The 55,646-nt window shown below is 67.3% G+C and carries 53 protein-coding genes and 6 tRNA genes (2 of these 59 cut by a window edge); 43 read left to right on the top strand and 16 right to left on the bottom strand.

The features are described 5' to 3' along the window. A protein-coding gene (locus tag IB257_RS14280) for an aldo/keto reductase (protein ID WP_192492456.1) crosses the window boundary here: on the bottom strand, window positions 1-444 show its start. Its footprint begins 612 nt before the window's first position; 444 of the gene's 1,056 nt are visible here — the first part of the coding sequence; its start codon is at window positions 442-444; its stop codon lies beyond the left edge, outside the window. Between the two features lie 353 nt (window positions 445-797). Here IB257_RS14280 and IB257_RS14275 point away from each other — a divergent pair. From IB257_RS14275 to IB257_RS14235, 9 genes are all read left to right on the top strand, one after another. After that, window positions 798-873 (top strand) — tRNA-Ala (locus tag IB257_RS14275). A gap of 39 nt (window positions 874-912) precedes the next feature. After that, window positions 913-988 (top strand) — tRNA-Glu (locus IB257_RS14270). A 64-nt stretch (window positions 989-1,052) separates the two neighbouring features. Then, window positions 1,053-1,129 (top strand) — tRNA-Asp (locus tag IB257_RS14265). A gap of 102 nt (window positions 1,130-1,231) precedes the next feature. After that, window positions 1,232-1,307 (top strand) — tRNA-Ala (locus IB257_RS14260). A gap of 39 nt (window positions 1,308-1,346) precedes the next feature. Then, window positions 1,347-1,422: transfer RNA gene (locus tag IB257_RS14255), tRNA-Glu, on the top strand. 71 nt (window positions 1,423-1,493) lie between these two features. Beyond that, window positions 1,494-1,570, top strand: a tRNA-Asp gene (locus IB257_RS14250). Window positions 1,571-1,785: 215 nt separating this feature from the next. Then, complete coding sequence (locus IB257_RS14245) at window positions 1,786-3,279, top strand: PAS domain S-box protein (RefSeq protein WP_119451031.1); 1,494 nt, start codon at window positions 1,786-1,788, stop codon at window positions 3,277-3,279. 245 nt (window positions 3,280-3,524) lie between these two features. Beyond that, the gene (gene bioB / locus IB257_RS14240) at window positions 3,525-4,544 is read left to right on the top strand and encodes a biotin synthase BioB (RefSeq protein WP_054452235.1); all 1,020 of its coding nucleotides are present in this window, start codon (window positions 3,525-3,527) and stop codon (window positions 4,542-4,544) included. Continuing rightward, the gene (locus IB257_RS14235; protein WP_054451569.1) at window positions 4,541-5,416 is read left to right on the top strand and encodes an EamA family transporter; all 876 of its coding nucleotides are present in this window, start codon (window positions 4,541-4,543) and stop codon (window positions 5,414-5,416) included. Before bioB ends, IB257_RS14235 begins: the two co-directional genes overlap by 4 nt. A gap of 16 nt (window positions 5,417-5,432) precedes the next feature. Here the strand turns inward: IB257_RS14235 and IB257_RS14230 are convergent, their stop codons facing one another. Then, window positions 5,433-6,815, bottom strand: a complete 1,383-nt coding sequence (locus IB257_RS14230) for an MFS transporter (RefSeq protein WP_192492455.1) — start codon at window positions 6,813-6,815, stop codon at window positions 5,433-5,435. 86 nt (window positions 6,816-6,901) lie between these two features. Then, entirely contained in the window at window positions 6,902-7,405 is a 504-nt protein-coding gene (locus tag IB257_RS14225; RefSeq protein WP_054451571.1) for a peroxiredoxin, read from the bottom strand. A 245-nt stretch (window positions 7,406-7,650) separates the two neighbouring features. On the opposite strand from IB257_RS14225, the gene IB257_RS14220 reads away from it, so the two are divergent. Continuing rightward, the gene (locus IB257_RS14220; RefSeq protein ID WP_175163597.1) at window positions 7,651-8,073 is read left to right on the top strand and encodes a hypothetical protein; all 423 of its coding nucleotides are present in this window, start codon (window positions 7,651-7,653) and stop codon (window positions 8,071-8,073) included. A gap of 966 nt (window positions 8,074-9,039) precedes the next feature. Here IB257_RS14220 and IB257_RS14215 read toward each other — a convergent pair. Then, the gene (locus IB257_RS14215) at window positions 9,040-9,918 is read right to left on the bottom strand and encodes a dienelactone hydrolase family protein (protein WP_119452207.1); all 879 of its coding nucleotides are present in this window, start codon (window positions 9,916-9,918) and stop codon (window positions 9,040-9,042) included. Window positions 9,919-9,981: 63 nt separating this feature from the next. Continuing rightward, window positions 9,982-13,593, bottom strand: a complete 3,612-nt coding sequence (locus IB257_RS14210; RefSeq protein ID WP_192492454.1) for a DUF748 domain-containing protein — start codon at window positions 13,591-13,593, stop codon at window positions 9,982-9,984. A gap of 171 nt (window positions 13,594-13,764) precedes the next feature. Here IB257_RS14210 and moaC point away from each other — a divergent pair, with 171 nt between their 5' ends. Genes moaC through glp form a run of 5 tightly spaced genes read left to right on the top strand, consistent with a single transcriptional unit; the run spans window position 13,765 to window position 16,702 of the window. Next, window positions 13,765-14,253, top strand: coding sequence for a cyclic pyranopterin monophosphate synthase MoaC (gene moaC, locus IB257_RS14205; RefSeq protein WP_042794830.1), 489 nt, complete (start codon window positions 13,765-13,767; stop codon window positions 14,251-14,253). Then, on the top strand, window positions 14,234-14,485 hold the full coding sequence (locus IB257_RS14200; RefSeq protein ID WP_054451574.1) for a MoaD/ThiS family protein: 252 nt from the start codon (window positions 14,234-14,236) through the stop codon (window positions 14,483-14,485). The genes moaC and IB257_RS14200 overlap by 20 nt, the downstream gene beginning before the upstream one ends. Window positions 14,486-14,490: 5 nt before the next feature. After that, window positions 14,491-14,958 carry a molybdenum cofactor biosynthesis protein MoaE gene (locus IB257_RS14195; RefSeq protein ID WP_054451575.1) on the top strand — a complete coding sequence of 156 codons (468 nt, stop codon included), beginning with the start codon at window positions 14,491-14,493 and terminating at the stop codon, window positions 14,956-14,958. A 13-nt stretch (window positions 14,959-14,971) separates the two neighbouring features. Then, window positions 14,972-15,493: a molybdenum cofactor biosynthesis protein B gene (moaB, locus tag IB257_RS14190; protein ID WP_054451576.1), complete on the top strand. Its 522-nt coding sequence runs from the start codon at window positions 14,972-14,974 to the stop codon at window positions 15,491-15,493. A 3-nt stretch (window positions 15,494-15,496) separates the two neighbouring features. Continuing rightward, a complete protein-coding gene (glp, locus tag IB257_RS14185; protein ID WP_054451577.1) occupies window positions 15,497-16,702 on the top strand; it encodes a gephyrin-like molybdotransferase Glp in 1,206 nt (401 codons plus the stop codon). Here the strand turns inward: glp and mobA are convergent. From mobA to IB257_RS14170, 3 genes are read right to left on the bottom strand one after another with little or no spacing between them, the layout of a single operon-like run. After that, entirely contained in the window at window positions 16,687-17,301 is a 615-nt protein-coding gene (gene mobA, locus IB257_RS14180) for a molybdenum cofactor guanylyltransferase MobA (protein WP_370540107.1), read from the bottom strand. The two genes, glp and mobA, sit on opposite strands and share 16 nt — an antisense overlap. Further along, on the bottom strand, window positions 17,294-18,388 hold the full coding sequence (gene moaA / locus IB257_RS14175) for a GTP 3',8-cyclase MoaA (protein WP_119449253.1): 1,095 nt from the start codon (window positions 18,386-18,388) through the stop codon (window positions 17,294-17,296). The genes mobA and moaA overlap by 8 nt, the downstream gene beginning before the upstream one ends. Before the next feature lie 35 nt (window positions 18,389-18,423). Further along, window positions 18,424-19,503 (bottom strand): substrate-binding domain-containing protein, encoded by a 1,080-nt coding sequence (locus tag IB257_RS14170; protein WP_054451578.1) that lies wholly within the window; start codon window positions 19,501-19,503, stop codon window positions 18,424-18,426. Between the two features lie 140 nt (window positions 19,504-19,643). Between IB257_RS14170 and IB257_RS14165 the strand changes: the two genes are divergently transcribed. The 7 genes from IB257_RS14165 to IB257_RS14135 all read left to right on the top strand — a co-directional run bounded on the left by IB257_RS14165 (window position 19,644) and on the right by IB257_RS14135 (window position 28,799). Continuing rightward, entirely contained in the window at window positions 19,644-20,201 is a 558-nt protein-coding gene (locus tag IB257_RS14165) for a formate dehydrogenase subunit gamma (protein WP_054451579.1), read from the top strand. Beyond that, on the top strand, window positions 20,198-21,769 hold the full coding sequence (locus tag IB257_RS14160; RefSeq protein WP_192492453.1) for an NADH-quinone oxidoreductase subunit NuoF: 1,572 nt from the start codon (window positions 20,198-20,200) through the stop codon (window positions 21,767-21,769). The genes IB257_RS14165 and IB257_RS14160 overlap by 4 nt, the downstream gene beginning before the upstream one ends. A 13-nt stretch (window positions 21,770-21,782) precedes the next feature. Further along, complete coding sequence (gene fdhF, locus IB257_RS14155) at window positions 21,783-24,659, top strand: formate dehydrogenase subunit alpha (RefSeq protein ID WP_054451581.1); 2,877 nt, start codon at window positions 21,783-21,785, stop codon at window positions 24,657-24,659. 29 nt (window positions 24,660-24,688) lie between these two features. Beyond that, window positions 24,689-25,510 (top strand): formate dehydrogenase accessory sulfurtransferase FdhD, encoded by an 822-nt coding sequence (gene fdhD, locus IB257_RS14150; RefSeq protein WP_175163713.1) that lies wholly within the window; start codon window positions 24,689-24,691, stop codon window positions 25,508-25,510. A gap of 18 nt (window positions 25,511-25,528) precedes the next feature. Next, a complete protein-coding gene (locus IB257_RS14145; protein ID WP_054451583.1) occupies window positions 25,529-25,786 on the top strand; it encodes a formate dehydrogenase subunit delta in 258 nt (85 codons plus the stop codon). A gap of 108 nt (window positions 25,787-25,894) precedes the next feature. Further along, entirely contained in the window at window positions 25,895-27,562 is a 1,668-nt protein-coding gene (locus IB257_RS14140) for an OFA family MFS transporter (RefSeq protein ID WP_054451584.1), read from the top strand. Window positions 27,563-27,680: 118 nt separating this feature from the next. After that, the gene (locus tag IB257_RS14135; protein WP_175163715.1) at window positions 27,681-28,799 is read left to right on the top strand and encodes a class I SAM-dependent methyltransferase; all 1,119 of its coding nucleotides are present in this window, start codon (window positions 27,681-27,683) and stop codon (window positions 28,797-28,799) included. 67 nt (window positions 28,800-28,866) lie between these two features. On the opposite strand, the gene IB257_RS14130 is transcribed toward IB257_RS14135, so the two are convergent. The 3 genes from IB257_RS14130 to IB257_RS14120 are packed head-to-tail and all read right to left on the bottom strand — an operon-like array spanning window position 28,867 to window position 30,687. Then, entirely contained in the window at window positions 28,867-29,553 is a 687-nt protein-coding gene (locus IB257_RS14130) for a DUF1345 domain-containing protein (protein WP_119449247.1), read from the bottom strand. 34 nt (window positions 29,554-29,587) lie between these two features. Continuing rightward, the gene (locus tag IB257_RS14125; RefSeq protein WP_054451587.1) at window positions 29,588-30,112 is read right to left on the bottom strand and encodes a chromate transporter; all 525 of its coding nucleotides are present in this window, start codon (window positions 30,110-30,112) and stop codon (window positions 29,588-29,590) included. Continuing rightward, window positions 30,109-30,687, bottom strand: a complete 579-nt coding sequence (locus tag IB257_RS14120) for a chromate transporter (protein WP_054452241.1) — start codon at window positions 30,685-30,687, stop codon at window positions 30,109-30,111. The genes IB257_RS14125 and IB257_RS14120 overlap by 4 nt, the downstream gene beginning before the upstream one ends. A 124-nt stretch (window positions 30,688-30,811) precedes the next feature. Between IB257_RS14120 and IB257_RS14115 the strand changes: the two genes are divergently transcribed. From IB257_RS14115 to IB257_RS14100, 4 genes are all read left to right on the top strand, one after another. Beyond that, complete coding sequence (locus IB257_RS14115; RefSeq protein ID WP_119449246.1) at window positions 30,812-31,732, top strand: LysR substrate-binding domain-containing protein; 921 nt, start codon at window positions 30,812-30,814, stop codon at window positions 31,730-31,732. A gap of 47 nt (window positions 31,733-31,779) precedes the next feature. Continuing rightward, on the top strand, window positions 31,780-32,583 hold the full coding sequence (gene murI / locus IB257_RS14110) for a glutamate racemase (RefSeq protein ID WP_119449245.1): 804 nt from the start codon (window positions 31,780-31,782) through the stop codon (window positions 32,581-32,583). Between the two features lie 141 nt (window positions 32,584-32,724). Beyond that, complete coding sequence (locus IB257_RS14105) at window positions 32,725-33,150, top strand: universal stress protein (RefSeq protein WP_192492452.1); 426 nt, start codon at window positions 32,725-32,727, stop codon at window positions 33,148-33,150. Window positions 33,151-33,166: 16 nt separating this feature from the next. Further along, entirely contained in the window at window positions 33,167-33,595 is a 429-nt protein-coding gene (locus IB257_RS14100) for a universal stress protein (RefSeq protein WP_054451590.1), read from the top strand. Between the two features lie 16 nt (window positions 33,596-33,611). Here IB257_RS14100 and IB257_RS14095 read toward each other — a convergent pair whose 3' ends face one another. The 3 genes from IB257_RS14095 to IB257_RS14085 are packed head-to-tail and all read right to left on the bottom strand — an operon-like array spanning window position 33,612 to window position 35,946. Then, window positions 33,612-34,988: a sensor histidine kinase gene (locus IB257_RS14095; RefSeq protein ID WP_175163723.1), complete on the bottom strand. Its 1,377-nt coding sequence runs from the start codon at window positions 34,986-34,988 to the stop codon at window positions 33,612-33,614. Continuing rightward, window positions 34,985-35,647 (bottom strand): response regulator transcription factor, encoded by a 663-nt coding sequence (locus IB257_RS14090; RefSeq protein WP_192492451.1) that lies wholly within the window; start codon window positions 35,645-35,647, stop codon window positions 34,985-34,987. The genes IB257_RS14095 and IB257_RS14090 overlap by 4 nt, the downstream gene beginning before the upstream one ends. After that, on the bottom strand, window positions 35,647-35,946 hold the full coding sequence (locus tag IB257_RS14085; RefSeq protein WP_225588969.1) for a PepSY domain-containing protein: 300 nt from the start codon (window positions 35,944-35,946) through the stop codon (window positions 35,647-35,649). Before IB257_RS14085 ends, IB257_RS14090 begins: the two co-directional genes overlap by 1 nt. A 219-nt stretch (window positions 35,947-36,165) precedes the next feature. Between IB257_RS14085 and IB257_RS14080 the strand changes: the two genes are divergently transcribed. The 6 genes from IB257_RS14080 (at window position 36,166) to IB257_RS14055 (ending at window position 43,065) form a co-directional block, all read left to right on the top strand. Next, window positions 36,166-36,474 carry a PepSY domain-containing protein gene (locus tag IB257_RS14080; RefSeq protein ID WP_192492449.1) on the top strand — a complete coding sequence of 103 codons (309 nt, stop codon included), beginning with the start codon at window positions 36,166-36,168 and terminating at the stop codon, window positions 36,472-36,474. A 73-nt stretch (window positions 36,475-36,547) separates the two neighbouring features. Continuing rightward, window positions 36,548-37,891, top strand: a complete 1,344-nt coding sequence (locus IB257_RS14075) for a ferric reductase-like transmembrane domain-containing protein (RefSeq protein WP_225588903.1) — start codon at window positions 36,548-36,550, stop codon at window positions 37,889-37,891. Between the two features lie 62 nt (window positions 37,892-37,953). Then, window positions 37,954-39,288, top strand: coding sequence for a sorbosone dehydrogenase family protein (locus IB257_RS14070; protein WP_192492447.1), 1,335 nt, complete (start codon window positions 37,954-37,956; stop codon window positions 39,286-39,288). A gap of 19 nt (window positions 39,289-39,307) precedes the next feature. Beyond that, the gene (locus IB257_RS14065) at window positions 39,308-40,012 is read left to right on the top strand and encodes an SDR family oxidoreductase (RefSeq protein ID WP_119449239.1); all 705 of its coding nucleotides are present in this window, start codon (window positions 39,308-39,310) and stop codon (window positions 40,010-40,012) included. A gap of 99 nt (window positions 40,013-40,111) precedes the next feature. Further along, entirely contained in the window at window positions 40,112-41,677 is a 1,566-nt protein-coding gene (locus IB257_RS14060) for a DUF1800 family protein (RefSeq protein WP_175163728.1), read from the top strand. Further along, complete coding sequence (locus IB257_RS14055; protein WP_192492446.1) at window positions 41,674-43,065, top strand: DUF1501 domain-containing protein; 1,392 nt, start codon at window positions 41,674-41,676, stop codon at window positions 43,063-43,065. The genes IB257_RS14060 and IB257_RS14055 overlap by 4 nt, the downstream gene beginning before the upstream one ends. Before the next feature lie 22 nt (window positions 43,066-43,087). On the opposite strand, the gene IB257_RS14050 is transcribed toward IB257_RS14055, so the two are convergent. Next, window positions 43,088-44,725 carry an acyl-CoA synthetase gene (locus IB257_RS14050; protein WP_192492445.1) on the bottom strand — a complete coding sequence of 546 codons (1,638 nt, stop codon included), beginning with the start codon at window positions 44,723-44,725 and terminating at the stop codon, window positions 43,088-43,090. Window positions 44,726-44,761: 36 nt separating this feature from the next. Further along, window positions 44,762-46,051, bottom strand: coding sequence for a hypothetical protein (locus IB257_RS14045; protein ID WP_192492444.1), 1,290 nt, complete (start codon window positions 46,049-46,051; stop codon window positions 44,762-44,764). A gap of 101 nt (window positions 46,052-46,152) precedes the next feature. On the opposite strand from IB257_RS14045, the gene IB257_RS14040 reads away from it, so the two are divergent. From IB257_RS14040 to IB257_RS13990, 11 genes are all read left to right on the top strand, one after another. Beyond that, window positions 46,153-46,998 carry a GntR family transcriptional regulator gene (locus tag IB257_RS14040; protein ID WP_192492443.1) on the top strand — a complete coding sequence of 282 codons (846 nt, stop codon included), beginning with the start codon at window positions 46,153-46,155 and terminating at the stop codon, window positions 46,996-46,998. 73 nt (window positions 46,999-47,071) lie between these two features. Beyond that, the gene (locus tag IB257_RS14035) at window positions 47,072-48,253 is read left to right on the top strand and encodes an ABC transporter substrate-binding protein (protein ID WP_054451602.1); all 1,182 of its coding nucleotides are present in this window, start codon (window positions 47,072-47,074) and stop codon (window positions 48,251-48,253) included. A 66-nt stretch (window positions 48,254-48,319) separates the two neighbouring features. Then, the gene (locus IB257_RS14030) at window positions 48,320-49,249 is read left to right on the top strand and encodes a ferritin-like domain-containing protein (protein WP_119449233.1); all 930 of its coding nucleotides are present in this window, start codon (window positions 48,320-48,322) and stop codon (window positions 49,247-49,249) included. Between the two features lie 17 nt (window positions 49,250-49,266). After that, window positions 49,267-50,172: a hypothetical protein gene (locus IB257_RS14025; RefSeq protein ID WP_054451604.1), complete on the top strand. Its 906-nt coding sequence runs from the start codon at window positions 49,267-49,269 to the stop codon at window positions 50,170-50,172. Between the two features lie 25 nt (window positions 50,173-50,197). Beyond that, window positions 50,198-51,076 carry a branched-chain amino acid ABC transporter permease gene (locus tag IB257_RS14020; RefSeq protein ID WP_225588902.1) on the top strand — a complete coding sequence of 293 codons (879 nt, stop codon included), beginning with the start codon at window positions 50,198-50,200 and terminating at the stop codon, window positions 51,074-51,076. A gap of 11 nt (window positions 51,077-51,087) precedes the next feature. Continuing rightward, on the top strand, window positions 51,088-52,104 hold the full coding sequence (locus tag IB257_RS14015) for a branched-chain amino acid ABC transporter permease (RefSeq protein WP_054451606.1): 1,017 nt from the start codon (window positions 51,088-51,090) through the stop codon (window positions 52,102-52,104). Further along, entirely contained in the window at window positions 52,097-52,876 is a 780-nt protein-coding gene (locus tag IB257_RS14010; RefSeq protein ID WP_054451607.1) for an ABC transporter ATP-binding protein, read from the top strand. The genes IB257_RS14015 and IB257_RS14010 overlap by 8 nt, the downstream gene beginning before the upstream one ends. Continuing rightward, a complete protein-coding gene (locus IB257_RS14005) occupies window positions 52,869-53,582 on the top strand; it encodes an ABC transporter ATP-binding protein (protein WP_054451608.1) in 714 nt (237 codons plus the stop codon). The genes IB257_RS14010 and IB257_RS14005 overlap by 8 nt, the downstream gene beginning before the upstream one ends. A gap of 18 nt (window positions 53,583-53,600) precedes the next feature. Beyond that, the gene (locus IB257_RS14000; RefSeq protein ID WP_054451609.1) at window positions 53,601-54,473 is read left to right on the top strand and encodes an alpha/beta hydrolase; all 873 of its coding nucleotides are present in this window, start codon (window positions 53,601-53,603) and stop codon (window positions 54,471-54,473) included. A 19-nt stretch (window positions 54,474-54,492) separates the two neighbouring features. Then, the gene (locus IB257_RS13995) at window positions 54,493-54,885 is read left to right on the top strand and encodes a RidA family protein (protein WP_192492442.1); all 393 of its coding nucleotides are present in this window, start codon (window positions 54,493-54,495) and stop codon (window positions 54,883-54,885) included. Between the two features lie 34 nt (window positions 54,886-54,919). After that, a protein-coding gene (locus IB257_RS13990; protein ID WP_054452248.1) for an SDR family NAD(P)-dependent oxidoreductase crosses the window boundary here: on the top strand, window positions 54,920-55,646 show its 5' portion. Its footprint extends 35 nt past the window's final position; the window shows 727 of its 762 coding nt (coding positions 1-727); its start codon is at window positions 54,920-54,922; its stop codon lies beyond the right edge, outside the window.

The following is a 55,646-nucleotide window of genomic DNA, read 5'->3' as shown; positions in this document are numbered from 1 at the left end:
CAGCGGCGTGCCATCGCCCGCCGGCCAGTGCATCTGGTAGAGATCGATGCGTTCGACGCCCAGCCTGCGCAACGAATCTTCGACTTCGCGCCGGATGCTGGCCGGCGCGCCGGTGCGCCGCGGCATCGCCTGCGGCTGTTCCGCAGACCAGGTCAGGCCGCACTTTGTGAACACGTAAGGCCGGGCGTCCGGCGCCATCTGCGCCAGCGCGCGGCGCACGATCTCCTCGGAATGCCCCAGGCCGTACACCGCCGCGGTATCGATCCAGTTGATGCCGCGCTCGACGGCCCGGCGGATCGCCGCCACCGAATCGGCGTCGTCCTGCGGCCCCCACCCCACCGCCCAACCGCTGCCGCCGATGGCCCAGGCGCCCAGCCCGATGCGGGTGATGTCCATGCCGCTCTGGCCCAGCGGGCGTGTGGGGAACGAAGTCTTGCTGCTCATGGCGATGTCCGTGTGTGCGGGTCCGGTGCAAAAAATGCCGGATCGACGAAAAAAATTTCCGCTCACGATAGCATTCTCACAAGTCTTTGATTTACTTGATTTCTGCATCAATCACGCTAGCTCAAGCTGAGCAATAAAAGCGCAAAATCGGCCCTAAAATGCCTTCCAGCCCCCTTTTTTTCACGACTTTTTAGCTTTTTGCCTCATCGCGACTTGCACACCCAATTTAGTTCGTGCATAATCTCGTTTCTTCGCCAACGGCACTAAACAAAACCGGCAACGAACTACGAAAAAGCACTCGGTAAAACGTGTGTTCGGTTTCGTAAAACGTTGAACGGGCTGATTAGAAAGACGGGGGTATAGCTCAGCTGGGAGAGCGCTTGCATGGCATGCAAGAGGTCAGCGGTTCGATCCCGCTTACCTCCACCAGTCAACGGCGAAGGATGCAGTACCAGTTTGCAAGTCCAAGTCCCCTTCGTCTAGAGGCCTAGGACATCACCCTTTCACGGTGAGTACAGGGGTTCGAATCCCCTAGGGGACGCCAGTTCTTCTGGCAGCAGTATGTAGTGATGCAGTTGAAGTGACAATGTAGTTGAGTACGCCGCTGCGGAGCGGTAGTTCAGTTGGTTAGAATACCGGCCTGTCACGCCGGGGGTCGCGGGTTCGAGCCCCGTCCGCTCCGCCAAAGCTCTCGCTCAGAGTCTTTCAAGAGCTCCGTTTTCGGGGCTTTTTTGCTTTATATAGTGTGAGACCTTGTTGTCTGTAGTTTGGGGCATCGAGGATCCTGGGGGGTATAGCTCAGCTGGGAGAGCGCTTGCATGGCATGCAAGAGGTCAGCGGTTCGATCCCGCTTACCTCCACCAGTAAGCAGTACGGTAGTAAAGTAGTTCTGTTTTGTTCAGGTCCCCTTCGTCTAGAGGCCTAGGACATCACCCTTTCACGGTGAGTACAGGGGTTCGAATCCCCTAGGGGACGCCAGTCTTTCTGGCATGTAGTACCAAACTGCCTTGACACCGCAGTGCATTGAAGAAGTCAGAGTAAACCGCTGCGGAGCGGTAGTTCAGTTGGTTAGAATACCGGCCTGTCACGCCGGGGGTCGCGGGTTCGAGCCCCGTCCGCTCCGCCAAGCACATCACGCAGTTCGCAAGCGCCTCGGCCTTGCCAGCCATAGAAAGCTCCGGTTTCCGGAGCTTTTTTGCATTCCGGCCCGCATCATCTAGCGGCAGCCATCTTCCCCGCCATTGCCCCCTACGCTCAGACTCGTCCATTTCGCCATCTGGACAGCCTTTCAGTGCGCCTTCATTCTCTTTGCGTCGTGCCCTGCGAAAAGAAGAGGACTACGTGACCGCGAACGCCGCCGCTCCCCATCCGCACCGCCAGCATCTGCAACGCATCATCGCAGGCCTGAACGAAGGCATCATCCTGCTCGAAGCGGACGGCGCCATCGCCTGGGCCAATGCCAGCGCGCTCAAGCTGCATGGCACCGATAACCTGGATGAACTGGGCGGCACGCCAGCCGGCTACCGCAAGCGCTACAGCCTCAGCTACCGCAATCATCACCGCGTGCCAGCGCGCCAATATCCGCTGGACCTGCTGGCCGCGGCCGAGCCGTTCGACGAACTGCTGCTGGACCTGGAACGCAAGGACGATGACGCGTTCCTGCGCAACATACGCGCCAGCGGCCTGAACCTGGACGGCAGCGAAGGGACCGACTACCGCGTCCTGATCCTGCATGACCAGACTGAGCAGATCAATGCCGAAGTACGCTTCGAGCGCGCCTTCGGCGCCAATCCCGCGCCCGCCCTCATCTGCCGCCTGTCCGACCTGCGCTATGTGAAGGTGAACCAGGGCTTCCTGGAGATGACCGGCTATGCACGCGACGCCATCGTGGGCAGGTCGGCCTATGAGCTGGACGTGCTGGACGGCGGCGACGACAAGGACAACGCGATCGCCAGCCTCAACGAGGGGCAGACCATTGCGCAGCGCGAGGGCGTGTTGAAACTGGCGGACGGCAGCGTGAAGTTCGTCATCGTCGCGGGCCAACCCATCGACATGCAGGGCGAGCCATGCATGCTGTTCACCTTCATCGACCTCGAGGCCCGCAAGCGCACCGAACTGGCCCTGCGCGAAAGCGAGGAACGCTTCTCCAAGACATTCCGCCTCGCGCCCGTGCCCATGGCCGTCTGCGAGGGCGAGACCCTGCTGGCGCTGGACCTGAACGACGCTTTTGCCACGGCCGCCGGCGCCTCTGCGCAGGACGGCATAGGCCAGACGCTGACCGGATTGGGGCTCCAGCTCGCCGAAGATCTGGAGGCCAGCCTCAAGCGCGGTGAAAGCGCCCGCAACCGCGAGGTGGCATTGGCTGCCCGGGACGGCAGCCGGCTGGATTGCCTGCTGTCGGCCGAACCCGTGACTATCGGCGGGCAGCCGCGCGTACTGCTGGCGGTCCAGGACATCACGGAACGCAAGCGCTCCGAGGCGGAACTGCTGACGGCGATCGAGGCCGTCATGCAGGACACTTCCTGGTTCAGCCGCAGCGTCATCGAAAAGCTGGCGCAACTGCGTGAGCCGGCGCCCGCCACCCGCGACGTGGCAGAACTGGCGCAGCTCACTTCCCGCGAACGCGAGGTGCTGGGCCTGATGTGTCAAGGCCATGACGACGAGGGCATTGCCCGGCAGTTGAAGCTGTCGCGCAACACGGTGCGCAACCACGTGGCCACGATCTACAGCAAGATCGGCGTGCACCGCCGCAGCGCGGCCATTGTGTGGGCGCGCGACCGCGGCATCACCGGGCATGAACAGGCGCAGACGCGAAACAAGCGCGCCAAGGGCTGACATCCCTCGACTATTTACAATTTGATTCAAAATAAACGGCTGCCCGGCGTCCCCGAAGATGTGCGCCACTTAGAAGTCGACGCCCCTCAAAATCTTCCATTTTCCACAAAAATAACAGCAACAGGCCGTTAATTTCGGCCACGCAGCCTGCATTGCGCAAACCCTGCGCAGCTTCTTACGATCCGCCGATCCTGCCCTTGCCCGACAAGCGGCGCGATCCCCGCAAGACCGAAAGGAGCCCATCCGTGCAGACCGCCTACATTCCCGTCCCGACCGTCGCCAAACCGACCGCCGCCCCCGCCTGGAGCGCCGCCGACATCATGGCGCTCTACGAGTTGCCGTTCATGGATCTGGTGTTCCGGGCGCAGCAGACGCACCGCGCTCATTTCGATCCCAACGCCATCCAGCTGTCCAGCCTGCTGTCGATCAAGACCGGCGGCTGTCCCGAGGACTGCGCCTACTGCCCGCAGTCCTCGCACTACGACACCGGCCTGGACGCCGACAAGCTGATGCCCCTGGCGGACGTGGTGGCAGCGGCCCGCAAGGCCCAGGAAGGCGGCGCACAGCGCTTCTGCATGGGCGCCGCCTGGCGCAGCCCCAAGCCGCACCACCTGGAGGCGGTGGCCGAGATGGTCAGCGCGGTGAAGGCCCTGGGCCTGGAGACCTGCGTGACGCTGGGCATGCTGCGCGAGGGCCAGGCCGAACAGCTCAAGAGCGCGGGCCTGGATTACTACAACCACAACCTCGACACCTCGCCCGAGTTCTACGGCAAGATCATCTCCACCCGCACCTACCAGGACCGGCTGGACACGCTGGACCGGGTGCGCGACGCCGGCATCAACGTGTGCTGCGGCGGCATCGTCGGCATGGGCGAATCGCGCCGCGAGCGCGCCGGCCTGATCGCCCAGTTGGCCAACATGGAGCCCTATCCCGAGTCCGTGCCGATCAACAACCTGGTGCAGGTGGAAGGTACGCCGCTGGCCGGCGTCGAAGCCCTGGACCCGTTCGAGTTCGTGCGCACCATTGCCGTGGCCCGCATCGCCATGCCGCGCGCGGCCGTGCGCCTGTCCGCCGGCCGCGAAGCCATGGATGACGCGTTGCAGGCCCTGTGCTTCATGGCGGGCGCCAACTCCATGTTCTACGGCGACGCCCTGCTGACCACGGCCAATCCGCAGATGGAAGCCGACCAGCGCCTGCTGCAGCGCCTGGGCATGCGCATCGACGCCGCCCAGCACACGCACCACGACGCCACGGCATGCCGTTGACTCCCGGCCTCCTCTACCTGCTGGCCAGCGTCGCCTGCAGCGTCACCGTGGCCGTGCTGCTGAAGCTGGCGCGGCGCTATCAAGTCGACGTGCGCCAGGCCATCGCCATGAACTATGCGGTGGCCGCCCTGCTCTGCTGGGCCGTGCTGCGCCCGGACCCGGCGGCGCTGCTGACCCCACAGACGCCGTGGCTGGTGCTGGCCGCGCTGGGCGTACTGCTGCCCAGCGTGTTCCTGGCGATGGCGGCGGCCGTACGTCATGCCGGCATCGTGCGCAGCGACGCGGCGCAGCGCCTGTCCCTGTTCATCCCGCTGCTGGCGGCCTTCCTGCTGTTCGGCGAACCGGTAAGCGGCCGCAAGCTGGCCGCGACCCTGCTGGCCGCCAGCGCCTTGTACTGCCTGCTGCGCCGCGCCCCCCGCGCGCAGACGCCGGGCGAGGACACGGCCGCAAGCAGCCGCGCCATGTGGCTGTGGCCGCTGGTGGTCTGGGTGGGGTATGGCGTCATCGACATCCTGTTCAAGCAGATGGCGCGCGCGGGCACCGCTTTCGCGGGCGGGCTGCTGCTGGCCTTCCTCATCGCCGGGGTGCTGATGCTCTGCTACCTGCTGTGGCGCCGGGTGCGCTGCCAGCTTCGGCACCTGGCCGCGGGTGCGGCGCTGGGACTGGCGAACTTCGGCAACATCCTGACCTACATCCGCGCGCACCAGTCGCTGCCCGAGCACCCCGCGCTGGTGTTCGCGTCCATGAACATGGGCGTGATCACCCTGGGCACGCTGGTCGGCGCACTGGCCTTCCGCGAACCGCTGACCCGGCTGAACCTGCTGGGCATCGCGCTGGCGCTGGCTGCCATCGTGCTGATGGCGCCCTGGTAAGGACGCGACCCCGGCCTCAGGTGCCGGTGCGCCTCTGGCGGCCGTCTTCGGCCGCGTCGTCCGCCACATCCGCCGCGGCATCGCCAGGCGGTTCCGCAGCGGGCGGCTCAGTGGCTGCCACCGGCGCCACTTCGGGCTGCACCATTTCCATGGCGATGTCGGTTGCTGGATCCACGCGCGGATCCAGCACCGCCGCGGCGGGCGAGCTCTGCAGCGTGTCCGGCATGGGCACGAAATGCGTGGGCGCTTCTTCCACCTGATGCGCACCGGTGACGCGCGTGGGACGCACATGCCAGACCAGGATCAAGGCGCAGGCGGAGATGAACACGTAGTACATGCTGGGGCCGGCCAGGGACATCAGCACCCCGGCAATCATCGGCCCCACGCATGCACCGACCCCGTAGGTCATGAGCAGCACGGCCGACAGGCTGACCCGGCGCTCGGATTCCACGTGATCGTTGGCGAACGCCGCGCCCAGCGGGTACAGCGTGAACTGCAGCACGCCGAAGACACAGGACATGGCCACCAGTGCCCAGTACGGCAGCACGATCCAGCCCCACATGACCACCGGCAGCAGCACCAGCAGCAGCGCATTGAAGCGGATCAAACCGGCGCGGTTGATGCGGTCGGAAAGCCAGCCCATGGGCCATTGCGACAGCAGGCCGGCGGTCACTGCAGCGGCCACGAAAATCGCCGCCTGCGAGGTGGACAGGCCATGCTTGGCGCCATAGACGGCCGCCAGGCCATAGAACGCGCCGGAAAGGTTGCCGGCCACGAACAACACCGTCATCGACAGCGGCACGCGCCGCATGAAGAAGCGTATGTCCAGCGGCGCCGGCAGCGGCGTGGGCGGGTGCGAGCGCGCGGTGACGGCGATAGGCACCAGGCACAGTACCAGGCACATGGCCACCAGCGTCAGCGGCCGCAGGTCCAGCGTGGCATAGGCCGTCAGGGCCAGTTGGCCCAGCACGGTGCCCAGGCCGGACACGACCATGTAGACGGAGAAGACGCGCCCGCGCTGGTGATTTTCGGTCTGCTCGTTGAGCCAGCTTTCGATGACCATGAATTCGGTCACCATCACGATGCCCGAAATGACGCGGAACACCAGCCACAGCGGCATGGATTCGACCAGCGTCTGGGCCAGGATCATGCTGGTGGCCACCGCCGCACAGGCGACGAACGCCCGGATGTGGCCCACGCGGATGATGAGTTTGTGCCCCAGGCGGGCGCCGCACACCAGGCCCAGGTAGTAGCCGGCGATCAGGGCGCCGATCCACACCTCGCTGACAGACTGCGCTGTCAGCCTGAGCCCCATATAGGTGTTGAACAGACCCGTGCCGATGAGCATCAGCAAGGTCGCGAAGTAAAGCGACGAAAAGGAGAAAATGGTGGCGAGCATGGCGTCGGCAACCGCTGCTGGCGGCAGCGCAACAGGCCGCGAAAGCGGCCCGCTGCGCTAAGCGGTAAAACAGGAACTGCGTGGGATCAGACTTGCGACAGCATCGTGGCGGCGTCGCTGACTTCGAACTTGCCGGGGCCTTCGACGTTCAGCTGTTTGACCACACCGTCGACGATCAGGGCCGAGTAGCGCTGCGAGCGCACGCCCATGCCGCGCTGGATCAGGTCCAGCTCCAGGCCCAGTTCCTTGGTCCACAAGGCGGAACCGTCGGCCAGCATGCGGACCTTGCCTTCGGTCTTCTGCTCGCGGCCCCAGGCGCCCATGACGAACGCGTCGTTGACCGACACGCACCAGATTTCATCGACGCCCTTGGCCTTCAGGGCCGCAGCCTGTTCCACATAGCCCGGCAGATGCTTGGCCGAGCAGGTGGGCGTGAAGGCGCCCGGCAGGGCGAACAGCGCAATGGTCTTGCCGCGGGTCAGGTCGGCGACCTGGAACGCGTTGGGGCCCAGCGAGCAGCCGGCGGTTTCGGTTTCGATGAATTCGGTCAGGGTGCCGTCCGGCACGCGATCGCCGACTTTGATCGTCATGTAGATCTCCAGGAGGAATAGGGGCAATGCATTGGGGCAGGAGCGCCCCACAGGCTCCATCATAGTTCCTGCGCGGCCGCCTTGCTGGCCAGCCAGCGTCAGGGAAAGAAAGATGCACAGTCTGAAACGACTCCACACCAAGGCTACACGGGCGCGAAACGGCTGATTGCCATAATGTTGTGGTTGCAATCACCGCCCGCGCACGCCGCGCTGCCGGCTGGCGGGCATCTAGCGGAGATTCATCGATGCGCAAGATCTTGACCGGCCTGGCCCTGGCGCTGACCTCGGCCGCCACGGCCTGGGCGGCTCCCGATGCCGCCGAACAGGCCCAATACGACTCCTTCGTCATCGCCGCCGGCGCCTCCAACGGCGCCGCCCGCGCCTGCGGGGCTTCCGAACCCGATCTGGCCCAGCACCAGGCCACGGCCCGCAAGAACCTGCTGCAGTATGCGCAGGAATATGGCTTTCCTTCGGGCGGGTATGACGGGCTGTTCCAGAAGGGACAGGCGCAGGGAACGGCGATGATGGAAGAGATGAAGCGATCGGGGGTGGACGGGTGCCGGGGGGTGTTGGGCGGGTTTCAGGGGGAGAGGGTGATGGAGTATGAGGATATGAAGAGGGCGTTGGCGGAGGTTAGTGATGGGTTGCCGGGGGAGAAGGCGCAGTAGCAGGTTCTGTTTCTGTTTCTGAAGGTTCAGCTTCTTGAGACGCCAGTCGCGGCGGCGGGGCCAGAGCCGCGGGGCAACGATTGCGGTCCGGAGCCTTCGCTCCGGACTTCCCCTTCGTCATCTTCGTCACCGCCTTCGGCGGTTCCTTCAGATTCCCTCGGGCTTATCGACGCCCCGCGCCTCTGGCCCCGCCGCCGCGACTGGCTCTGCTGGTTGAAACTTCCTGGCCCCAGGGACGAACGGTGTGCTTAGGGTTCTCGCCGCCGGTGGGGTTTGGCGATGGATCTTGCGGGGCCCGCCCCCGGCCGGCCGCGCGGGCGGCCTCTGGGGGCTTACGCGGTGTCTTGCGATTCCCGATGGCGCTGCGCGCTGGTGGGGAGTGACCGTGGATATCACGGGCACTTTTTCGTGACGGCCCATCAAAGCCCGTTGGCAGGTCAATCGCCACTTGAACTCCAAAGCCGGATGGGTGGCGCGCGTACGGGTCTTCATGCGCAAACGGCTGCCCGCCGCGCGCCACCCATCACCGCCCCTCCCCCCCTAACGGCAACGCCATCAGAAAACCCACCTACGCATGCGCGCCATCGATCACAATCACACTTCAAATAATGACGTATGTATTAATCGGCCGCCCGCGCGGCCGATTAATACGGGCGCCCAAGACTCGCCCCCAACCACGGCTCCAGCAACGCAACAAGCCAAGACGCACGCAGCCCGTCGGCGCGGGCGGCGTGGCGGCTCGCAACCTCGATGCGCCCGAGGGAATCTGAAGGAAAGGCCGAAGGCCTTGACGAAGATGACGACGGGGGAGTCCGGAGCGAACGCTCCGGACCGCAATCGTGGGCGCGAGCCGCCACGCCGCCCGCGACGACGGGCGACCTACGAAGACTCGTGGGACCTACGAAGACTCGTGCGCACTCATAGCGCCCAACAAGCCCCAAGAAGACCCAAACGAACCCACGAAGATCAAAGCCCGTTCTGCTTGAACCAATCCAACATCCGCGTCCAAGCCTGCTCCGCCTCAGCCTTCCGATAAGAAGGCCGATAATCCGCATGAAACGCATGCGGCGCGTCCGGATACACATCGATCCGCGAAGCCTTCGCCGCCGCCGGCCCCTGCGCCAGTTCCAGCCGCATCTTGTCCACGTCCGCCATCGAAATCCCGGCGTCCTTGCCGCCGTACGCCCCCAGCACCTTCGCCTTCAGGTCGTTCACCTGGCTCAGCACCGACTTGGGCTTCAGTTCCGAAGGCTGTCCGCCCAACTGGCCGTACCAGGCCGCGCCGGCCTTGAGCTTCGGGTTGTGGGCCGCATACAGCCAGACCTGGCGGCCGCCCCAGCAAAAGCCCACGATGCCCAGCCGGTCCGGATTGCCGCCGTTGGACGTGGCCCAGGCCGCGGTCGAGTCCAGGTCGGACATCACCTGCGCGTCCGGGACCTTGCCGATGATTTCCGCCTGCAACTTGGGGATCTCGGTGTACTTGGACGGATCGCCCTGGCGCGCGAACAGCTCGGGCGCGATGGCCAGATAGCCCTGGTGGGCCAGCCGCCGGCACACGTCCTGGATGTACTCGTGCACCCCGAAAATCTCCGACACCACCAGCACCGTGGGCAAGTCCTTCTTGCCCTTGGGCGCCGCGCGGTATGCCGGCATCTTGCCGTCCTTGACCGGGATGTCCACCTTGCCAGCGACAAGGCCGTTGACGTCCGTGGTGATCGTGGTCTGCGCCACGGCCTGTCCGGCAGCCAGCGAAAACCCCGTCGCCACCGTGGTGGCCATGAAACCCCGCCGGTTCAGCCGCAGGGGCGGCAGCAGGCTGTCGAAGTGCGCGTCCTGGTCATTCATCGAGAATCTCCTGGCAAAAAGCTGGCAGGGGCGGCTGGACGCCGCCTTCCGGACCAGCCTGGTTCACTTCAGGGAGAAGTCCACGCGCGAGGGTTGCCCCTCGTCCTTGATGCCATCCGCGTCCAGTTGCGGCGCAACGATGAACACGCGATCCGCGAGTCCTTCCTGGGCTTGCAGCTTCTCATAAACCGCCTGCGCGCGCGCATCGGCCAGTTGGCGCAACTGCTCGTCGCCCACCGGCGCCACGCTGCGCAGCATCTCCTCCATCTGCGCCGCCGGCACGGATTTGGACATGCCGATGAAGTTGCGCGGCTTGTCCTTGATGTCCGTGTCGTCGTAGACCTCTTCCAGATACTTGGCGCGCTCCGCGCCCGAGACCTCGACGCCGGCCGGGTTCGGCTTCTTGCCGCGCGGCGCGACGTCCGCGGCCTTGGCGGCGCGGATCTTGGCGTCGACCCAGGCCTGGCGCAGGCCTTCCATGTCGGTCTTGGGATCGGCGCGGCCGCTGATGTCCATCTTCAGGGCCGGACGGTCCGTCAGCGCCTTGGTCAGCGTGTCGATGCGCTGCAGGCTGTCCTCGGTCAGCGCCGCGCTGCCCGGCGCAAATTCCACGTAGGACAGTTCTTCCCCGCCGCCGAAGGCCGAGGCCAGCAGACTGAAGGGCGAAGTCACCGCCTTGACCACCAGGTTCAGCAGCACGCGCACCACGATGCCGCCCACCGAGAACTCCGGATCGTCCAGCGAACCGGAAATCGGCAGGTTGATGTCGATGTTGCCGCGCGAGTCCTTCAGCAAGGCCACGGCCAGCAGCACCGGCAGCTTGGTCGCGTCGGGACTGTTGGTCTTGTCGCCGAAGGTCAGCTGGTTCAGCACCACATGGTTGGTGGCTTGCAGCGCGCGGTCCTTGATCTTGTATTCCAGGTCCACCGAGAGCTTGCCGCGCTTGATGGGGTAGCCCACGTACTTGGCCGAATAGGTATTGAAGCGCGGCAGGTCCACGCCCTTGGCCGAAGCCTTCAGGTCCAGCGACAGGTACTTGGCGAAAGGCTGCACCACCCCGCTGATCGACAGCGGCGCGGTGGTGTAGACGCGCCCGGTAACCTTGACCTTGGCGGGCTGGGGATTGGTGGACGACACCGCCGTGATCGAACCTTCGATGCTGGAGAGCTCGGCCACGTAGTTGGGCTTGACGAAGCGGTCCGTGAAGGTCATGCGGCCGCGGCTCAAGGTGACGCTGTTAACCGAGATGTCCGGCATGCCCCCGCCCCCCTTTGCGGCGGGCGCGGCGGGTGGCGGCGCGGCGCTGCGGCCGGGCGTCTGGGTGTCCTGGGTGATGGAGCCCCCGGCCTGGCCGGGAGCCGCCACCAGGTCCATGACATTCAGGCGGCCTTGGGCGTTGAGCAGCACGCGGCCGTAGAAATCCTCGAGCGCGATGTCGCCCAGCTTGGCGCCGATCTTGTCGCCCGCCACCGAGATGTCCATGCCGGTAAAGCCCAGGCGCTTCCAGTTCAGGAAGTCATCCTTGTTGACTCGGTCCTGCAGGTCCACGCCGGTGACTTCGACGCCGCCCTTCCAGCTGGCCTTCATCGGCGCCGAACCGGCCGCGGCGGCGAACTCCGCGTTGCCCTTGGCGCCCAGCGTGATGGCGCGCACCGTGGCGTTCAGGCTGGAGGCCGCATAGGGCGCAAAGGACGCGACGTTCAGTTCCGACAGGTCCACGGAGGTTTTCACCGTCAGCGGCTGTGGCGTGAACGCGCCCTTGAGATCGAGCTTGCCATTGCCCTGGATGCCGGCGGCGGCCAGGGTGAAATTGCTCTGGCCCGGTCCCATGGCCAGGCGGTCGGCGGTCACGCGCAGGCTTTGCAGCGCGATGTCCACGGCGGGCTTGAGGGATTCGTCGCGGGCCTTGAATTGGGTCAGGTCGGCCTGCACGGCGCTGGCGGATGCATCCACCGCGCCGTTCGTTTCCTTCACATGAACTTGCGCGCTGGCGGTCAGGCGGCCATCCAGCAGCGCGATCGGCGCCGCGTTGCGCACGGCCGGCGCCAGGGGCGCCAGCGCAATGTTGCCCAAGCGCACGCCCAGTTCCAGCGACAGCGGCTTCAGGACCAGCGGCCCCTTGGCGCGCAGCCAGCCGCCGTCGGTGCTGTTGTCCATGGTCAGCCACAAATTGATGGGCTGGCCGGACACCTGCGGCAGGGCCACGCCCTCGACCGTCGCGGCCAGGCCGGTCATCACGTAGTCCAGCTTGCTGACCGCGTCGGTGACGTAGACCTCACCTTCGTGCAGATTGAAGGCATCCAGCTCGACCTTCCATTCAGCGGGCGCGGGCGCCGGCTGAGGCGCGGCGGCGTCCACGGCCGGGGTTCCTGCCGGAGTCGTGGCGGGCGGAGCGGCGGGCGCTCCCGCGGCGGCGGCCGCTGCTGCAGGCGCAGCGCCCTTGGCGGAGGGGTCCGAGGTTGCGCCCGCTGCGGCCGGCGCGCCCTGGGCCTGGGGCTGGGCCGGGGCCGCGGCGGGACCGGCCTTGCCGCCCGCCTTGGCCGGGTCCAGGCCGCTGGCCTTGCGCAGCTTGTCGGCCACCGGCGTGGCGGTCGGCTCCACGCCGCCCAATCGTTTCAACCCGGCGACCACGTCCAGCCAGTTCAGGTTGGCATTGGCGTAGCGGCGCACATGGATCTGCGGCGCCCACAGGCCCACCTCGCCCACATAGGCGTGGCGCGCAATGGGCTCCAGTTCCAGGCGGGTGACCGTCAGCGCGCTCCAGGCGACGAGATTTGCGCCAGCGGTGTCGCGCAGGTCCAGCCGCCGCAGGCCAAGGTCTCCGACCACGCGGATCTTGGGCGGCGCGTCCTTGGGCTGCTCGAACACCACTTGCAGGTTGGAATCCAGCAGCGCGCTTTCCACCTTGAACGGCAGCGGCATGGGCCAGACGTCCGCCCACTTTTCCAGCTGCAGCCCGTTGAAGGCCACGCGCAGCGTGGACGAGGGCACCTTGTCGAAGGGGCGCGCCACGCCGTTCAGATCAAAGGGGCTGCCGTTGATGCGCAGATGCACGCGCGGCTGCACATCGATGTCGGTGGCGTAGCCGAACGTGGAGATGAACGGCACGCCCACGCCCAGCTCGTCGACCACCTGCTTGCGGCCAGTGACCTTGTCATCCAGCGTGATCGTGCCATTCTCGATCACCATATTGTTCAGCGAGAAGCGCGGCAGCCCTTCGTCCGGCTTGGGCGGTTCTTCGGGCTGGGCGGCCGTCAATTCGGCCACTCGTTGCTGAATATCAGAGAAATTGAAGCGCGTGACGTCCTCGCGGACGATGGCGATGTTAGGCTCGCGCAGCGTCATTCGATCGACGACCGGCGCAAACCAGAACAGGGAAGTCCAGGCCGCGCTGACGTCCAGCTCGGCCAGCGTCAAGAGCGGCGTCTGCGAATCGGGCTGGGCCACGGCCAGGTCGCGCGCGCGGACGGTCAGCGTGAAGGGATTGAAGCTGATGTCGCCGACGGAGACGTCCCGCCCGATCATCTTGGAGACGTCCTGCACCAGGACGTTGTGCAGCACTTTGGGGACTTGCCAGGCGGCAACCCCGAAAAGGATCAGTACGAATGCCGCAATACCCAGAAGAATCTTGCCGACCCGGCGGGTTAACCGAAGCTTGGGCATCCGCAAGGGCATTGCGCGTCTCCTGATACGAATTGAAGGACGAGCGTTTCCGTCCTTCTAATGACTACAGGCGCGATTATCGCGCCCCCTGCACCGCTCGTCTATCATAGGCGTATCGATGGGCCGATCCGGCCAGCCGGGACCGCCCTTTTCAATCATTAACAATTATCGCTCCCGATTCCCATGTCCACGCCCACCCCAACCTTGAGCCACCTGGATGAAGCCGGGCAGGTCCGCATGGTCGACGTCATCGCCAAGACCGACACCGAGCGCGTGGCGATCGCCACCGCCAGCGTGCGCATGAACGCCGTCGCCTATGGCCTGCTGACCCAGCCGGGCCAGGGCAAAGGCGAAGTCCTCAACACCGCCCGCGTCGCCGCCATCCTGGCGGCCAAGCGCTGTGCCGACACCATCCCGCTGTGCCACAGCCTGCCGCTGGCCTTCGTCGGCGTCGAGTTCGCGCTGGACGACGCCGAACACCGCATCGACGTGCTGGCCACCTGCCGCACCAGCTACAAGACCGGCGTGGAAATGGAAGCCATGATGGCCTGCAGCGTCGCCGCGCTGACCATCTACGACATGTGCAAGGCTGCCGACAAGGGCATCGTCATCGAGCAAGTTCGCCTTAAGTACAAGGCAGGAGGAAAAAGCGGTGAATGGCGCAACGATTAATCTTCTCTACTTCGCGCGCGTGGCCGAACTGGTCGGCAAGCGCTCCGAAGCCTGGCCACTGGAAGGCGAGTCCACCGGCGCGCAGCTGCTTGCCGCGCTGGGCGAACGCTACCCCCAGCTGGCGCCCTCCGCGCGCCTGAAGCTGGCCATCAACCAGACCCACTCCAAGCCGTCCGCGCCCATCCGCGCGGGCGACGAGGTCGCGGTATTCGAACCCGTCACCGGAGGTTGAACGCCATGATCAGCGTCCAGGAAGCCGACTTCGACGGCGCCGCGCTCACGGCCGCGCTGCGGGAGAGCGCCGGCCCGGGCGTGGGCGGCATCGTCACGTTCGTGGGCTATGTGCGCGACTACGCGCCCGACACGCCCACCGACACGCTCTTTCTCGAACACTACCCAGGCATGTGCGAACGTGAACTGGAAGAGATCGCCGCGACCGCCCGCGCGCGCTGGAACCTGGCCGGCACGGTCATCGTGCACCGGGTGGGCGCGCTGCACCGCAATGCCCAGATCGTCTTCGTCGCGGCGGCCAGCGCCCATCGCGGCGACGCCTTCCGCGGCTGCGAATACATCATCGACGCGCTCAAGACGCGCGCGCCCTTCTGGAAGCGCGAAACCCTCGCGGGCGGCAGCAGCTTCTGGGTGGAGCAACGCCAATCCGACCAGGACCGCACGCAGTCCTGGGATGAAGACACCACCGCCTAGAAGAGGAAAATCCATGAGCGACGAAAGCCTTGTTTCGCTGGCCTGCGCCGTGCTTACGGTCAGCGACACCCGCAGCGCGGGCGACGACACCTCCGGCAATCTGCTGGCCCATAGCCTCGCGCATGCCGGCCATCAGTGCGTGCGCCGCGACATCGTCAAGGACGACATCTATCAGATCCGCCGCATCATGAGCGACTGGATCGCCGATCCCGAGGTGCAGGTGATCCTGACCACGGGCGGCACGGGCTTCTCGCATCGCGACCACACGCCCGAGGCCATCATGCCCCTGCTGGACCGCGAGATTCCCGGCTTCGGCGAGCTGTTCCGCCAGATCTCCTATACCGAGATCGGCAGCTCCACCATCCAGTCGCGCGCCTTTGCCGGCTCGGCCAACCAGACGCTGATCTTCTGCCTGCCCGGCTCGAACAACGCCTGCGAAACCGCCTGGGCGCAGATCATCCGCGAGCAGCTGGACAGCAGTCACCGCCCCTGCAATTTCGCCACCCATTTCAAGCAACGCGAAGAAGACAACTGACCCATGCTGGATTTTGATCAAGCCCAGACCCTGCTGGCCAACGCCGCGGGGCCGCTGCAACGCAGCGAAGAGGTGAGCCTGGCCGATGCCGCCGGCCGCGTGCTGGCCGCCGATCTCACCGCCACCGTGGACATACCGCCTGCCGACAACAGCGCCATGGACGGCTATGCGCTGCGCGTGGCCGACTGGGGCGCCGGCGTGCGCCTGCCCATCCAGCAGCGCTGCTACGCGGGGGAAATGCCGGAACCTCTCAAGCCTGGCCACGCCATCCGCCTGTTCACCGGCAGCCTGATTCCCGAAGGCGCGGATACGGTCGTCATGCAGGAAGACACCACCGAAGCCGACGGCCAGGTGGAAATCTCGCGTGCGCCCAAGGCCGGCCAGCACATCCGCCGCCGCGGCGAAGACACCATGGCCGGCGCACCGCTGCTGGCCGCGGGCACCGTACTTGAAGCCGCCCACGTGGCGCTGATGGCTTCGCAAGGCCTGGCCCGCGTGCAAGTCTTCGGCCAGTTGCGCGTGGGCATCCTGACCACCGGCGACGAGCTGGTGCTGCCCGGCCAGCCACGCGCGGCCGAGCAGATCTACAACTCCAACGGCCCCATGCTGGCCGCCCTGGCGCGCGGCATGGGCGCCCTGCCCGTGCACGTGCTGCACGCCCGCGACACCGAGGCCGACCTGCACGCCGCATTCAAGACGCTGCTGGCCGATTGCGACCTGGTGGTGAGCGTGGGCGGCGTGTCGGTGGGCGAACGCGATCTGGTCAAGCCCGCGCTGGCCTCGCTGGGCGGCGAACTGGCGCTATGGAAGGTGCGCATGAAGCCGGGCAAGCCGGTGGCGCTGGCGCAGATCGACGGCAAGCCCGTGGTCGGCCTGCCCGGCAACCCAGTGTCGGCCTACGCCGTGTTCACCCTGCTGGTGACGCCGCTGATGCGCCGCATGCAGGGCCGCGAAACCCTGTTCCCGCCGACCAGCCTGCTGCCGCTGCGCACCGAGCATCCGCGCCAGGACAGCCGCGAGGAATTCCTGCGCGTGCAGCGCCGTCTGGCCGACGACGGCAGCGCCGAACTGGTGCCCTACGGCCATCAGGGTTCCGGGGTGATCAGCTCGCTGCCCTGGGCGACGGGCCTGGCCCGACTGCCGGCCGACGTGCAAGTGCAGGACAAGGACCGGGTCGCCTACTACGACCTGCGTCACTGGCTGGCGTAGCGCTCGGCCCGCGCCAGCTCATCTGGCGTGTTGACGTTCATGAAGGCATCGGGCGCGTCGTCGAAGCAGGCTTCGACCGCGCCCATCCTCGCCTGCCACAGCCCTACCTTGCGGTCCCCGGCCCGCAGGTATGCCAGCAGATCGGGCAATAGCGACGTGCGCAAGGCCATGCAGGCCGAATGGCGCTGTCCGTCCGCCACCGCATAGGCCATGGGCGCATTGGCGGACTCGGCCGCGCGCACCAGGCGCGCTGCCAGATCCTTGGGCAGGAACGGCGTATCGCAAGGCGCCACCACCAGCCAGGCCTCCTGGCGTGCGGCCTCCAGGCCCGCGGCAATGCCCAGCAGCGGCCCTTGCCAGGCGCCCAGATCGGCTTCGCCGTCCTGCACGACGGCGCCGTAGCGAGCATAGAGATCCAGGTGACGATTGGCGCTGATGACGAGGCGCGACACCTGCGGCGCCAGGCGGCGCGCCACGTGCGCCACCATGGGCTCGCCGCGCAACACGACCAGGCCCTTGTCCTGTCCGTTCATGCGCGCGCCCTGGCCGCCCGCGAGGATCAGGCCGGCGATGCCCTTGCTGGCAAACGCTTCAGCCACCGATGTAGCTCATCTCGATCTTGCGCGCCGGGTCGGCCATGTTGCGGCCGCGCAGCTCGGAATAATGGTCGTTGCGCCCCGCCCAGATGCCCGCGATGATGCCGGCGAGTTCGGCATCGCTGGCCCCGTCGCGCAGCGGCGCGCGCAGGTCGTAGCCATCGTGCGCAAACAGGCACAGGAAGAGCTTGCCTTCCGGCGACAGGCGCGCGCGCGTACAGCCGCCGCAGAAGGCGTGCGTGACGCTGGAGATGACGCCGATCTCGCCGCCGCCGTCCAGGTAGCGCCAGCGTTCGGCCACGCGGCCCATTTCGCCGCTGGCCACGGGTTCCAGCGGATAGGCCGCGCCGATACGGTCCAGCACTTCCTGGCTGGGCACCACCTCGGCAAGATTCCAGCCGTTGGTATTGCCCACGTCCATGTATTCGATGAAACGCAGGATGTGGCCGGAATGGCGGAAGCGTTCAGCCATGGGCAGGATCTGGCCGTCGTTCAGGCCGCGCCGCACCACCATGTTGACCTTGACCGGCGCGAGCCCGGCCTCGGCCGCGGCGTCGACGCCGCGCAGCACGTCGTCGGGCGTGAAGCCGCTGTCGCTCATGCCCTGGAACATGGCCGGGTCCAGCGCATCCAGGCTGACGGTGACACGCGTGAGCCCGGCGCTCTTGAGCGCCTCGGCCTTGCGCGCCAGCATGCTGCCGTTGGTGGTCAGGGTCAGGTCCAGCGGGCGGCCGGCGGGCGTGCGCAGGTCGGCCAACTGGCCCACCAGGTTCTCGATATGCTTGCGCAGCAGCGGCTCGCCGCCCGTCAGGCGGATCTTCTCCACGCCCAATTGCGTGAAGATGCCCGCCAGGCGGCTGATTTCCTCGAACGACAGCAGCGCCGAATGCGGCATGAAGGTGTAGCTGCTGTCGAAGACTTCGCGCGGCATGCAGTAGGTGCAGCGGAAGTTGCAGCGGTCCGTGACCGAAATCCGCAGGTCGCGCAAGGGACGCGCTCGCTGGTCCAGCGCGGGCTGTCCGTGCGGCGGCAGTTCGCCGGGCGCCAGCGGGCCGCTGCGGCGATCGGCAAGAAAGATCACTTTGCTCATGGGAGCATCATATCCCGGCGCATCGCGTTTCGCGCTCATGGAAAGGCCTCCTGCAGCGACTGCAGCCTGCCGGTGTCGCGGGCGTCGTAGCCCGCCAGCTGGCCGACGTAGCCGACGTAGTCCGGGCTGCGCATGATGGACAGCAGGTCGCGCATGGCCGGCGTCTCCAGCGAGGCCTTGCGGATGGCGAAGAAATAGCGTTCCCGCACCAGCGGGATGAAGTCCAGCCCGAAGCGGCAGGCGGCCGTTTCCACCCCTACGCCCGTGTCGGCCATGCCGCTGGCGATGTGCGCGGCAATGGCCATATGGGTGAACTCGTTGGTTTCGTAGCCCTGGACCTCGCTGATCGAGACCCCCGCCCGCTGCAGCATCAGGCCCACCAGATAACGCGTGCTGGAGCCGATCTGGCGGTTGACGAAACGTACGTCGGGCCGCGCCAGGTCAGCCATGCCGCGTATGTGCTTGGGGTTGCCGGCGGTGACGAACAGGCCCGCATTGCGCACCGCCAGGTGGATCAGCATGTACTCGTCAGCATGCAGCCATTGGGCGTAGCGCTCCATGATGGGCGCTTCGAAATCGCCCAGCGGCACCTGGAAGCCCGCCAGGTCGCACTCGCGACGCTCCAGCGAGGCCAGCGCCTCGATGGCGGTGCGGTAGCGCAACTCCAGGCCCGGCTTGCGGTTGCCCATGTGCTGCATCAGCGACTCCACCGCGAAGCCGTGGCTGGCATGCAGCCGCAGATGCGGGCCGCTCTCGGGCAGCAGGCGCTCCAGCTCTTCCTGCAGTTCCGAGGCCATGCTGTCCAGCGTGGGCATCAGGCGCGCCTCGATACGGCGGTTGGCCCACAGCAGGCGCTGCGCGAACGGCGCCAGCTGCGTGCCCTGGCGGCGGTTGGTGATGAGCAACTGCGTGCCGAAGATTGCCTCGAAACGGCGCAGCACGCCCCAGGCATGCCGGTACGACAGGCCGCAGGCGCGACAGGCCCCGGCAATATTGCCAGTGGCATCGATCGCGGACAGCAGCGCCAGCATATCCTGCAATGGCACGGGTGCCGGGTCGTCGTCTCCGCCCAGGGTCCATTGCGGCCGCAGGCCGATACGGAACTTATATGTCATTTATTTCTTATTGAAGACGGTGAATTACCCCGTTAGAGTACACAAATAACGCGGTTGGAGGGAGTTTTATATGTTTTTTAAAACATATAACACCGAACAACATCCAGCCCGGCACAACAGCAACACAGGAGGAGACCGACGTGCATCAGCGCGAGGCAACATCCGATCTGGCGTCCAGCGGCGGCGCCCGCGGCGGCCAGATGGCCCTGGACGCGGCCCAGGCGTCCCACACCCCGGCCATCGCGGCCACCGCCCGCATACTCGCCCGGCTGAAGGACCAGCCCGGCCCGCTGCTGCCCGTGCTGCACGCGGTCCAGCATGAACTGGGCTGTATTCCGGCCGCGGCGGTGCAGACCATCGCCGAGGCCCTGAACCTGTCCCGCGCCGAGGTCCACGGCGTCATCACCTTCTATCCGCATTTCCGCAGCGAACCCGCGGCGCGCCACACCCTGGAGGTCTGTCGCGCCGAAGCCTGTCAGGCCATGGGCGGCGAACATCTCGCCGCCCATGCGCGCACGGCGCTGGGCTGTGATTTTCACGCCAACAGCAAGAACGGCGATTTCACCCTGGAACCGGTGTACTGCCTGGGCCTGTGCGCCCAGTCGCCGGCGGTGATGATCGACGGGCGGCCCCATGCCCGCGTCACGCCGGAAAAGCTCGACCGACTGCTGGCCCGCACGCGGGAGGCGCAATCATGAGCTCCCCCATTGTCATCTACGTGCCGCGCGACGCCGCGGCGCTGGCCATGGACGCCGACACGGTGGCGCGCGACATCGAACGCGCCGCCGACGCCCGCGGTCTGTCCGTGCAGATCGTGCGCAACGGCTCGCGCGGCCTGCTGTGGCTGGAACCCATGGTCGAAATCACTACCCCGCAAGGCCGCATCGCCTACGGGCCGGTGCAGCCCGAAGACGTCGCCGCGCTGTTCGACGCCGGCTGGCTAAGTGGCGGCGAGCACCCGCTGCGCCTGGGCCTGACCGAAGAAATCCCCTATCTGAAGCACCAGGAACGCCTGACCTTCGCCCGCGTCGGCGTGACCGATCCGCTGTCCCTGCAGGACTACGCCGCCCATGGCGGCCTGCAGGGCCTGCAACGCGCCCTGGCCATGGAGCCCGGGCAGATCGTCGACGAAATGGTGGCTTCGGGCCTGCGCGGCCGCGGCGGCGCGGCGTTCCCGACCGGCATCAAATGGAAGACGGTCGCAGGCACCCCCGGCGACCAGAAGTACATCGTCTGCAACGCCGACGAAGGCGACTCCGGCACCTTCGCCGACCGCCTGCTGATGGAAGGCGACCCCTATGTGCTGATCGAAGGCATGACCATCGCCGGCCTGGCGGTGGGCGCCACCTACGGCTACATCTACGTGCGTTCGGAATATCCGCAAGCGATCGACACGCTGGAAGCCGCCATCGCGCGGGCGCGCAGCGTGGGCTGGCTGGGCGATGACGTGCACGGCAGCGGCCGCCGCTTCGACCTGGAAGTGCGCAAGGGCGCGGGCGCCTATATCTGCGGCGAGGAAACCTCGCTGCTGGAAAGCATCGAGGGCAAGCGCGGCGTGGTCCGCGCCAAGCCGCCGCTGCCGGCGATCTCGGGCCTGTTCGGCAAGCCCACGGTCATCAACAACGTGATTTCTCTGGCCACCGTGCCCATCATCCTGGCCAAGGGCGCCGCCTATTACCGCGACTACGGCGTGGGCCGCTCGCACGGCACGCTGCCGTTCCAGCTGGCCGGCAACCTCAAGCACGGCGGCCTGGTCGAGAAGGCCTTCGGCCTGAGCCTGCGCGACCTGCTGTACGGTTTCGGCGGCGGCAGCGCTTCCGGCCGGCCGCTGCGCGCGGTGCAGGTGGGCGGCCCGCTGGGCGCCTACCTGCCGGAATCGCAATGGGACGTGCCGCTGGACTACGAGGCCTATATCCAGATATCCGCCATGGTCGGCCATGGCGGCTTGGTGGCCTTCGACGACACCGTCGACATGGCGCGCATGGCGCGCTATGCGATGGAGTTCTGCGCCATCGAATCCTGCGGCAAATGCACGCCCTGCCGCATCGGCTCCACCCGCGGCGTGGAAACCATAGACAAGATCGTCGCGGGCGGCCCCGGCCGCGAGCAGCAGGTGCATCTGCTGCGCGACCTGTGCGACACGATGCTGGGCGGCTCGCTGTGCGCCCTGGGGGGCATGGCGCCCTACCCGGTGCTGTCGGCGCTGAACCACTTCCCGCAGGACTTCGGCATCGAGTCCTCCCAGTCTGCCGCGCACGCGGCCTGAACCCGAGACCGACATGCTAGAAACCGTCATCAAGCGCGATCGCGACCTGGGCACGCCGGCGCGCGAGTCCGCCGTAACCGTCACCCTGACCATAGACGGCCAGGAAATCACGGTGCCCGAAGGCACCTCGCTGATGCGCGCGGCCGCCGAGGCCGGCATCAACATTCCCAAGCTGTGCGCGACCGACAGCCTGGAGCCCTTCGGCTCGTGCCGGCTGTGCCTGGTGCAGATCGAAGGCCGCCGCGGCTATCCGGCGTCGTGCACCACCCCCGCCGAGAACGGCATGGTGGTCTACACCGAAACCCCCAAGCTGCACGACCTGCGCCGCGGCGTGATGGAGCTGTACATCTCCGACCATCCGCTGGACTGCCTGACCTGCCCGGCCAACGGCGACTGCGAGCTGCAGGACATGGCCGGCGTGGTGGGCCTGCGCAACGTGCGCTACGGCTACGACGGCGCCAACCACCTGAAGAGCGAAAAGGACGAGTCCAATCCGTACTTCACCTATGACGCGTCCAAGTGCATCGTCTGCAACCGCTGCGTGCGCGCCTGCGAGGAAACCCAGGGCACCTTCGCCCTGACGATCTCCGGCAAGGGCTTCGAGTCGCGCGTGTCGCCGGGGCAGGACCAGCCCTTCCTGGACAGTGAATGCGTGTCCTGCGGCGCCTGCGTGCAAGCCTGTCCGACCTCCACGCTGCAGGAAAAGACCGTCATCATGATGGGCCAGGCCGAGCACTCGGTCGTGACCACCTGCGCCTATTGCGGCGTGGGCTGCGGCTTCAAGGCCGAGATGAAGGGCCAGGAAGTGGTGCGCATGGTGCCCTGGAAGGACGGCCAGGCCAACCGCGGCCATTCCTGCGTCAAGGGCCGCTTCGCCTGGGGCTATGCCACGCACAAGGAACGCGTGCTCAAGCCCATGATCCGCAAGCACATCACCGACTCCTGGAAGGAAGTGTCCTGGGACGAGGCGATCAACTATGCGGCCTCCGAATTCCGCCGCATCCAGGGTCAGTACGGCCGCGATGCGGTCGGCGGCATCACCTCCTCGCGCTGCACCAACGAAGAAACCTGGCTGGTGCAAAAGCTGGTACGCGCCGCCTTCGGCACCAACAACGTCGACACCTGCGCGCGGGTCTGCCACTCGCCCACGGGCTACGGCCTGAAGCAGACGCTGGGCGAATCCGCCGGCACCCAGACCTTCGATTCCGTCATGCACACCGACGTGGTCATCGTGATGGGCGCCAACCCCAGCAGCGGCCATCCGGTGTTCGCCTCGCGCTTGAAGCGCCGCCTGCGCCAGGGCGCGCGCCTGATCGTGATCGATCCGCGCCGCATCGAACTGGTCAGTTCGCCGCACATCAAGGCCGACTTCCACCTGCAGGTGCGCCCCGGCACCAACACCGCCCTGCTGTCCTCGTTGGCCCACGTGATCGCCACCGAAAACCTGATCGCCGAGGACTTCGTGGCTGAACGCTGCGAAGCCAAGGCCTTCAAGGAATGGCGCGACTTCGTCTCGCTGCCAGAGAATTCGCCGGAAGCCATGGAAGAGATCACCGGCGTGCCGGCGCAGGCGGTGCGCGGCGCGGCGCGCCTGTACGCCACCGGCGGCAACGGCTCGATCTACTACGGCCTGGGCGTGACCGAACACAGCCAGGGCTCCACCACCGTCATGGCCATCGCCAACCTGGCCATGGCCACCGGCAACATCGGCCGCGAAGGCGTGGGCGTGAATCCGCTGCGCGGGCAGAACAACGTGCAGGGTTCGTGCGACATGGGCTCGTTCCCGCATGAGCTGCCGGGCTACCGCCACATCTCCGACAACACGGTGCGCGCGCAGTTCGAACAGGACTGGGGCGTGACCCTGCAGCCGGAACCCGGCCTGCGCATCCCCAACATGTTCGAGGCTGCGCTGGGCGGTTCGTTCAAGGGCCTGTATTGCCAGGGCGAAGACATCGTGCAGTCGGACCCCAACACGCAGCACGTGGCGGCGTCCCTCGCTGCCATGGAATGCATCGTGGTGCAGGACCTGTTCCTGAACGAAACGGCCAAGTACGCCCACGTGTTCCTGCCCGGCTCCTCGTTCCTCGAAAAGGACGGCACCTTCACCAACGCCGAGCGCCGCATCTCGCGCGTGCGCAAGGTCATGGAACCCAAGAACGGCAAGTCCGACTGGGAAGTGACGGTGGCGCTGTCCAACGCGCTGGGCTACCCCATGAACTACAAGCATCCCAGCGAGATCATGGACGAGATCGCGCGCCTGACGCCCACTTTCACCGGCGTCAGCTACGAAAAGCTGGACAAGCAGGGCAGCCTGCAATGGCCCTGCAACGAAGAAGCGCCCGATGGCACGCCCATCATGCACATCGACGAGTTCGTGCGCGGCAAGGGCAAGTTCATGATCACCAAGTACGTGCCCACGGACGAGCGCAGCACGCGCCGCTTCCCGCTGCTGCTGACCACGGGCCGCATCCTGTCGCAGTACAACGTGGGCGCGCAGACCCGGCGCACCCCCAACGTCATGTGGCATGGCGAGGACGTGCTGGAACTGCATCCGCAGGACGCCGAGGACCGCGGCGTGAAGGACGGCGACTGGGTCGGCATCCAGAGCCGCGCGGGCGAGACCGTGTTGCGGGCCACGCTGACCGACAGGGTGCAGCCGGGCGTGGTATACACCACCTTCCATTTTCCCGAGTCCGGCGCCAACGTCGTCACCACCGACAGCTCCGACTGGGCCACCAACTGCCCCGAGTACAAGGTGACGGCCGTGCAGGTCACGCGCGTGTCGCAGCCTTCGGAGTGGCAACGCCAGTGGTCGCGCTTTGCGGACATCCAGCAAAAGCTGCTGCGCGAGCGTTCGCGAGAAAGCGAGGCGGCGCTGACCGGGAAATAACCGCCAGCCCGAAACGCCAGGACGCCGACATGCCCACGCCACCGCCTTCCCGCCCCGATTGCACGCAGGTACAGGTCACCCGCGTGCGGGGCGGCGCCCTGGTCCCCGAGGTCGAAACCGACTCCGTGGCCGAGGAAACCCCGGTGGCGCTGGAGTTCAACGGCATCAGCCACGCCACCATGCTGGCCACGCCGGCCGACCTGGAAGACTTCGCGGTCGGCTTCGCGCTGTCCGAAGGCATCATCGACGGCATCAGCGACGTGCGCGGCATCGACCTGCTGCCGCAATGCGACGGCATCGTGGTCCAGCTGGAAATTTCCACTGCCTGTGAAGTGCGGCTGAAGTCCCGCCGCCGCGCCATGGCCGGGCGCACCGGCTGCGGCCTGTGCGGCGTGGAAACGCTGCCCGAAGTGCTGCGGCCTGTCGCGCCCGTCACCAACGGCTCGCCCGTGCGCATCCAGGCCGTGCTGGCCGCCATGCGCGACATGCGGGCGCGCCAGGCGCTGCACGACATCACGGGCGCCACCCACGCCGCCGGCTGGGCGGGCGCCGATGGCGCCGTCGCGCTGGTGCGCGAGGACGTGGGCCGCCACAACGCGCTGGACAAACTGATAGGTGCACTGGCACGCCAGGCCATGCATGCTGGCGACGGCATCGTGGTGGTGTCCAGCCGCGCCAGCTTCGAAATGGTGCAGAAGACCGCCGCCGCCGGCGTCGCGGTGCTGGCATCCGTCTCCGCACCCACCGCGCTCGCCATCCGCCTGGCCGATGAAGCCAACGTCAGCCTGCTGGGTTTTCTACGCGGCGACGACGCCACACTGTACTCACACCCCCAACGCATCATCTCCTGAACCGGACTTCACGCAAGCATGGAAATCGGCAACCTGATCCGCATGGCCAACCGCATCGGCCAATTCTTCGAAGCCATGCCCGACCGGCCCGAGGCCCTGGAGGGCGTGGCCAACCATATCCACAAGTTCTGGGAGCCGCGCATGCGCAATGAGCTCCTGAACTTTCTCGAACAAAACCCCGACGGCGACGCCGGCGGGGAACGACTGCACCCGCTGGTGCTGGAAGCGGTCACCCAGAACCGCCAGCGCCTCACACCGCTGGCCCGCGTGGCGTAACGCGTCGGCGACAGGCAAGACGGCAGGAACAATCACAAGAAAAGGCGGCGGGACCGGCCGGATGCCGGACCACGCGCGCCAACGAGCGGCCCCCAAAGAGGAGACAACATGCAAAGCACTGCCACGCTGGACCTGCCCGGTTCGAAGCCGGGTTTTTTCGATAAGGAACGCACCATCGCCGGACCGGGCTTCTCGCGCTGGCTGGTTCCCCCGGCCGCCCTGGCCATCCACCTGTGCATCGGCATGGCCTACGGTTTCTCGGTGTTCTGGCTGCCGTTGTCCAAGGTCGTGGGCGGCGCCAAGCCGCTGGCCTGCCCCGCGGACATGAGCCTCGCAGCCGAGCTGTTCGCCACCAACTGCGACTGGAAGATCTCGACCATGGGGTGGATGTACACCCTGTTCTTCGTGCTGCTGGGCTGCTCGGCCGCGCTGTGGGGCGGCTGGCTGGAACGCGCGGGCCCGCGCAAGGCGGGCGTGGTGTCGGCCCTGTGCTGGTGTGGCGGCCTGGTCATTTCGGCCATCGGCGTGTACCTGCACCAGATGTGGATGCTGTGGCTGGGCTCGGGCGTCATCGGCGGCATCGGCCTGGGACTGGGCTACATCTCGCCCGTGAGCACGCTGATCAAGTGGTTCCCCGACCGCCGCGGCATGGCCACGGGCATGGCCATCATGGGCTTTGGCGGCGGCGCCATGATAGGCGCGCCGCTGGCCGACCTGCTGATGCGCCACTTCGCCACGCCTGAATCGCCGGGCGTCTGGCAGACCTTCCTGACCATGGCCGCGGTGTACTTCGTCTTCATGATGTCGGGTGCGCTGGGCTACCGCGTGCCGCCGACCGGCTGGAAGCCCGAGGGCTGGACCGCCCCGGCCAAGCATGCCGGCAACGCCATGATCACGAAGGGCCATGTCCATGTGCAGCGCGTCTGGGGCGTGCCGCAGTTCTGGCTGGTGTGGTGGGCGCTGTGCCTGAACGTCACGGCGGGCATCGGCATACTGGGCATGGCCTCGCCGCTGCTGCAGGAAGTGTTCGGCGGCGGCCTGATCAACCAGCCTGAACTGGGCTACTCGCAACTGGACAAGAGCCAGTTGGCGGCCATCGCCGCCATCGCTGCCGGCTTCACCGGCCTGCTCAGCCTGTTCAACATCGGCGGCCGCTTCTTCTGGGCCAGCCTGTCCGACAAGCTGGGCCGCAAGACCACCTACTTCATCTTCTTCGTGCTGGGCTTCGCGCTGTATTCGGCCATCCCCTGGACCGCGCACATCGGCGCGCTGGCCCTGTTCGTGGCCGCCTTCTGCATCATCCTGTCCATGTACGGCGGCGGCTTCTCCACCGTGCCGGCGTACCTGGCCGACCTGTTCGGCACGCAGATGGTCGGCGCCATCCATGGACGGCTGCTGACGGCCTGGTCGGCGGCGGGCATCTTCGGACCGGTGCTGGTGAACTACATCCGCGAATACCAGCTGTCCATCGGCGTGCCGCGCGCCCAGGTGTACGACATCACCATGTACATCCTGGCCGGGATGCTGGTGCTGGGCTTTCTGTGCAACCTGGCGATCCGGCCCGTGAACCCCAAGTACTTCATGAATGACGAGGAACTGGCGCGCGAGAAGGCGCTGGCCCACGAACGCGCCGTCGCCACGGAAACGCACGGGGTCGGAACATCCGCGTTCCGCACGCCGGCGGCGCTAGTGGTGTTTGCCTGGGCTTGCGTCGGCATCCCCCTGGCCTGGGGCATCTGGATCACGCTGCAGAAGGCGGTGGTGCTGTTCCACTGAGCCCAAGCGGACGCCGCGACGGGGCGCGAAGCTGCTACATTGGCAGCCCGCGCCCCTTCTTTTTTGCTTTATCCATGACCACCCTGCCCCGCGCGCCCCGCCTTGCTGGAGCGACACGTTGACCGTCCCTGAAATCCGCTGGGAAGAAAACCAGACCCCGCACGCCGCCCGCTGGCGCTCCGAATCCGGCGCCGCGCCGCCCAAGCGCGTAGTGGTGGCGGACGACACCATGACCGCCGACATGGCCTACCGCCATGCCTGCGAAGGTGTCGGCCTGCTGTGGCGCGGCGACTTCCAGAACGCGCGGCAACTGCTGCAGGCCATCACGCGGCGGGTCGACAAGCGGCCCCGCAAGCCCGTGGACAGCCTGCTGGACGCCTTCAACCAGCACCGCCAGATCCAGTCCCAGCGCGCCCGCATCCTGGGCATGCTGCTGATTCCGTTCGACGCCGGCCACGGCATTCCGCTGCGCCGCGCACCCGACGCCCGGCTCGCCTGCGAAGAGGCCCATGGCCCCGCCGAGGAGCCCTACGTCGCGTCGCTGCGCGAGCTGCTGGGCCTGATCGGCGCCTTCGAATGGCGCAAGAAGGGCGTGGAAATTCCCGCCCTGAATGCCCGCATCCATCCGCACTACGGCGTGTTCTCGCCGCTTCGCGGCGAGTACGTCGACCTGGTGGCGCGCACCCCGATGCCGCGCGGCAGCGTGGCCTTCGACATCGGCACCGGCACAGGCGTGCTGGCCGCCGTGATTGCGCGCCGCGGCGGCAAGCGTGTCATCGCGACCGACACCGATCCGCGCGCCCTGGCCTGCGCCCGCGAAAACCTGGAGCGGCTGGGCCTGTCCAAGCAGGTCGACGTCGAAGAAACGGACCTGTTCCCCGAAGGCCGGGTCTCCCTGATCGTGTGCAACCCGCCGTGGCTGCCCGCCCGCCCCAGCTCGCCCGTCGAGCATGCGGTCTACGATCCTGACAGCCGCATGCTGCGCGGTTTCCTGAATGGGCTGGCGGCGCATCTGACGCCCAATGGCGAGGGCTGGCTGATCCTGTCGGACCTGGCCGAACACCTGGGCCTGCGCAGCCGCGAAGCGCTGCTGGAAATGATCAGCCAGGCCGGCCTGCGCGTGATCGAGCGCATCGACACCCGTCCCACGCACGGCCGCGCGCAGGACGCGAGCGACCCGCTGCATGCCGCCCGTTCGAAGGAAGTCACGTCCTTGTGGCGCCTGGGCGCAGCCTGACGCGGCCCGGCGTGACGCGGCCCGGCCTGGCGCGGCCCGGCCTGGCGCAAGCCCCCGGGGCGCGGCTTCAGGCCCGCCCCGCCGCGACGTTCACGCTGATGGCGATGATGAAGACGTTGAAGAAAAAGGCGATGACGCTGTGCGTCAGGGCTGTGCGGCGCACTCGCCGGTTCACGATCTGCACGTCCGACACCTGGAACGTCATGCCCAGCACCAGCGCGAAATAGGCGAAGTCCCAGTAGTCGGGTTCATCGGTACCCGGGAAATCCAGCCCTTTGTGCATGGCGTTGCGGTGGCCGTAATAGCCATGCGCGTAGTGCAGCGCGAAGATCATGTTCATGTAGAGCCATGACAGGATGATGGTGACGGCGGCGGCCAACATGGCAAGCACGTCGCCCGCGCCGCCTTCCCCCCGCAGTTCGACCCACAACGCCATCATCACCATGCAGGACAGCGCCACGCTGCTCCACAGCACGCCGGTACGCCCCACGTCCTGCTGCTGCGCATGCTGGCGCATGGCCGCCGCGCTGGTGCGGCCGAACACCCGCGCCGTCATCAGCAGGAACACAAGCGCCCCCGCATCGAATCCCAGCAGCAGCGCCAGCACCCAGGGCACGCCCAGGGCATACAGGCCGCCCGCCGTCACCAGCAACAAACCAGCGCATCCGACCAGGCGACGATGCGCATGGAAAAACGGCAGGGCGGCGCCAGCGGCGGAGTCGTCCTCGGGCTCGAAATCCTTGAGCGGCGGCATGCGGCTGCTCCTTTTGGTGTGAGCAGCCCTAACGCTAACCGATGCCGAGCAAACCGACCAGCGCGCCGCCAAACAGCAGCCACAACGGATGGATGCGGGTGAAGCTGCCCAGCAGCGCCACCACAGCGGTAATGGCGCCCAGCAGCCAGGTATGCACCGAGGCTTCGGTGATGAGCGCCGCGCTGGCCGCCACCAATCCCACCGTCATCGGGAAGATGCCCGCCTGGATGACGCCGCGCCAGGGCCGGTCCTTGAAGCGTTCCCACAGGCCCAGCGCGATCACAGTGATGATGGACGACGGGCCGAACTTGGCGATGGTAGTGACGAGCATGCCCAGGCCGCCCGCCACATGCCAGCCCACCAGCGTGACCACCATCAAATTGGGACCCGGGGCGGCCTGCCCCAGGGCGAACAGCGCGGAAAAGTCCGCCGCCGTCATCCAGCCATGCACGTCCACCACCTGCCGCTGCATCTCGGGCAGGATGGTGTTGCCGCCGCCGAACGCCAGCACGGACAGTTCGGAAAAGATCAGGGCCAGGGCGATCAGTGTGTGGATCATCGACGTTGCCTCCAGACCATCAGGATGCTCAGCGGCGTCAGCACCGCCATGGTGGGCAGCAGCGGAATGCGCAGCACGGCGATGGCAATGAAGCAGGCCGTGGCCACCACGCCGGCCAGCCAGTCGCGGCGCTTCACCACCGGCACCCCGATCTTCACCGCCATGGAAATCAACAGGCCCGCGGCCGCGGCCGCCAGACCGGCAAACAGGTGCTGGATGTGCGGATCGTTCTGGAAGCGGTCGTACACCATGCCCAGCAGCACCACGATGGCGGACGGCGCCAGGATCAGGCCCATCAGCGCCGCGAACGCGCCGCGCGGCCCGCGGAACTTCATGCCCAGCGCCACCGACAGGTTGATGATGTTGCCGCCGGGCAGGAACTGGCACAGGCCCAGCAGATCGGTGAACTCGGCGCCGCTGAGCCAGCGGTGCTTTTCGACGACCATGCGGCGCGCCAGCGGCAAGGCGCCGCCGAAGGCCGTCAGGCCGAGCATCAGGAAGCCATAGAACAATTGCCCGCACGTGGGCGGAGGCCGCAGATCGGCCTCGGAGGTGGAAGGTGCTGCGTTCATCATTTTCATGCCGGCGCCGCCGAAGCGGCGCGGAGTGGAACCAGGGAAGGACAACGAGATTGCAGCCTACTCTTCGCCTTGGATAATGTCTAATATATGACTATCTATATATTCATATCGGTTGAATATGGCATCTGTAGACTTGAGGCTGTTGCGCTACTTCCTGGCCGTGGCCGAGGAATCCCATCTGACCAAGGCCGCGGCGCGGCTGGGCATACGCCAGCCGCCGCTCAGCCAGCAGATCCGCGTGCTGGAGCAGGAACTGGGCGTGACGCTGTTCCACCGCCTGCCGCGCGGCATGGAGCTGACCGAAAGCGGCCGCGCGCTGCTGGACGACGCGCGCAATATCGTGGCCCTGGTGGACCAGGCCGTGGAAGGCGTGCGGCGCGTGTCGCAGGGCGAAGCCGGGCGCCTGACCGTGGGCTTCACCGGGTCCGCGGCGTTCCATCCCTTCGTGCCGTCCGTCATCCGCCGCTTCCGCGAAACGGCGCCCAATGTGCGGCTGGTGCTGGAGGAAAGCAGCACCGGCGAACTCATGGAGGCCGTGGGCGCGGGCCGCGTGGACGTGGCATTCATCCGCGGTCCCTATGGCCTGGGCCCGGGCGTGGTGGTGGAAACCGTGCTGGAAGAGCCCATGCTGGCCGCGTTTCCCGCCGACCACCCAACCGTCAAGGGCCGGCCGCGCAAGCGCATCGCGCTGTCGGAACTGGCCGACGAATCGCTGATCCTCTACCGCCGCCACAGCGGGCCAGGCCTGTACGACGCCATCATTGCGGCCTGCGGCGCCGCCGGTTTCAGCCCGCGCGTGGCCCAGGAAGCGCCGCGCATGCTGTCCACCCTGAGCCTGGTGGCAGCCGGCCTGGGCGTGTCGCTGGTGCCGGCGTCGCTGCGCCGCGTGAACATCGAAGGCGTGGTCTACGTCAACCTGGCCCAGCCCGCGGAACTGCGCGCGCCGCTGAACCTGATCTGGCGCGACGAAGCGCTCTCCGGCGCGGCCCGCAAGCTGATCGGCGAGGCGCGGCGGCAGCGCGAGGAATCGCCGGCCTGAGCGCGCAGCGCTACACTGCCCGGCACCCCGCACTCCGCATTGCAGCCATGTTCCCAGATTCACCCATAGGCATCTACGACTCCGGCGTCGGCGGGCTGAGCGTGCTGCGCGCCATCCGCGACGCCCTGCCCCACGAATCCCTGCTGTACGTGGCCGACTCCGCCCACGTGCCCTATGGCGAAAAAACGCAGGACTACGTCGAGCAGCGCGCCAGCACGATTGCCGATTACTTCGTGTCGCGCCAGGCCAAGGCCATGGTGGTGGCCTGCAATACCGCCACCGCGGCCGCCATCGCCCAGCTGCGCCTGCGCCATCCGCAACTGATCATCATCGGCGTGGAGCCGGCCATCAAGCCCGCCGCGCACCTGACCACGAGCGGCGTGGTCGGCGTATTCGCCACCACCGGCACTCTGGCCAGCCCCAAATTCGCCGCGCTGGTCCGGCGCGAGGCGCCCGAAGTCCGCATCCTGTTCAGGCCCTGCCCCGAGTGGGTACGGCTGGTGGAGCATGGCGTGCTCAGCGGCCCCGAGGCCGAAGCCGCGGTGCGCGCTCCCGTGGCTGAGCTACGCGAGGCCGGCGCCGACGTGCTGGTGCTGGGCTGCACCCACTTTCCCTTCCTGCGCGACGCGATCCAGGCGGCCGCTGGCGCCGACGTGCCGCTGCTGGAGACGGGCGCGCCCGTGGCGCGCCGGCTGCGCCACCAGTTGCAGGAACGCGGCCTGTTGCGCGCCGACGGTCCGGGCGGATTGCGCCTGGAGACCAGCGGCTCGGCCGAGGCATTGAGCACTCTCGCCGCACGGCTGCTCGGGCAGGCCCCGGCCGCGCACGTCCTGGAGCCGCGCTGGCGCTGATCCCGCGCCGAGTCCGCCGCCCGGCGGCGCGCGCTGATTGCGCCCGGTTTGATCCTGCGCATGACGCGCCTGTCCGATTCGGCGAATAATTCGGATACAGTGGACTACAACGCCGCCCGCGGCGCGCACAAGGAGACGCTCATGAAACGCATCCTGATCCCCGTGGACGGCTCGCAGCCCGCCGTCCATGCGGTCCAAGCCCTGCTCGACGCCCGCAGCTACGACCCCATCGAACGCGTGGAGCTCCTCACGGTCCAGATCCCGCTGAAAGCCGGCAAGATCGGCCGCGGCCTGTCGCAGGCCGAGATCGACGCCTATCACGAGGAAGAAGGCCGCAACGCGCTGCAGGCCGCCAGCGAACTGCTGACCCAGGCCGGCGTGCCCTTCCAGACCCACATCGAAATAGGCGCCGCCGCCGAAACCATCGTGCGCATAGCCGGCGAATCCGGCGCGGACGAAATCTACATGGGCTCGCGCGGGTTGGGCTCGGTGTCGTCCTGGTTCCTGGGTTCGGTCGCGACCCGCGTCCTGCATCTGACGGAGTTGCCCGTCACCCTGGTCAAGTAACCGTCAAGGAGCATCCATGCTGAACATCCTGGTCCCTGTCGACGGCTCCGACAACGCCAACCGCGCCGTCCTGTACGCCCGCCAGCTCGCCCAAGGCGCCGGCGCCGCCCGTATCCATCTGCTCAACGTCCAGACGCCCGTGCAAGGCCGCGCGGGCCTGTCACGCCTGATCACGCAGGACATGATCGACGAGTTCTACCTGCGCGAAGGCCAGGAGGCCGCGGACGAGGCGCGCAAACTGCTGGACGTGACCGGCGCCGACTACACCAGCCACGTGGCGTTTGGCCACGCGGCCACGGAAATCGCCGGCTACGCCCAGGACCACGGCTGCACCCGCATCGTCATGGGCACGCGCGGCAACGGCTCGCTGACGAACATCCTGATCGGCTCGGTCGCCAATCAGGTGCTGCAACTGGCCGAAGCGCCGGTGACGCTGGTCAAGTGAACCCCGGGCGCCGGCCTCAGGCGGCCGGCAGCCACAACGACACCCTCAAGCCGCCCAGCGGCGAACGCTCGGCTTGCGCCTGGCCGCCATAGGTGCTGGCCAGGTCGCGCACGATGTCCAGGCCCAGGCCCGATCCGGGACGCTGCTCGTCCATGCGCACGCCGCGCAGGAAGATGCGCTCGCGTTCCTCGTCGGCTATGCCCGGGCCGTCATCGTCGATCTGGATGAGCAACTGGCCCTGGCCGGCGGCGCTTGCGCTGACCTGCACCCGGCGCTCGGCCCATTTGCAGGCGTTGTCCAGCAGGTTGCCGACCATCTCCTGCAGATCCTGTTCTTCGCCGCGGAATACCAGGCCCTCGGCAAATTCCGGCATTTCCAGCAGCAGTCCGCGCTGCGCATACAAGCGCTGCATGACGCGCAGCAGCCCCTCGATGGGTTTGCGCAGCGGTGTGCGGCTGTCGGCCGCGCCAGACGCGGCGGCGGCGCGGGCGCGCGCCAGGTGATAGTCGATCTGGCGGCGCGCCATGCCGACCTGCTCCTGTACCAGCGCCGCCAGCGGCCCTTCCTCGCGCGCCGCGGCATTGCCCAGAATCGTCAGCGGCGTCTTCACCGCATGCGCCAGATTGCCGGCCTGCGTGCGCGCGCGCTGCACCATGTCGGCATTGACGTCCAGGACGCGATTGAAGTCGTCGACGAGCGGCTGGATTTCGCTGGGAAAGCGGCCTTCGATGCGCACGCTGGCGCCCCCGTGCTGCCCGGCGAGCTGCCGCCTGAGCCTGGCCAGCGGCCGCAACCCGACCAGGACCTGGACCACGGCCGCCAGCGTCAAGCCTGCCGCCAGCGCGCCCAGCGAAATCAACAGCATGTGATTGAAGCGCTCGATCGGCTCCGCCAGCACCTGGCTGTCGGCCGCCACGATCAGGCGCAACGGCGCTGCCTCGGTCTCGGCCGGTTCCAGCGTGCGCGTCAAGGCGGTCAGCCTATGCTTTTCCGGCCCCGCGATTTCATACACCCCGTCGGCGCTGTCCGCGGCGGGCAACTCCAGCACCTGATCCCAGAGCGAACGCGAGCGCGCCGCGCCCACGGCCGCCGGACGGCCCTGTTCGTCGAGCCGGTCGATTTGCCAATACAGGCCTGATAGCGGTTGCTCCAGGCGTGGATCGCTCAGGGGCGGCGAGACCACCAGGCGACCGTCCGGAGCCGTGTTCACCGCGGCCGTCAGCTGGTTCAGGTGCAGGGTCAGCTCGGCGCGCAGCTGCTCGGTGATGTGCTGGCGGAACAAGCTGCCCAAGCCCCAGCCGGCCAGCACCACCGTGACCAGAATCCAGGCCAGCGTGCCGGCCAGCAGGCGCCAGCGCAGCGAGCCGGGCGCGCGCGCGCGCTGCGGCATCATGCGCCGCAGGCCAGGCGGTAACCCAGGCCGCGCACGGTTTCGATGGTATCGGGCGGCAGTTTCTTGCGCAGCCGCGCGATGAACACATCGATGGTGTTGGAGTCACGGTCATTGTCCTGGGCGTAGACGTGCTCGGTCAGCTCGCTGCGCGAAATCACTTCGCCCGCGCGTTGCATCAGCACGGCCAGCACCTTGAATTCATGGCTGGTCAGGGACAGCGCCTGGCCGTCCACCGTGACCTTGGCCTGCCGCGTGTCCAGCATCAGCGGACCGCAGCGCCATTGCGCGCTGGCGTGGTTGCTGGAGCGGCGCAAGAGCGCCCGCACCCGCGCCAGCAGCTCTTCCATGTGGAAGGGCTTGGTCAGGTAATCGTCGGCGCCGGCATCGATGCCGGCGACCTTCTCGTGCCAGTTGTCGCGCGCCGTGAGGATCAGCACCGGCATGCCCTGGCCGCCCGCGCGCCACTGCTTGAGCACGGTGAGGCCGTCCATGACCGGCAGGCCCAGGTCCAGCACCACCACGTCGTAGGTCTCGACCGCGCCCATGTACTGGGCCGTCCCGCCGTCCGCGGCGGTGTCGACGGTATAGCCCGCTTGGCGCAAGGCATCGGCCAACTGCGTGGCCAGGGTCGGCTCGTCTTCAACCACGAGTATGCGCATCAGTGCTTGTCCCGGAATTGGATGTCGCGCCCCTTCACGCCCAGCACCTTGCCGTCGCGTGCGTCGATCTTCAGCTTGACCAGCCGGCCGCCGCTTTGCAGCAGCCGGATCTCGTAGATGAACTCGCCGTCGTCCTCTTCGAACTCGACCTTGACCACCTGCCCAGGATAGTCGCGTTCGACGATGTCCAGCACCGAACGCAGGGGCAGCACCTTGCCGGCCTGCAAGGCCTGGCGCGCTTGTTCGTGGTCGCTTTCATCGGCCACGCCTGCGTTGGGGCCTGCGGCCAGCGCCAGCATCAGCGCGCCGCAGGACAGCCAGATTCGGGTACGGGTTCCTCGGGTCATGGTTTCTTTCGCATTCGGGGTCCGCCATAAGAGGCGATTGTCCGCCCAGTTATAGCGCCGGAAAAATGAACGGCACGTGAACGGCAGCTTCAGAATTGGTTCATCCGCACACCCGAATAATGCGGTCATGGTCGCCATTCCGGCAACCCGCAACAACCTAGGAGCCATTCCATGACCGCAATCCGCAACACCCTGGCCGCCCTGGCGCTTGGCGCCGCAACCCTGACCGGCGCCGCCGTGCACGCCCAGACGACCGCCCCGGCGCCGGCCCAGCCCGCCGCCACTGCCCCCGCCAACGCGACGCTGACCGTGCGCCAGATCTACGACACGCTGACCGCCGCGGGCTATCGCAACATCACCGAGATCGAGCTCGAGCACGGCCGCTACGACGTCAAGGCCGACAACGCGCAAGGCCAGCGCGTGAAGCTGCGGGTCGACGCCCAGAGCGGCGCCGTCCTGCGCAGCCGCATCAAGGACTGAAGCGCCGGCGCCTACGCGCCTACCCCGCTCCGCCCGCATCCGGCGGGCCGAGCGTCCCGACATGGACACCATCATGAAACCGATAGGAACCGGCGCCGCCATAGGCGGCTTTTTGCGAGTCCTGACCCTGGCCTGGGGCCTGGACGCGTTCATCCTGCAGCCACCGGCCACCGGCGCCTGGTACTGGGTGGCGCGCCAGCAAGGCCTCTACCTCACCGGCGTCTGGTCCATCGGACTGATGGCATTGATCATGCTGCTGGCGCTGCGGCCCGCGTGGCTGGAACGCCCGCTGGGCGGCATGGACAAGATATACCGGTTGCACAAATGGGCCGGAATCCTCGCAGTATCAGCCGGCGCCGCGCATTGGTTGCTGAAGCTGGCCAGCGGCCCCTTGAAGAGCCTGGCGGACGCGGGCAACCGCCCCGCCCGCGACGTGGTGCTGACGCTGTTCGAAAGCTCGCGCGGCCTGGCCAAGGACATGGGCGAGTGGTCGATCTACCTGCTGCTGGCGATGCTCGCAATCACCTTGTGGCGGCGCTTTCCCTACCGGGGCTGGCGTCTCCTGCACCGCGCGATGCCTGTGCTGTTCCTGTCGCTGGCGTTCCACACGGCAGCGCTGGCTCCCGCGCGCTACTGGAGCGGTCCGGTCGGCCTGCTGCTGATTCCGCTGCTGGCCGCCGGTTCTTATGCCGCGCTGGTGGCGCTGCTGGGACGCGTGGGCAGCGGCCGCCGCGCGCAAGGCAGGATCGTGTCGCTGGCGCACCAGCCAGGCGATATCCTGGAGGTCAGCTGCGAACTCGACGCCAATTGGCGGGAGCATCAGGCGGGACAGTTCGCCTTCGTCACGTTCGACCGCAAGGAAGGCGCCCATCCCTACACCATCGCCAGCGCCCCCGTGGCGGGCGAACCTCGCGTCACGTTCCAGATCAAGGCGCTGGGCGACTACACCCGCGGTCTGGCGCGCACGCTGCGCATCGGCCAGCCGGTCGCCGTCGAAGGCCCCTATGGGCGCTTTCAACTGGAGCCGGACGCTGCCGCAACATCGCAGGTCTGGGTGGCGGGCGGCATAGGCGTCACCCCTTTCCTCGCATGGCTGGAAGCCCTGCAGGAAGGACAAGCGCCAACGCCGCGCGTGTGGCTGCACTATTGCGTGCGCGATGCCTCGGCAGATCCTTTCGTGCCGCTGCTCAAGGAACGCTGCGCCGCGCTGGACGGCGTGACGCTCGCCATCCATAGCGCGCACGACGGCGATACGCTGACGGCTGGAGCACTGGCGCAGGGCGAGGTGGCCGCGGGCCGCGTCGCCGACGTCTGGTTCTGCGGACCCGCCGGCCTGGCCGACGCGCTCAGGCGCGGCCTGCGCAAGCTGGGCGCCAAGCCCGTGCGCTGGCATCAGGAGGCGTTCCAGATGCGTTGAGCGCGCCGGGGCTACGGAGGTCCAAGCGTATGATGGACCTCACCGCCCCCGGAGCATGCGTCATGCCCACCCCCCGCATTCTGCTGGCCGCCGTGATGGCCGCCGCCACTCTCAACGCCTGCGGCGAAATGGCCACCTTGCCGGTCGAAGCCGGCATGGGCCCGTCGCCCCAACTGCCCGCCCCCAATCCCACCACCATACCCACCGTGAAGACGGCCAAGGCCGTGGGCTGGCCCGCGGGCGCACAGCCCGTCGCAGCCAACGGGCTGTCGGTAACGGCGTACGCCAGCGGCCTGGATCATCCGCGCTGGCTGTACGTGCTGCCCAACGGCGACGTGCTGGTGGCCGAGACCAACGCGCCGCCCAAGCCCGAGTCGGCTTCCGGCGGCTTCAAGGCCTGGGTCGCCGGCCTGGTGATGAAACGCGCCGGCGCCAGGACCCCCAGCGCAAACCGCATCACCCTGCTGCGCGATGCCGACCACGACGGCATCGCCGAAACGCGCAGCGTATTGCTCGACGGCCTGAACTCGCCCTTCGGCATGGCCTTGATCGGCAATCAGTTATACGTCGCCAACGCCGACGCCGTGCTGCGCTTTCCCTACGAAACCGGCCAGGAGCGGATCACCGCCCCCGGCGTGAAGGTCACCGACCTGCCCGCGGGCCTGAACCACCACTGGACCAAGAACCTGCTGGCCAGCCCCGACGGCAGCAAGCTGTACGCCTCTGTCGGCTCCAACAGCAATGTCGGCGAAAACGGCATGGACATCGAAGAGGGCCGCGCCGCCATCTGGGAAATCGACGTGGCCAGCGGCAACAAGCGCCTGTACGCGACCGGCCTGCGCAACCCCGTGGGCATGGCCTGGGCGCCCGACGGCAAAACGCTGTGGACGGCCGTCAACGAGCGCGACGAACTGGGCAGCGACCTGGTTCCCGACTACATGACCTCGGTGCGGGATGGCGGTTTTTACGGCTGGCCCTATAGCTACTTCGGCCAGCACGTCGACAGCCGGGTCCAGCCGCCGCGTCCGGACCTGGTGGCGCGCGCCGTCGTGCCCGACTACGCTCTGGGCCCGCACACCGCCTCGCTGGGGCTGGCCTGGTCGGGCCGGTCGCGCCTGCCCGCGCCCTACACGGACGGCATGTTCGTGGGCCAGCATGGTTCGTGGAACCGCGATCCGCGCAGCGGCTACAAGGTCATCTTCGTGCCGTTTCGCGACGGCAAGCCCGACGGGCCGGCGCGCGACGTGCTGACGGGCTTTCTGAACGAAAGCGGCGAGGCCCAGGGACGGCCGGCAGGGGTGGCGATAGACCGCCAGGGCGGCCTGCTGACGGCCGACGACGTCGGCAATGTGGTGTGGCGGGTCGCTCCCGCTTCTACAATGGCCGCTCCCAAATAATTCAAGACCAGGAGTGAGCATGAGCACGGAAAAAGTGGCAATCGTCACCGCCGGCGGCAGCGGCATGGGCGCGGCGGCGGCGCGCAAACTGGCGGCTGACGGCTGGCGCGTAGCCATCCTGTCCTCCTCCGGCAAGGGCGAGGCGCTGGCGCAGGAACTGGGCGGCCTGGGCGTCACGGGATCCAACCGCTCGCCCGAAGACCTGGCGAGGCTGGTGGACGCCACGCAGCAAAAATGGGGCAGGATCGATGCCGTGGTCAACAGCGCCGGCCACGGCCCCAAGGGCCCGCTGCTGGAGATCAGCGACGAGGACTGGCACCTGGGCATGGAGTTCTACCTGCTGAACGTGGTGCGCATCGCGCGCCTGGTCGCGCCGGTGATGAAGCAGCAGAAGTCCGGCGCCATCGTCAATATCTCGACCTACGCCACCTTCGAACCCGAAGCGCTGTTCCCGACCTCGGGCGTGTTCCGCGCCGGGCTGGCCGCCTTCACCAAGGTGTTCGCCGACGAGTACGCCGAACACAACGTACGGATGAACAACGTGCTGCCGGGCTTCATCGACAGCCTGCCTGAAAAGGAAGACCGCCGCACGCGCATTCCGATGGGCCGCTACGGCACCGCCGAAGAAGTCGCCGACCTGATCGCATTCCTCGCATCCGACGCTTCTTCCTACATCACCGGCCAGAACATCCGCATCGACGGCGGCATCACGCGTTCGGTCTGAAGCTCATGCTTTAGGACTAGTCTCTCGTCCGAATGACGGTATTGAAGCCTGCCCGGGGCTTCAGTACCGTAGGTTTTCGCATTCGACGAGGTGCCGCGCATGTCCGCTACGCCGTCAGCGGCTGCGCCGCAGTCCGCCGATACTTCCCACGCAAAACCGACCCCGGGCCAGGCCTCGCGTTTCCTGGCGCAGGCCACGTTCGGCCCCACGCCCGCCGAGATCGACGCCGTGGTGCGCGACGGCTACGCGGCCTGGCTGGACGCGCAGCTGGCCATGCCGCCGTCGCAGACCCATTTCGACTGGCTGCTGCAGCAGCGCAAGAACACCGAGGAGTTCAAGGGCAACGGCATCAACGCGCCCCTGGAATCCACGCTGTGGCGCAAGTTCATCTCGGCCCCGGATCAGGTCCGCACGCGGGTCGCGTTTGCCCTGTCGGAGATCTTCGTGGTGGGCGTATCGTCCATCACCGCGTCCTGGCCATTGTTCGGCGCCGCGGGTTTCATGGACCTGCTGGCCGAGCATGCCCTGGGCAACTACCAGCAACTGCTGACGGCCGTCACGCGCAACCTGTCCATGGGCTGCATGCTGACCTATCGCGGCAACCGCAAGGAAGATCCCAAGACCGGCCGCCATCCCGACGAGAACTATGCCCGCGAAGTCATGCAGTTGTTCAGCATCGGACTGCTGGAGCTGGAACCGGACGGCGCCAAAAGAATGGTCAACGGCGCGCCCGTGGAAACGTATACCAACGCGGACGTGCAGGGGCTGGCCAAGGTCTTCACCGGCTGGGACATCAACGGCCCCGAAACCGACGTCGAATTCCACCGCCGCCCCATGGCCTTGAACAATGCGCTGCACTCGCTGGCCGAGAAGCGCTTTCTGGGCGCGGTTGTGCCGGCAGGCACCGACGGTCATTTGTCGCTCAAGCGCGCCATGGAAGTGATCTGCGCCCATCCCAACGTGGGCCCCTTCATCGGCACGCAGCTGATCCAGCGGCTGGTCACCAGCAATCCCAGCCGCGCCTATGTCGCGCGCGTGTCGGCCGCCTTCAACGACGACGGCAGCGGCAAGCGCGGCAACCTGAAGGCCGTGGTGCGCGCCGTCCTGCTGGACCCGGAGGCGCGCAACCCCGACCTGGCCGCGCCCGGCTGGGGCAAGGTGCGCGAACCCATCGTGCGCTTCGCGGCCTGGGCGCGGGCTTTCGGGGCGACCTCCAACAACGGCGCCTGGGCCATGCCGGACACCACTGACAACACGATCCGGCTGGCCCAGAGCCCGATGCGATCCGCCAGCGTCTTCAATTTCTTCCGTCCGCGCTACGTGCCGCCGGTGACCGAGCTGGCGCGCAGGAACCTGGTGGCGCCGGAACTGCAGATCACCGATGAGACCAGCATTGCCGGCTACCTGAACTTCCTGGCCATCTATGTGGACCGGGGGTGGGAGGATCTGCAGACGCCCTACGCCGCCGAGATCGCGCTGGCGCAGGATCCGTCCGCGCTGGTGGCGCGGGTGGCGCTGCTGCTGGCGGGCGATGCCTATTCCGCCGAGACCGCCGGCAGCATCGCGCGCGCCGTGGCCACGATACCGGCGGGCCGGCCGCGCGACCGCGTGCGCGCCGCCATCATGCTGGTGGCCGCCAGCCCCGAATACCTGGTGCAGAAATGAAGAATTCCCGCCACGCCGCGCAAACCAGCCGCCGCGAATTCCTGCTGCGCGCCTGCGCTTTGGGCGCCACGGGCGCCGCCGCGCCACTGGCGCTGAACCTGGCGGCCCTGGGCGCGGCCGCGGCGCAATCAGCGCCAGCCTCCTCGTACAAGGCGCTGGTCTGCGTGTTCCTGTACGGCGGCAACGACCCCTACAACTCGCTGGTTCCCTACGACACGGCCGCCTACAAGGCCTATGCCCAGGCGCGCACCGACATCGCCCTGCCGCGCAACGCCCTGCAGGCCACGGCGCTGCGCGGCAAGGAACCCGCCTCCGGCGGCGCCCAGTTTGCGCTGGCCCCATCGCTGGCTCCGCTCAAGCCCTTGTATGAAAGCGGCGACATGGCAGTGCTGCTGAACATCGGTCCGCTGGTTGCGCCCACCTCCAAGCAGGAATACATAGGCGCGCGCGTGCCACTGCCGCCCAAGCTGTTTTCCCACAACGACCAGCAGTCGTACTGGCAGGCGCTGGCGCCGGAAGGCGCGGCGTCGGGCTGGGCCGGGAGGCTGACGGACCTGTTCGCGGACGCCAACGCGCAGCGCACCTTCACGGGCATCACCGCGGGCGGCAGCAGCGTGCTGTTGGCCGGACGCAAGATCGCCGGATACCGCGTGGGCATCAACGGCTCCACGCAGATAGACCTGCTGGGCCGCGACATGTATGGCTCCAGCGCCTGCACGGCCTTGCTGCGCCAGCTCATCACGCAGCCGCGCGAGCACCTGATGGAACGCGAGATGTCGCGCATCGCCGCGCAGTCCATCGACGCCGACGGACGCCTGCGCGCAGCCCTCGCGGACGTGGCCGTGCCGGGCGAGTTCTCGTCCCCCCTGGCGCAGCAGCTGAAAATCGTCGCCCGCATCATCGCGGCGCGCCAGGCGCTGGGCGCACGCCGCCAGGTTTTCTTCGTCTCGCAGAACGGCTATGACAACCACGCCGGACTGAACGACACCCACCCCGCCCTGCTCAAGGAACTGGGCCAGGCGCTGGCCGCGTTCCAGCAGGCGCTGTCCGCGATAGGCGTGGCGGACCAGGTGACCACGTTCACGGCATCCGAATTCGGCCGCACCCTGGGCTCCAACGGCAACGGCTCCGACCACGGCTGGGGCTCGCATCACTTTGTACTGGGCGGCGCGGTCAAGGGCGGCCGCTACTACGGCAGCCATCCGGAAATCGCCCTGGACGGCCCCGGCTTCGTCGACAACGGCCGCCTCTTGCCGACCCTGGCCGTGGATCAGCTGGGCGCGTCCCTGGGCGGCTGGTTCGGCGCCAACCGCGAGGATCTGGGGCTGGTGTTCCCCAATCTGCGGCGCTTTGATGCGCAGGCGCTGGACCTGCTGCCGCGCGCTTAAGGCCGCGCCGGCGGCGGCGAACTCACAGCTGCCGCGCCTGTTCGCGCAGCAGATACTTCTGGATCTTGCCCGTGGCGGTTTTGGGCAACGGGCCGAACACGAAAGTGCGCGGCACCTTGAAACCCGCCAGGCGGCCCCGGCAGAAGCTGGTCAGTTCTTCCGCGGTCGCGGCGCTGCCATCCTTCAGCGTGACGAAGGCGCAAGGCGTCTCGCCCCACTTGGCGTCCGGCCGCGCCACCACGGCGGCTTCCAATACGGCGGGATGCCCGTACAACGCATCCTCGACCTCGACGGTCGAGATGTTCTCTCCGCCTGATATCACGATGTCCTTGGCGCGGTCCTTGACCTGCAGATAGCCGTCGGGATGCACCACGGCCAGATCGCCGGTATGGAACCAGCCTCCGGCGAAGGCTTCCGCCGTGGCCTGCGGGTTCTTCAGATAGCCCTTCATGAGCGTGTTGCCGCGCATCATGATTTCGCCCACGGTGACGCCGTCCGGCGGCACGGGCGCCAGCGTGGCGGGATCCAGCACGCGGACCTGTTCCATCGTGTGCTTGCGCACGCCGATGCGGGCCTTCAGCGCAGCCTGCTCATCCAGCGGCAGATCGCTCCAGGCCTCGTGCCAGGCACAGCTGATCGACGGACCGTAGCTCTCCGTCAGGCCGTACAGATGCGTGACGTCTATGCCCAGTTCGTCCATCGCCGCGATGACGGCGGCCGGAGGCGGAGAGCCGCCGGTGAGCGCCTGCACCGGCCGGATCGCGCGCCGCTTGATTTCGGGCGGGCTGTTGATGAGCATGCCCAGCACCACCGGCGCGGCGCAGAAATAATCGACCCCATTCGCCTGGATGGCGTCGAAAATGGCGCCGGCCTCGACCCGCCGCAGGCAGACATTGGTTCCCGCCAGCAGCGCGATGGTCCAGGGAAAGCTCCAGCCATTGCAGTGGAACATCGGCAAGGTCCAGAGATACACCGCATGCTGGCGCATATCGCAGGCCAGGGCGTTGCCCATCGCATTCAGATAGGCGCCGCGATGGTGGTACAGCGCGCCCTTGGGGCTGCCGGTGGTGCCGGAGGTGTAGTTCAGGCACAGCGACTGCCATTCGTCCGCCGGCCAGGGGAACCCGGCCGCCGCGTCGCCCGTCTCCAGCAGGGCTTCGTAGTTCATTTCCCCGAGCAGTTCGCCCGGCCCGCCGTATTCGGGATCGTCGATGTCCACCACGCGGATGCGCCTGCGGGTCTTGGCCAAGGCCTGCGCCATGACGGGCGCGTACTCCCGGTCCGTCAGCAGCACCACCGCGGCGCCATGATCCAGGATGAAGGACAGTGTTTCGGCGTCCAGCCGGGTGTTCAGGGCATTGAGCACCGCGCCCGCCATGGCGACCCCGAAATGGGCCTCGTACAGCGCGGGGATATTGGGCGCCATCACGGCCACCGTATCGCCGGGCCGCACCCCAAGGCGCGCCAGCCCGCTGGCCAGCCGGCGGCAGCGTGCATAGGTTTCGCGCCAGCTCTGGCGCAGCGCGCCATGGAGGATGGCAGTGCGTTCCGGGTAGACCTTCGCCGCGCGCTCGATGAAGGTCAGCGGCGAAAGCGCCAGATGGTTGGCGCTGTTGCGTTCGATATCCATGACTTGCAGGTCGGGGGTGTCGGCGGGCATCGGAGTCTCACAGTAGCGAAACGCTCACCACGCCCTTCAGGCGTCGGCTGGCGGGGTCAGGCCGCGCAGCGTCGCGCGCAGCAGGGAATCGCTCAGGTCCGCATCCGCCTGCATCAAACGCTGCAGCAGGCGGTCAGGGCTGTCGCCGGGAGTCTCCAGATGCCAGCCATACAGGTGCAGCCCGTTCAGCAAATAGGCATCGTCCAGGCCTTCCAGCACGGCATGCCGGCGCGGCGCGCGCGAGGACGGCGGCAAGGCATTGTCGGCGCAGTCCGCGACGAGGATGGAAGTCGGCCTGGAAAAGTAATCCGCCACCCGCACGCGGGCCTCTTCCAGCCGGCGTAGCGCCGCGGCATCCAGAGGTTCATCCGCCAGCCGCACTTTGAGCAGCAGGTTGCGTTGATCGAGTTCAACGATGTGCAGGTCTTTCTCGACCCAGTCCGCATGCACTGGCGCGCTCTTGCGGCGGAAGACTTCCGCGGCCGCCAGCCCCGCTCCCAGGCCTTCGCCGGCAAGCAGCTGCTTGAAAAAGTCGCGCTCGGCCATGGCGCGGTCCAGTTCCTGCAATTCCAGGTCGAGCGCATGGCGCTCGCGCAGGCATTGCGCGCGACGGGCGTGCAATTGCTCGTCTGCCGGGCCGCGCTGCAGATCCAGCCACCCCGCCAGACGCACGCCGCTGCGCTGGCCCAGGCGTTCGATGCAGCGGCGCAGCTCCTGCAGAAACAGCGCCGCGCCCGCTTCGTCCTGCGCCAGATCCGGCGCCAGCGCCGGAAGCAGCAGCAGGCGGCCCGGCGGCTCACTGGCGTAGCTTGCCAGCGTCATGCCCTGGCCGTCCTCGAGTATGCCCGCGCCCGGCGCCTCGGCGAGAGTCGCGCAGGGCTGGAAACAGCGCGCGGCTTCGGTGAAGAGCGTGCGGAAAGGCTCGCCCGCCTGGCGCGGCAGCGCAGCGCCGTCGATCGGCTGGCTGCGCACCCGCCGCGGCCAGAGCGGATCGGACCAGTCGTAAGGAAGAATGTCCTGCAAGGTATGCACGCCCACCGTGCGCGGCGCGGGCACCAACGCCACCAGGGTGCCGCCCGCGGCCAGCAGGCGCTTGAATTGTTCGCGCCAATGGCGGCTGGTGGCCAGCAGCCATTCCGACGCGCCCACCCCCAGCACCGGCGGATCGGTGCGTTCGCAGGCCGCCTCCAGCGCGGGGTACAGGCCGGCGGGATTCCATATGAGCACGTCCGCCCGGTCCAGCGAGGCGGGCTGATCAAAGGACAGAACGGCATCCAGGCTGTGGGGCGGGAGCGCCAGCGCAAGGTCGAGCGTAGAAATATTCATATCGCTAATCCGTACTTGACTTTCGAAATCAATATATCATAAAGTCTAGTTAACTAGACAAATATACAAATCCTATATACATATTCCGGAAACCAGCTGTCATGTCCACTCTTACGAACGTCCGCAGCGAGTCCCCCGTCTCCAGCAGCCCCGTGGCGCTGGACCGCGACTCCCCTCTGCCGCTCTATGTGCAGATCAAGCGGCGCGTGCTGATGATGATCCTGAACTGGCAGCAGGAAAGCGACCGCTTCCACACCGACCACGAGCTGAGCGAACAATTCAACGTCAGCCGCATGACGGTGCGCCAGGCCATCCAGGAACTGGTGGACGAAGGCTATCTGCGGCGGGTCCGCGGTTCCGGCACCTTCGTCTGCGCCCCCAAGATCGACGAGCAGTTCAGCCCGGCCATGGACTTCATCGACCAGTGGTCCGCACACGGCCGTCCCCTCAGCCTGCGGGTGCTGCACTGCGCGCAGGAACCGGCCTCGGCCGTCGTGGCGCGCGAACTGGACGTGGCGCCCGGCACCCCGGTCTGGAGCATCCTGCGCCTGCGCACGGTCCAGCAGGTGCCGATCTCGATCGACTACCGCTATGTGCGCACCGACCGCATCCCGCACATCGACGCCTGCCAGGCCGAGGCGGGCTCCCTGCTGGAGCTGATCGGCCGCCAGGTCGAGCTGGCCTACGGCAACCTCAAGATCGAGGGCGGCGCGGTGCAGGCCGAACATGCCGATTACCTCAGCCTCCTGCCCGGCGATCCCGTCCTGACGCGGCACCTGGTGTATTTCGACAAGCAGGACCGGCCGGTCATGTCCGGCCTGTCGCATTACCGCGCGGACCAGGTCCGGTACTCGGTGCGCGTACCGCTGCAGAACGGCGCAGGCAAGACGGACCAGGTGTCGGACTCGCTCGAGTTCCGCAACCCACCCGGCGTGGCGGAGGCCTAGCCGACTACGTTTTCGCTGTTCGTGGAAGTTGCTGCACCCCCTTAAATCCCGCATCAGGCACAGGAGTAGCACCATGACTTGCTTAAAGACGTTTCTGGAGTTCTCGCGCCGCGCGGCCATCGCGCTGCCGGCCGCCGCGCTGATGCTGGGCATGCACGCCGCCAGCGCGCAGGATACGGTGCGGATAGGATCCATCCTGTCCGTGACCGGTCCCGCCGCCTTCCTCGGCGAAGACATGAAGGCCGGCATGGAAATGGCCATCGACGACATCAATGCCGCCGGCGGCATCGGCGGCAAGAAAGTCGAATGGGTGTTCTACGACGCCGAAAGCCAGACCGCCAAGGCCATCAACGCCACCAAGCGGCTGCTGTCCCAGGACAAGGTGGACATCATCGTCGGCGGCGGCAACATGAGCGGCATCGCCATGGCCATGGTGCCGATGGTGGACAAGGCCGCCACGCCCTTCATTTCCACCGAAGGCTCGATGCAGATCGTGATGCCGGTGGCGGAACGCAAGTACGTGTTCAAGAGCACCGTGGACGACGACCAGGTGATCGACCGGGTGCTGGACTACTTCGACAAGAAAGGCATCAAGCGCGCCGCCCTGCTGGCCGACAACAGCGGCTTCGGCCAGAGCGCCGTCGAACAGATGAAGCGGCTTGCCGCCAAGCGCGGCATCGACATCACGTATGAATCCTTCAACCCCGCCGACACCGACCTGACCCCTCAGCTCACGCGCATCAAGAATGCGTCGGTGCAGGCCATCATCTGCTGGACCGTCACCCCGGCTGGCGTGGTGTTCATCAAGCAGGCGCAGCAGCTGGGCCTGGACAAGCTCACCCTGGTACACAGCTACGGTTTCGTCGACCAGCGCTACATGAAGCTGGCCGGCGACTCGGTCAAGGACCTGCTGCTGGTCAGCGTCAAGTTCCCGGTGGGCCAGGACCTGCCCGACGCCGACCCGATCAAGACGCGCATCGTGGACCTCAGCAAGCGCTTCGAGGCCCGCTACAAGCGCAAGCCCAACCAGTTCGTGGCCCAGACCTACGACGCCATCATGCTGGCACGCGCCGCCCTGGACAAGAGCGGCGGCGACAAGGAAAAGACCCGCGAACAGCTGACCGCCATCACCGGCTACCAGGGCGTGGGCGGGGTCTTCAATTTCTCGCCCCAGCGCCACTCGGGCCTGGATAAGGACGACATCGTCATGCTGGGCTACCGCGACGGGCAGTTCCGGCTGGCCGACTACAAGTAAAGCAGTTCCATCTCCGCAACCTCCACTCACGCGCGCCGCGGGCGCTGCAAACCAGGGAGTGCAGTCATGAACGTAGCAAGCGCCGAGCCGCGTACGATCCTGGACGATCCGGAAAGCATCTTTCCGCTGGACCTGGACACCCGGATCCCCAAGATCCGCGACCTCTACCACCTGGCAACGGTCAAGCAGTGGGACCCGCGCACCGACATCGACTGGCATCTGTTCGACGCCTCGCAGTACACGCCCGAGCAGCGCTACGCGGCCCGCCAGTACTGGAGCCGCCGGGCCTGGAGCGAATACGGCGCCATCTCGGAAAGCCCTGCCCTGCAGATCCGCTTCTGCCACGACAAGTGCGAACCCGACCTGCGGCTGTTCTTCACCATCCGCTCACAAGAGGAAAGCCGCCACGCCGAAGCCTGCTACCGCATGGCCGAGGCGCTGGGCGGCTACATGGAGCAGCCGGCCCAGGCCGCCTACCAGGGCTCCGTCGCCACCCATGGCGTGCGCAAGATGGCGCTGGATCCCGAGGTGTCGGTCGAGGCCATTCTCGCGGCGCTGGTCTGCGCCGCCGAGGAAATCGCATTCGACGTCTTCCGCCACCTGGTCGAAATCACCCGCGATCCCGTCGCCAAGCAGATCTGCGCCCGCATCATGCGCGACGAGGTTCGGCACTGCGCGTTCGGCTGGCGCTTTCTCGACCACCGCATTCCGCAGATGTCCGCCGCCGAAATCAAGGTAGTGGAAAACGCCGTGATCAACATGATGGAAAAGGTCGAGCTCAACGGCTATCACAGCGCATGGCTGGCGCCCGACAATCCGGCTTCTCGCGCCGAAATGGAAGTGGACCGGCTCACCTGGGAAGCCGGCCTGGGTTCCACGGTCGAAGAACTGGAGAAGCCCCTGTTCGTTGAAACCGTGCAGCGCGTGCGCCGCCAGATGGAGCCTTGGGGCGTGCATCTGCCCCTGCTGCACCACCCGAAGATCGGCGAATTCTGAACGCGAGGAAACCCGACATGAACGCAGCCACGACCAGAATTCCCGTTGAGCGCCGCTTCCCGCTGACGCTCAAGCAGTCCATCACCTCGATCCGCGAACTTTACGAAACCGGCAAGCAGCAGCGCTGGGCGCCGGAGACCGATATTCCCTGGGCCAGCCTGGATCCGGGCGCCCTCGACGCGCAAGTCCGCGATGCGGCGCGCCTGACCTGGAGCCGCCGCGCCTGGGTGGAATACGCCGGCTTGAGCGAAACGCCGGCGCTGCTGGTGCGCCTGTGCCTGGAGAGCGGCCGCGAGTCCGACCCCAAGTACTTTCTCACCGTGCGCAACACCGAGGAAGCCTGGCAGATCGAGTGCTTCCACCGCTACGCCACCTTGCTGGGCGGCTACCTGAACCGCCCGCCCAGCCCGCAGCAGGAAGCCATCTTCAACCAATGCCGGCACCGCCAGGTACTGGATGCCGCCTGCCATGCCGACGCCTTCTTCACCACGCACGCCGCGGTGGAAGACGGCCTGGAGCTGGAACTGTTCCGGGCCTACCTGGAGAACGCCCGGGAACCCGTTGCGCGCCGCATCCTGGAACAGTGCGTGCAGGCCAAGGAGCGTCACGCCACCTTCGGCTGGCTCTATGTGGCCGAACGCGCCGCGGCCTGGTCCGACGCCGACCGCGCCGCCGTGGCGCAGGCCGTGTCGGGCTATCTGAACGAGGTCGAACTGCGCGGCTACCACTGCCCCTGGCTGGCAGAGCCCGACGGCGCCGAAAGCCGTGCCAACGCGCTGACGGCCGAAGCGGGCCTGGGCGCTGCGTCCGCAGACCGGGAGTATGAGGTCCTGTGGTCGTACCTGGAGACGGTGACGCGGCGCCTGGCCGAGTTCGGCGTCGAACTGCCCGGCATCGCGCTCACCTCGCGCCGTCCCAACTGAGCGGCGCCGGGGCTTCGCCATGGACATGTCCGCGCAAATCATCCAACTGCTGGTCGCCGGCATCACCACCGGCAGCATCTACGCCATCGTGGCGGTGGGATTCAACGTCATATTCAAGAGCACCGACGCCATCAACTTCGCCCAGGGCGAATGGGTCATGATGGGCGGCATGGTGGCGGCCGCCTGTTATGCGGTCGCCGAACTACCGCTCTGGCTGTCCTGTCTGGCGGCGGTGGCCCTGGTGGCCTTGGCGGGCGGCCTGTCCGAACGCCTGGTGATCCATCCGCTGAAAAAGCCCGCGCCCCTGCTGGTGACGCTGCTCAGCATCGGCCTGGCCATCTGTACCAAAAGCCTGGTGATGCTGGGGCTGGGCAAAACGCCGATGGGCTATCCCGCATTCTCGGGCGACACGCCGGTGCCGCTGGCGGGCGCGCAGATTCCGCCGCAGAGCTTTTGGGTGATGGGGGTGGCGCTGCTCTTCATGCTGGGCACGCATTTCTTCTTCGAACGCACCCTGCTGGGCAAGACCTTGCGCGCGACCGCCATCGACCGAGACGCCGCCGCGTTGGTCGGCATCAACGTGCGGCGCTCGGTGACGGTGGCCTTCGTGCTCGCGGCTCTGGCCGGCGGCATCGCGGGCGTGATCATCGCGCCGCTGACCTTCACCTCCTATGACCACGGCACCATGCTCGGCTTCAAGGGCTTCAGCGCGGCCATGCTGGGCGGGCTGGGCAGTTTGCAGGGCGCCTTGCTTGGCGGCGTGCTGCTGGGCGTGATCGAGGCGCTGGGAGGCGGTCTGATTTCCTCGCAATACAAGGACGCGCTGTCCTTCATCGTGCTGTTGCTGGTGCTGTTCTACCGTCCCCAGGGCTTGCTGGGCAAAGCCGAAATCAACAAGGTCTGAAGGGGGTGACGATGAAATCCGAAATCCATCCGCCCGGGGACGGCGCGCGCCACGACCTGCGCATCCTGCTGGCGCTGTGGGGCCTGTTCCTCCTGTTTCCGCTGGTGGCGCCGAACAGCTATGCCGTAGGCCTGGCGGTGACGTTCAGCATCAACCTGATGCTGATCGCCAGTCTCAACCTGCTGATGGGCTACTGCGGGCAGATATCCATGTGCCAGGCCGGCTTCTTCGGCCTGGGCGCCTATGTCAGCGGCGCCTTGTCGGCCAAGTACGGCCTCCCCGCACTCGCCTCCATCCCGGCCGCGCTGGCGGTCGCAAGCACGGCGGCGCTGTTGATCGCCCTGCCCGTGCTGCGGCTGCGCGGTCACTACCTGGCGATGGCAACGCTGGGATTCAACGCCATCCTGTCGGTGCTGTTCGTCGAACTGGTGGACTACACCGGCGGCCCCAACGGCCTGTCGGGAGTCGAGCCCATCACCATCGCGGGCTATGCCTTCGATACCGACCGGCGCTTCTTCTACCTGGCCTGGGCCGCGGGCCTCCTGCTGATGTGGGGCTTCCTCAACCTGACCCGCTCGCGCATCGGCCGCGCCATGATCAGCGTGGCCGGCAGCGAGGTCGGCGCGGCCAGCCTGGGCATCAACACCTATGCGCTCAAGGTGGCGGTGTTCGTGCTTTGCGCCGCGGTGGCGGCCCTGGCGGGTACGTTCTATGTCCACTTCAACCAGTTCGCATCGCCGGAAACCTTCAGCTTCTCCGCATCGGTGCTGCTGCTGGTCATGGTCGCGGTCGGAGGCTGGGGCAAGTACTGGGGGCCCTTGTTCGGCGCGCTGGTCTACACCGCCGCGCCCGAACTGCTGCGCGCCTTCCACGACGTGGAGCTGCTGCTGTTCGGGCTGGGCATGATCCTGGTCCTGATGTTCTTCCCGGGCGGGCTGGCGGGACTGGCGCAGCGGCTGTGCCGGCGTTCCGCAAGCCTGCCCGCATCCCCGGTGGCGGCAACGAAGGGAAAGGTGCGCCATGGCTGATCACGATTTCCTGTCGGTGCGGGACCTGGGCATCAATTTCGGCGGACTGGCCGCGCTTGCCGACCTGTCCTTCGATCTGAAGCAAGGGCAGATCAAGGGGCTCATCGGTCCCAATGGCGCGGGCAAGAGCACCTTGTTCAACATCGTCGCGGGGCTGCTGCAGCCGGGCAACGGCGACGTTTGCTTTCGCGGCCGCTCGGTGCGGGGCCTGCCGCCGCACCAGCGCGTCAGGCTGGGCATCGCCCGGACCTTCCAGAACCTGCAGATCTTCAAGGACCTGACGGTGCTGGAGAACGTCATGGTGGGCTGCCATGCGCGCTTCGGCTCCGGCCTGTGGGCCTGCATGCTGCGCACGCCCCGCCAGCGCCGCGACGAGCGGCAGATGCGCGACATCGCGATGCAACGGCTGGAGCAGCTGCATCTGGCCCGCCAGGCTGACGTGCTGGCTGCGGACCTGAGCTTCGGCCAGGCCAAGATCCTGGAAATCGCCCGCGCCCTGGCCGCCGATCCCACCTTGCTGCTGCTGGACGAACCCGTCGCGGGCGTGCCGCATGCCGAAGTGGCGCAGGTGGCCCAGGTCATACGCGAAGTGAACGCCAGCGGGGTAACCGTGCTGCTGGTCGAGCACAACATGAGCTTCGTCATGCAGCTGTGCGACGACATCCTGGTCCTGAACTACGGCCGCAAGATCGCCGAAGGCCAGGCCGACGCGGTGCGCGTCGATCCCCTGGTCCTGAAGGCCTATCTCGGGGAGGACATGCCCGATGCTTGAAATCACCAATCTGTGCGCCTCTTATGGGGCCGGCGACGTCCTGCGGGAAACCAGCCTGGAGATTCCCGCCGGGCAGATAGGCTGCCTGCTAGGCGCCAACGGCGCCGGCAAGACCACGGTCATGCGCAGCCTGAGCGGCCTGCTGCGCCCCCTGCGCGGCAGCGTGCGCTTCGAGGGCGAAGCGATAGAGGCGCTACCCGCCGACCGCATCGTCGACCGCGGCATCGTGCTGGTGCCCGAAGGCCGGCGCGTCTTCGCACCGCTGTCGGTCAGCGAAAACCTGGAAATGGGCGGCTACAAACTGCTCAAGCAACGCCGCCAATCCGAGTTCCGCCGCAACCTCGACTTCGTCCTGGACCTGTTCCCGCGGCTGTCCGAGCGCGCCCGCCAAGCTGCGGGAACGCTGTCCGGCGGCGAACAGCAGATGGTCGCGATCGGCCGGGCCCTGATGAGCAGCCCGCGCCTGCTGATGCTGGACGAACCGTCCATGGGCCTGGCGCCCCTGGTCGTGAAGGACATCTTCCTGTCGCTGCGGCGGCTCAAGCAGGAAGGACTGACGCTGTTCATCGCCGAACAGAACGCCAGGCTGACCTTGAGCGCCGCGGACTACGGCTACGTGCTGCAGGAAGGCCGGGTGGCGTATTCGGGCAGCGCCCAGGCGCTGCGCGACGATACACGGGTACAGGCCGCCTATCTGGGCGCCTGACAGGAGACAGGTGAAGCGATGACGTGTTCTTCCCAGGAGCAGGCGATCGATCCGGAGCAGGAAGCGCAGTACAACCTGCGCGCCCGGCACCCCGAACGCGAGGAAATCTACTTTACCTATGCGCGCCGCAGCGCCGACACGCGCAGCCGGCGCGAGGCGCGCCTGGACCTGCGCTTCGGCGAGCGGCCCTCGAGCGTGCTGGACCTGTTCGTTCCCGACCACGTGCCAGCGCCGCCGTTGCTGGTCTTCATCCATGGCGGCTATTGGCGCGCCCTGGACAAGCACGGCTTTTCGTTCATCGCCGACGAGTACCTGGCGCGCGGCGTCGCGGTGGCGCTGCCCAACTACACGCTGGCGCCGCACGCGAGCGTCTCCGAGATCGTCGACGAAGCCTGTACGGCCGTCTCCTGGCTGACCGCGCAGGGAGAGCGCCACGGCTACGACGCCAGCCGCATCGTGCTGTCCGGCCATTCCGCCGGCGGGCACATGGCCGCCCGCGCGCTGTGCCGGGACCTGGTGCCCGCCCTGGCGGGCAGGATACGCGGCTACGTGGGCTTGAGCGGACTGTTCGATCTGGAGCCGCTGCTGCGCACTTCCATCAACCGCGATCTCCACATGAGCGCGGCCGAAGCCCGCAGCCTGGGGCTGTACCAACGCGTCGCGTTGTACGAAGTGCCCATGGTGTTCGCCGCCGGCGCGCTGGAAACCGAGGGCTTCCGCGGCCAGAGCCGGGATTTCTCGCAGCATTGCGCCAGCCATGGCCACGAGGTGGAGAACCTGGTGGTGCCGCAGCGCAACCATTTCGATCTGCTGACCGATTTCGCGGGCGGAAGCTATCCGCTGTTCAACAAGACGCTCGATCTGCTGCTGCCCGGCGCGGGCCGGGCCTGATCTTTCACGAGGAGTCCCTATGGCAGGCCAACCACTCAATCCCGCGGGCGTCTGCGCTCCGCTGGGCCCCTACAGCCAGGGCGTGCTGACCGAAGGCCCCGGACGCTGGCTGCACATTGCCGGCCAGGTGGGAGTATCGTCGGAGGGCGCGCTCGCCCAAGGCTTCGAAGCCCAGGCCCATGCCGCCTGGCGCAACCTCCAGGCCATGCTGGAGGCTGCGGGGATGAATGCGGGCGATCTGGTCAAGGTCGTGACCTACATCACGGATGAAAGCCAGTTGCCGCTGCTCGGCCCCGTCAGGCTGGCCTATCTGGGCGAAGCCCGTCCCGCCGCGACGCTGGTCGTGGTGCGCGCCCTGGCGCGGCCCGAGTGGCTGATCGAAGTGGAAGCGTCGGCGTACAAGCCTGCATGACCCGCGCGGCGGCATCGCCGGAAGGAGGATGAGCATGTTCGAGGACCTACGCAACAAGCGGGCCCTGGTGACCGGCGCCTTTGGCGGACTGGGCGCGGAGTTCGCGCGCACCCTGTCCGCCGCGGGCGCGCACGTGGCTCTGGCCGGGCGCAGGCTGCAGGCCGGCGAGCAGCTGGCCGCGGAACTGGCCGCCGCCGACCGGCAGGCCTGCGCCATCGCGCTGGACGTGACCCAGCCCGACAGCGTCGCGGGTCTGTTCGATGCCGCATCCGAGCGCCTGGGCGGCGCCATCGACATCCTGGTCAACAACGCCGGCATTACCACCGCGCGCCCTGCGCTGGAACACAGCGAAGCCGACTGGATGGACGTGATCGACGTCAACCTCAACGGCACCTGGCGGGTGGCGCAGGCAGCCGGACGCCACATGCAGGCGCACGGCGGCGGCAGCATCATCAACATCGCTTCCATCCTGGGGCTGCGGGTGGCCCAGCAGGTTCCCGCCTACGCCGCCTCCAAGGCCGCGCTGATCCAGCTGACGCAGGCCCTGGCGCTGGAATGGGCGCGCCACGGCATCCGCGTCAATGCGCTGGCGCCAGGCTACATAGAAACCGACCTGAACCGCGAATTCTTCGCCAGCGACGCGGGGCAGGCGCTGATCCGGCGCGTGCCGCAGCGCCGGCTCGGGCAGGCGCGGGAGCTGTCGGCTCCCCTGCTGCTGCTGGCTTCCGACGCCTCTTCCTTCATGACCGGATCGGTCCTGG

The organism is Achromobacter sp. ACM03 (genome assembly GCF_014851665.1).
Lineage (GTDB): Bacteria > Pseudomonadota > Gammaproteobacteria > Burkholderiales > Burkholderiaceae_B > Achromobacter > Achromobacter aegrifaciens.
The sequence above is the reverse complement of the archived record's forward strand: the minus strand, read 5'-3'. Positions and strand labels throughout refer to the sequence as shown.

What these genes read in the sequence shown, in the direction of transcription:
- IB257_RS14055 (WP_192492446.1), top strand. Translation starts at nt 41,674, where the DNA reads ATGAAGAATTCCCGCCACGCCGCGCAAACCAGCCGCCGCGAATTCCTG.
- IB257_RS13995 (WP_192492442.1), top strand. Translation starts at nt 54,493, where the DNA reads ATGGCAGGCCAACCACTCAATCCCGCGGGCGTCTGCGCTCCGCTGGGC.
- IB257_RS14000 (WP_054451609.1), top strand. Translation starts at nt 53,601, where the DNA reads ATGACGTGTTCTTCCCAGGAGCAGGCGATCGATCCGGAGCAGGAAGCG.
- IB257_RS14170 (WP_054451578.1), bottom strand. Translation starts at nt 19,503, where the DNA reads ATGACATATAAGTTCCGTATCGGCCTGCGGCCGCAATGGACCCTGGGC.
- IB257_RS14100 (WP_054451590.1), top strand. Translation starts at nt 33,167, where the DNA reads ATGCTGAACATCCTGGTCCCTGTCGACGGCTCCGACAACGCCAACCGC.
- IB257_RS14230 (WP_192492455.1), bottom strand. Translation starts at nt 6,815, where the DNA reads ATGCTCGCCACCATTTTCTCCTTTTCGTCGCTTTACTTCGCGACCTTG.
- moaB (WP_054451576.1), top strand. Translation starts at nt 14,972, where the DNA reads ATGAGCGACGAAAGCCTTGTTTCGCTGGCCTGCGCCGTGCTTACGGTC.
- IB257_RS14140 (WP_054451584.1), top strand. Translation starts at nt 25,895, where the DNA reads ATGCAAAGCACTGCCACGCTGGACCTGCCCGGTTCGAAGCCGGGTTTT.
- murI (WP_119449245.1), top strand. Translation starts at nt 31,780, where the DNA reads ATGTTCCCAGATTCACCCATAGGCATCTACGACTCCGGCGTCGGCGGG.
- IB257_RS14095 (WP_175163723.1), bottom strand. Translation starts at nt 34,988, where the DNA reads ATGATGCCGCAGCGCGCGCGCGCGCCCGGCTCGCTGCGCTGGCGCCTG.
- IB257_RS14115 (WP_119449246.1), top strand. Translation starts at nt 30,812, where the DNA reads ATGGCATCTGTAGACTTGAGGCTGTTGCGCTACTTCCTGGCCGTGGCC.
- fdhF (WP_054451581.1), top strand. Translation starts at nt 21,783, where the DNA reads ATGCTAGAAACCGTCATCAAGCGCGATCGCGACCTGGGCACGCCGGCG.
- IB257_RS14065 (WP_119449239.1), top strand. Translation starts at nt 39,308, where the DNA reads ATGAGCACGGAAAAAGTGGCAATCGTCACCGCCGGCGGCAGCGGCATG.
- IB257_RS14125 (WP_054451587.1), bottom strand. Translation starts at nt 30,112, where the DNA reads ATGATCCACACACTGATCGCCCTGGCCCTGATCTTTTCCGAACTGTCC.
- IB257_RS14085 (WP_225588969.1), bottom strand. Translation starts at nt 35,946, where the DNA reads ATGCTGGCGCTGGCCGCAGGCCCCAACGCAGGCGTGGCCGATGAAAGC.
- fdhD (WP_175163713.1), top strand. Translation starts at nt 24,689, where the DNA reads ATGCCCACGCCACCGCCTTCCCGCCCCGATTGCACGCAGGTACAGGTC.
- IB257_RS14130 (WP_119449247.1), bottom strand. Translation starts at nt 29,553, where the DNA reads ATGCCGCCGCTCAAGGATTTCGAGCCCGAGGACGACTCCGCCGCTGGC.
- IB257_RS14215 (WP_119452207.1), bottom strand. Translation starts at nt 9,918, where the DNA reads ATGAATGACCAGGACGCGCACTTCGACAGCCTGCTGCCGCCCCTGCGG.
- IB257_RS14015 (WP_054451606.1), top strand. Translation starts at nt 51,088, where the DNA reads ATGAAATCCGAAATCCATCCGCCCGGGGACGGCGCGCGCCACGACCTG.
- IB257_RS14090 (WP_192492451.1), bottom strand. Translation starts at nt 35,647, where the DNA reads ATGCGCATACTCGTGGTTGAAGACGAGCCGACCCTGGCCACGCAGTTG.
- IB257_RS14120 (WP_054452241.1), bottom strand. Translation starts at nt 30,687, where the DNA reads ATGATGAACGCAGCACCTTCCACCTCCGAGGCCGATCTGCGGCCTCCG.
- moaA (WP_119449253.1), bottom strand. Translation starts at nt 18,388, where the DNA reads ATGAGCAAAGTGATCTTTCTTGCCGATCGCCGCAGCGGCCCGCTGGCG.
- glp (WP_054451577.1), top strand. Translation starts at nt 15,497, where the DNA reads ATGCTGGATTTTGATCAAGCCCAGACCCTGCTGGCCAACGCCGCGGGG.
- IB257_RS14025 (WP_054451604.1), top strand. Translation starts at nt 49,267, where the DNA reads ATGAACGCAGCCACGACCAGAATTCCCGTTGAGCGCCGCTTCCCGCTG.
- IB257_RS14005 (WP_054451608.1), top strand. Translation starts at nt 52,869, where the DNA reads ATGCTTGAAATCACCAATCTGTGCGCCTCTTATGGGGCCGGCGACGTC.
- IB257_RS14040 (WP_192492443.1), top strand. Translation starts at nt 46,153, where the DNA reads ATGTCCACTCTTACGAACGTCCGCAGCGAGTCCCCCGTCTCCAGCAGC.
- IB257_RS14105 (WP_192492452.1), top strand. Translation starts at nt 32,725, where the DNA reads ATGAAACGCATCCTGATCCCCGTGGACGGCTCGCAGCCCGCCGTCCAT.
- IB257_RS14225 (WP_054451571.1), bottom strand. Translation starts at nt 7,405, where the DNA reads ATGACGATCAAAGTCGGCGATCGCGTGCCGGACGGCACCCTGACCGAA.
- IB257_RS14210 (WP_192492454.1), bottom strand. Translation starts at nt 13,593, where the DNA reads ATGCCCTTGCGGATGCCCAAGCTTCGGTTAACCCGCCGGGTCGGCAAG.
- IB257_RS14045 (WP_192492444.1), bottom strand. Translation starts at nt 46,051, where the DNA reads ATGAATATTTCTACGCTCGACCTTGCGCTGGCGCTCCCGCCCCACAGC.
- IB257_RS14195 (WP_054451575.1), top strand. Translation starts at nt 14,491, where the DNA reads ATGATCAGCGTCCAGGAAGCCGACTTCGACGGCGCCGCGCTCACGGCC.
- IB257_RS14030 (WP_119449233.1), top strand. Translation starts at nt 48,320, where the DNA reads ATGAACGTAGCAAGCGCCGAGCCGCGTACGATCCTGGACGATCCGGAA.
- IB257_RS14160 (WP_192492453.1), top strand. Translation starts at nt 20,198, where the DNA reads ATGAGCTCCCCCATTGTCATCTACGTGCCGCGCGACGCCGCGGCGCTG.
- IB257_RS14010 (WP_054451607.1), top strand. Translation starts at nt 52,097, where the DNA reads ATGGCTGATCACGATTTCCTGTCGGTGCGGGACCTGGGCATCAATTTC.
- IB257_RS14080 (WP_192492449.1), top strand. Translation starts at nt 36,166, where the DNA reads ATGACCGCAATCCGCAACACCCTGGCCGCCCTGGCGCTTGGCGCCGCA.
- moaC (WP_042794830.1), top strand. Translation starts at nt 13,765, where the DNA reads ATGTCCACGCCCACCCCAACCTTGAGCCACCTGGATGAAGCCGGGCAG.
- IB257_RS14220 (WP_175163597.1), top strand. Translation starts at nt 7,651, where the DNA reads ATGCGCAAGATCTTGACCGGCCTGGCCCTGGCGCTGACCTCGGCCGCC.
- IB257_RS14075 (WP_225588903.1), top strand. Translation starts at nt 36,548, where the DNA reads ATGAAACCGATAGGAACCGGCGCCGCCATAGGCGGCTTTTTGCGAGTC.
- IB257_RS14020 (WP_225588902.1), top strand. Translation starts at nt 50,198, where the DNA reads ATGTCCGCGCAAATCATCCAACTGCTGGTCGCCGGCATCACCACCGGC.
- IB257_RS14060 (WP_175163728.1), top strand. Translation starts at nt 40,112, where the DNA reads ATGTCCGCTACGCCGTCAGCGGCTGCGCCGCAGTCCGCCGATACTTCC.
- IB257_RS14070 (WP_192492447.1), top strand. Translation starts at nt 37,954, where the DNA reads ATGCCCACCCCCCGCATTCTGCTGGCCGCCGTGATGGCCGCCGCCACT.
- IB257_RS14035 (WP_054451602.1), top strand. Translation starts at nt 47,072, where the DNA reads ATGACTTGCTTAAAGACGTTTCTGGAGTTCTCGCGCCGCGCGGCCATC.
- IB257_RS14145 (WP_054451583.1), top strand. Translation starts at nt 25,529, where the DNA reads ATGGAAATCGGCAACCTGATCCGCATGGCCAACCGCATCGGCCAATTC.
- IB257_RS14050 (WP_192492445.1), bottom strand. Translation starts at nt 44,725, where the DNA reads ATGCCCGCCGACACCCCCGACCTGCAAGTCATGGATATCGAACGCAAC.